The following is a 55,806-nucleotide window of genomic DNA, read 5'->3' as shown; positions in this document are numbered from 1 at the left end:
AGGTACCCGGCAACCCGGACGTCTCCTGCACCCTGGGCCTGCAGTTCCTCCTGCGCGAGGGCGCCCTGCACGGCGTGGGGTTCATGCGCGCCAACGACGTCTACCGCGGCATGACCAGCGACGTCTTCTCCTTCACCTTCCTCCAGGAGATGCTCGCCCGCGAACTCGGCGTCCCGCTCGGCTCGTACGTGCACCAGGTCGGATCCCTCCACCTCTACGACCCCGACCACGCCCGTGCCCTGGAGGTCCTCGCCGACCCGGCCTCCGCCGAGCCGCCCGCCTGGCGCTTCCCCGCCATGCCCGAGGGTGACAACTGGCCGTACGTGCGCGAGGTCCTGGCCGTCGAGGAACAGCTGCGGCGCGGCCGCCACTCCCTCGTGGCCGATCCCGGCTCGCACGGTCTGCCCGACTACTGGACCCACGTGCTGGTCCTCTTCGAGGTCCACCGCCGCATCCGGTGCGGGGAACACGTCGGCGAGGAGCAGCTCGCGCTCCTGCCACCGCTCTACCGGCGCCTCCTGGAAGAGCGCTGGCCCGCCATCGCCCCCGCCCCCGTCGCAGGCTGAAAGGCATCCCGCCCATGACGACCAGCACCCACTGGCAGCTGACCGCCTCCGTCGCCGACGGCTTCGACGCCTACGACGACCTCCCCGAGCGCCTCATCGGCTACCCGGCCGTCTTCCGCGCTCTCGGCATCGGCGCGCCCGCCGTGCGCACGGTCCTCGACTACGGCTGCGGCCCGGGCAAGGTCGCCACCCGCGTCACCGAGGCCTGCGGGCACGCCCACGTCGTGGCCGCGGACATCTCCCCGCGCATGCTGGAGATCGCCCGCACCTGCCGGCCGCACCCGCGTATCGACTACCGGCAGATCGACAGCGGCAAGCTCACCTTCGTGGCCGACGACTCGATCGACGCGGCGATGTCCTGCTACGTCTTCATCAACGTCGGGGAACTCCCGCTCCTCCAGGAGATCGCCACCGAGGTGTACCGGGTGTTGCGGCCCGGTGCCCGCTACGCCGTCCTCGACACCAACCCCGCCACCACGGGCATCCGCTTCGCCACCTTCCGCAGCGGTGAACCCGGCCGTACCTACGCTCCCGGGGAGCGCCGCCAGGTCCTCCTCGACCAGCCCGGTGGCGGCGACCCGTTGGAGCTCATCGATCACCACTGGCCCCGCCAGACCTACCTCGACGTCCTGACCGGGGCGGGCTTCACCGGCCTCACCGTCGAGGAACCCCTCCTCACCGACACCTCGGCCCTGCCCGGCGCGGCCCCGGCCGAGACCGTCCACTCGCCGTTCCTCATCGTCACGGGAGTCAAGCAGTGACCACCACCGCTACCGCCACCACGTCCGCCGCCCCGGCCCCGGCCGTCCAACAGACCCGCAGCGTCTTCCTCGGCGGCCCCTTCAAGGCCCTCGTCGACGCGAACGGTGCCATGAGCACGCAGGCCCGTACCCGCTTCGAGACGCTCATCGAGCGCCTGGAGGCGGAGGACTACCACGTCTACAACGCCCACCGTCGCGAGTCGTGGGGCGCGAAGTTCCTCACCCCTGACGAGTGCACCCGCCTGGACTACGACGAGATCTCCGCGAGCACCGTCTTCGTCGCCTTCCCCGGCCACCCGGCCTCTCCCGGCACCCACATCGAGATCGGCTGGGCCTCCGCGCTGGGCAAGCCGATCGTCCTGCTGCTCGAAGAGGGCGCGGACTACGCCTTCCTCGTGCGCGGCCTCCACACCGTCGCCGACGTCACCTACCTCACCATCGGCGACGACGTATCCCTCGCCGACGAGGTCGTCGACACCGTGAACCGGCTCGCCCGGCCCGGCTCGGCCGCTCAGGGGCGATAGCGCAGGGGGTGGTCGTCCGGGACCTCGACGAGCGCGATCCGCACGCCGTCCGGGTCGGCGATCCACATCTCGACCAGCCCCCACGGTTCCTTCACGGGCGCCCTCAGTACGCGTACCCCTGCCGCCACCAGCTCCTCGTGCGCGGCGTGGGCGTCGGCGACCTGCAGCCACAGCTGCAGTCCGGGCGCCGGTGGCTCCTCGGAGCGGCCCGATACCTCCAGGAATCCACCGCCGAGGAAGTAGACCGTGCCGCGTTCCGGCCCGGTCCCGAACTCGCGGTAGACGGCGAGGCCCAGTGCTTCCCCGTAGAAGGCTCGGGAACGTTCCGGATCCGTGGGGCGTAGCAGGATTCTGCTGCCGAGTACGTGAACCATGGTCCGAATCTACTTGGTGGGTCCGGGGATGGGGCGTGGCGTGCGCACACCGGCGGCTGCGATGAAGGCCGACGTGCGCGTCACCGCAGGCACCCCACGATCTGCACCGAGATCTGCGCGCTCCCGGTCAGCCCGGCGGCCGTGTCCCTCGCCGAGAAGACGAGCTGGTAGGTCCCGTCCGCCAGCAGCGGTACCACGAACTTGCCGGACGCCCCGGCGCCGATCGTGATCGGCCCATTCGGGCCGATGATCTGCCAGGTGGTGGCCTGCGGATCGGTGATGGCCCGGTTGCCCGGGCGCGTGTGCGCCGTACCGCTGAACGACTCCTCGCAGCCGCGCCGGAGCTTCCCGCCGCCACCGGGCTGGTCGATGGCCACCGACGGGTTCTGCGGCTGCGCGGAGGGCGAGTTGCCGGGCCGTGTGGTGGGCGGCTGGTTCGGGGCGCTCGAGGTCCGGCCGGGTGTGGTCGGCGTACGGGTGGTCGGGGAGGCGCCCGGCGACCCGCTCGGGCTCGGGCTCGGCGAGGGCGAAGCGCCGGAGGCGGTGGGGCTCGGGGTGGACGAGGGCGCGGGCTTGCCCGTGGCGGGCCCGATGTCGACGGCGGGCGGCAGGTCCGGGTGGGTGACGGTGGGCGGCGCGGCGCCCTTGTCCGGCGAGGTGGGCTCGGCGTCGATGGTGCCGCAGACGGCGCTCGCGACCATGCGCTGGCTGTCGGGGACGGGGACGATGCGCACCTCCATGTCACCGGCGCCGTGCGCGTGGTTGTCGAAGTAACCGTCGCCCGTGAGGGTTTCGCCGTCGGAATGCTCCAACCAGACCGTGTCGTGGTAGTCGGTGCCGGCCCGTTGCTGGTTGTGACCGGTGACGTGCCAGTCCTTCACCTGTCGGCCCGACGGCCCCGGTGTGGGGCCGTCCGCCGACGCGTAGAGCCAGCCGTCGCCGAGGTAGCGCTGCGGTCCGTTGCCCTGCTCGTTGTCCGCCGGGAACCGGAAACCTCCGCCGAGTACCAGCTGTCCCTTGGGACACTTCACGGAGGCGTCCGCGGTGCCCCCCGCCCCGACCGTGACGGTGGCGGTGGCGATCGAGACGTCCTTCAGCCTGACGCAGACCGGCCGCAGCTCGACGGCGTAGTTCGCCTGCGGGGGCTGTGGGTCCAGGATGCGGGTCTTGCGCTCCACCGCCTCGGAGTTGAACAGCCGGAACGAGCCGGTGCTCAGTTCCGTACCCGGATTGACCGAGATGATCCAGGTCGCGGGCGTGGGCTTCCCGGACACCTCGAACGTGGTCAGCTTGTCCAGGGGTACGGGCGCCACGGCTCGCCCGGAGACGTTGCGCGCCGCCCGGAACTCGACTCCGAGCATCGTGTAGCCGCCCGCGCAATTGGGCATCGCTTCCGCCTTGCGGAAGGCCCCCGCGAACGGACCGTCCGTCGACAGGTCGTGGATGGGACCGGCGTCGTTGCTCTCGATCTTCGACCCGTGGTCCTTGAAGGCGTGGGCCCGGTCCTTGAACTCCTGGTGCGGTGCGAACTCCGGCTTGGCGTTCACGCACAACGCGTACGAGGTGAGGGTGACGGGCGCGTCCCCCGGGTTGTACGCCGCCGCCAGCCATGCCGAACCGACGAACTCACTGGTCGTCACGAAGCCGCTGCCGTCGACCGCGTACCCGCCGCCGAGCGCGGTCTCGTGCTTCTGGCAGCCCGCCACGACCGCCTGCTCACCGCCCGCCGGCACCTGAACCTGCGTGCTGCGCTGCACGACCGTGACGTGCGGCCCGCGCGCGGACAGATACACGCCCGCGCCCACGCCGCCACTGACCACCAGAGCCCCGGCGGCCACCAGAGCCGCCGTCTTCCCGCTGATCGCCCCGCCCACTCTCGCGAAGACCCCAGAGCCCATTTCCCCCGCCCCTCTTCCGCTGCGCCCCCGCGCGCCGGTGCGGGGCCGAGGGCAATGTAGCGGCGGAAAGTGTTCCCTCAAAGAGGTGCGGAGGGGCCCGAACGTCCCAACTCTGTCACTGCTCGATCCGGAGCACCGTCATCACACCTCCGGCCTCGTGGTTGAGGATGCGGCAGCGCGGGGGCAGCCTGGCGATAGCGTGATCCTCATGACGGCTGAAGACGAGGCGCTGGTCGGCGGGATGGCGAACGCGGGGGCGGTCTGCCGTCGGGGGGAGTTGGTCGAGCGACCGGCACCGCGCAACGCGCGCGCCCTGCATGCCCATCTCCTTGGACTGAAGGAGCACGGCTTCGACGCGGCGCCAACCCCTCTCGGTCTCACCGCGGATGGCCGTGAGCAGCTGACTTTCATCCCTGGCGACGTGGCTCTGCCGCCGTTCCCGGCCTGGGCGATGACGAGTTCCGCCCTCGAATCGGTGGGGAGCCTGCTGCGGCGTCTGCATGAGGCCAGCGCGGCCGTCGAGGTCGACACCCGTGCCGAGTGGACCTGGGACCTTGCCGACCCGGAGGGGGGAACGATGCTGTGCCACAACGATGTGTGCCCGGAGAACGTCGTCTTCCGCGACGGTCGTGCCGCGGCCCTGATCGATTTCGACCTGGCGGCCCCGGGTCGTGCCCTGTGGGACATCGCCATGACCGCCCGGTACTGGGTGCCCATGCTCGATCCCGAGTCCGCGGCCGCTCTCCATCCCCCCGGGCTGGATGCGGCCGCAAGGCTGCGGATCCTTGCCGACGGCTACGGCCTCTCGGCTGGGGAGCGCGCCGAGTTGCCCGGCGTCATCGAGCAGGCCACGGAGATCTGCCGGGCCTTCGTCGCCCGCCGCGTGGCCGACGAAGACCCCGTCTACCTCAAGGTGTTGGCCGAGCGTGGTGGATGGGAACGCTGGGACCGCATGCAGACCTGGCTGGTGGACCACCGCAGGACGTTCGCGGCTGCCCTGCTGAACTGACCGGACCGGACCTTCGAGGACAACGACGCGCCCGCAGCCGCTCGACGGTCTTCCGCCGAACCCAGGCGCCAGGCGGATCGCCGGTGCTGTCCCGTGCACCACTCGAACCGGCCGTGCGGAGCGTGCTGTTCGAGGTCCTGGCCGACACCCTTGGCATGGTGCTCACGCCCGGCAACGTCAACGACCTCGCGTCCTCGCCGGCTGTCACTGGGACAGAACGTGCCGGGGTGATTTCGGGTCGGGCCGTCACAGAGTGGGCGGACCCGTCTGCACCGAGGCGTCGTTGTCCCGGAGTTCGGCGAGGAGCTCGCTCTGTCCGGCCAGGAGTTCGGTGAGGATGCGTCGTGCGGCGCGCAGGAGTTCCGCCACGTCACCGCCGGCGAGGGCGTAACTGACGGTGGAGCCGTCGCGGATGGAAACCACGATGCCGGACCGGCGCAGTACCGCGAGTTGCTGGGAGAGGTTGGACGGTTCGATCTCGATCTCGTTCAGCAGTTCGCGTACGGGTACAGGGCCGTTCTGGAGCAGTTCCAGTACCCGGATCCTGACGGGATGTCCGAGCATGCGGAAGAACTCCGCCTTGGCCTGGTACAGCGGCACCTGCATGCGACAACACTCCCCATCGGGTTCGACCATTCCAGGGCTGGCAGCTGGAGCTGTCAGCTCTTCGATGCCCAGCTCCAGGCATCGTCCCGTCTCCCGGCCCCCGCCTGCCCTTGCCTGATCACATTCGGATGTGGCGAATTGAAGACTCTTTCAACTCATGGGCATGCGGAGCCGGGAAACAGGAAGGACGGCTACAACTCCAGTTCCGCCTCGATGCGCTTGAGCTGGTGCCTGGCCATGGCCAGGTTCGCCCGGCCCTTGTCCAGGACGATGTACAGGAACAGGCCGTTGCCTCCGCGTCCCTTGATCAGCCGGATGAGGTGGTACTGGTTGCCGAGGGTGATCAGCATGTCTTCGATGTCGTCCTTGAGGCCCAGCATCTCGATGGTGCGGACCTTCGCCCGGATCACATCGGTGTTCCCCGCCGCGGCCACTGCCAGATCGAGGTCCTTGCCCCCTCCCAGCGTTCCCAGCGCCATGCCGCTCGTGTAGTCGACCAGCGCGGCCCCCATGCTCCCTTCGATCGAGGTCATTGCTTCCTTCAGAGACGTCTCCACAGTCAGCATCAGTACTCGCTCCCTCTGTTCTTGACGGCCCCGGCCGACCTCACGCCCCGACCGAGTGTTCACCGCCGACGCTACCCACTGACCGTCAGGCGTTGCAGGAGCATCGGGAATCTGGCAGGAATTCGGTCCCTGTATCCGGCTCGTGCTACAGGGGCGGTTCGGTTCAACGTGGTGGTCACCAATGCCGGATGGCCTCGCGCTACCCCCGGCTTCCAGGCGATGATCTTTGGGGTCGGGGCGCTCAGGGCGCTCGGAGTGTGTGGTGGAGGGGCGGAGCGGCGTGTGGGGAAAGTGGATCCGGTGCAGTGTGCGGGCGGGCGCGCGGGAGAGGTTTTCCGCCGGGCAGCGTGCCTGGGCGGCGATCGGTGACCAGCGGGGGCTCGTCGGGCAGATGGGCGGCTGGGACCCCGTCTCCGGCCATGGACATGTTCTGAGCCTGTGGCGCGACGCCGAATCGTACGGGCGGTTCATGGACGAGCGTCACGACGAGGTGTTCGCCGGCAGCGGCCAGCGGGACAGCTACACCGCTATCGAGATCGCTGCTGGTGAGACCGTCATGGAGATGGCAGGTGACGCGGCGGACCTGCCCAACGCCCTAGCAGGTGCGACGCTCCTGAGGGTCGCCCACTGTCGGCTGCGGCCCGGCCGTGAAAGGTACTTCCTGGAGGTGCAGCGCGACGTTTGGGCACCGGGCATGGCGGCGGCCGGAGGGATGCTCGCCGGAGTAGTCACCCGGCTCGACGAGGAGCACCACCTGGTCACCACCCTGTGGTCCGGCCCTGAGGCCCACGAGCGGTACGTCGCCCGGCACCTCCCTGCCCTGCTCACCCGCGCGGACCTGGAGGAGGACCTCCGCTCGACGGCCGGCCACCTCATACCCCTGGAGCCCCACTGGCGGGTCCTGCCTCGTCGCGCGGATTGATCCCACGGGTACGGCAACGAAACCGCGCCCCAGCCTCCTCGTTGACGGTGCGAACGCGACCAAAGGGCACTGACAGCGGCGTCGGCGCCGCGATACGGCACATGCGCTTGTTCTGCAAGGTCCCCACTCCCCCAACCAGTCCGGCTGCCAGCACGAAGGAATATCCGGGCGCAGTTGAACGTCGCCCCGACTACGGCAAGAGAGCCGCGATGCCGGCTACTACTCCACGGGGGAGTTCTCTTACACCGGCCGACCCAGGAGGCCTCCTCGCCGCCTGGATCGCAGGCACTGGACGCCACAAGCGATAACGACCCCTGGCTGAAGAATCTGCCCCTCGCAGCAGCTGCTCGTCATCGACGTCCATCCGAAGCGCACCCAGGGCTCGGCGTACCTCTCCGCAGCCGTGCCTTGACGCGACGAGCGGCTGGGCACGATCGGGGTGCGGGGTAGTCAGGGGTGGGCTGTTGCCGGCCTGCTGTGATCGTGCAGGGCGGCGTTGGGTGGGGTGGGGCAGGAAGGTGATGGCTAGCAGGGTGACGGTGGCGCCGAGGAGGTTGTTGCCCAGTCGCCAGGCGGAGTCGGTAGCGGTGAGGGGTCTTTCCAGACCGGCGAGGAGCAGCAGGACCGGCGTGCCAAGGATGGACTAGCCGTAGTTGTACTGGCGCAGCGGGCGTGCGAGGCCGCCGAGGACAGCGATGAGTGCGGCGGTGATCCAGTAGCTGGTGTGGGCGCCGATCAGGAGGAGGACCGCGGCGAGCGCGGATCCGCCGATCATGCCGATGCTGCGCTTGACCAGTCGTGCCTGTGTTGCGTCCCAGGAGGGGCGGAGTGTGGTGAGGACCCCGACGAGGACCCAAGTGGCGAAGGGCCAGTGCATCGCGGTGAGGATCAGGTAGCCGGCGCAGATGCAGACGGCTGCCTGTGCGGCGTCGCGGGCCCGCGGGCTGCGCCGACGGATGTGGTCGGCGAGCCGTCGCCCGGGGGCTTCGATGCGCAGGCCGGCGAACGGCGGCGCGATGGGGGAAGCCGCGGCGGGGAGCAGCAGGACGGCCAAGGCGGCGGTGCCACCGAGGAGGAACGCCGCGAGGTAGCCGACAGGGGTCAGGCTTTGCGGGGCGTTGGCCGCCATGAGGAAAGTGATCAGCGGCGTGTTAGCCGACCAGGTACCGGGCCGGGCAGTGCTCGGTCAGGGCCTGCGGGGCGGCCTGGGCGAAGGAGCGGGGCGGACGGTTTCAGCGGGCGGGTCCCAGTTCGCGGCGAGGACCGTGACGGAGTCGGCGAGCTCTTCGGGCGTGGCCACCCTCTGGATTTCCAGGCCTTGAACCGTCGGCAGTGGCAGGGGGTCGTCCAGTTCGGCCCACATCGCCGTCTCGCGTTCGGACACCGGCAGACCGGCCGCCGCCAGGCCGGTGGTGAGGTCCGGTGGTGTCGAGGCGGGCCCCACCCACCACGAGAAGCGGCGGCCGGTGCGGGCCAGCGTCGCAGCGGTCTCGGTGATGCGCGCCGTGGCGTCGGCGCGGGTGAAGCGGGCCGCGGTGTCGCGCTGACGACCACCGCATTCGGTTCGCGCCCGACGGACGGCGCCCGCAGCGTACTGACCCGCGCATCGGGCATGGCCATGGACCTGTGCGGCAAGGCCTTTCGTCCCGCGCCGAAGCCCGGCTGGGCAGCCCGCCACGCACCGGCCCGCCCCAACAGGACGAGCCCCACGGGCCTCGCGGGCTCACGGCCCGAGGGCGTGACCAAAGTGTGACACGAGATACACGTGTCGCAATGAACCCAACTTTGGCTCACTTCATCTCTCCATTGGATCGGATCTTGACCACGTCTGATCCGATCAGCACCAGCGGCCGGACACGGAGGGCCGGTGCTGACTCCCCGAGAACGAGGCCTGCCGGGCCGAGGCACAGAAGGATCGACAGATGACGTCCAGTCGGCACCGAGCCGCGCCGTCCCGCAGAAACTTCATGCTGACGTCCGCAGCGGTGGCGCTAGTCGGAGCCGCCGGGTACGCGGTGACTTCCTGGCCGGGCGGAACGGATGGAACGGACGACGGTGCCGGAGCGCACGGCGACCCGGCGGCGCCCCTCGTGAGCAGCGAGTCGGTGATGCAGATCGTCGCCCACGCCGACGACGACCTGTTCTTCATGAATCCGGACACGGGCCATTCGGTGCGCTCCGGCCGCCCGATGACCTCGGTGTACGTGACGGCCGGGGAGGCCGACGGCATCAACGCCCCCGGATTCGCGTCCGCGGGACACCCCATGCCGCCCGCCGACCGGGCGCAGTACGCCGAGGCCAGGCAGAACGGCATACGCGCGGCTTACGCGCAGATGGCCACCGGCGACAAGACCAGCCCCTGGACCCGTACCTCGATACCCACGACCGGCGGCGGCTCCGCGGAGCTGGACACCCTTCAGGCACACCCGCAGATCAACCTGGTCTGGATGCAGGTGCGCGAAGCCCGCGAGATGTACAAGGACGTACCGCACAGCCTTCGCGGCCTGTGGAACGGCCAGACCCCCTCGCTGGAGCCCGTCCTCTCATCCGGTACCCCGGCCAAGCCCATCAGCTACACCAAGGACCAGCTGGTCGACGCGCTCGTCGGTCTGATGCAGCGCTTCCGCCCCACCCACATACGCACCCTGGACCCCAGCCCGGCGCGTGAGGGCGTCAAGCATCAGATCGTCGATCACCAGGACCACGTCTTCAGCGCCCGCTTCGCCCAGGCGGCGCTCCAGAAGTACGCGGCCACCTCGGGTCGCCCCAACTTCACCGTCCAGACCTACCTCGGCTACAACACCAGCTACCTGCCGCACACCTTCGACCAGGCCCAGGCGGATGCCAAGGCGGAGACGGTGAAGACATACGCTTGGATGGACCCGAAGGACAACTTCTGCGGCAGCCAGGCAGGTTGCGGCGACCGCAAGGTCTCCAATCGCCCGTACGGCAACAATTGGGCTCAGTCGGTCCGCTATTCCCGCGCCAATTCGACCAGTTGGCTCCAGCCCGGCGACGACGGCAGCCTGTGGGCATTCGGCGTCCTCGACCAGAAGCTCGCCGTCTGGCACAAGCCGTCCGGCACGAACGACACGTGGGCGGGCCCGAAACTGCTGGCAGCGGAGGGGCTGCTCGACGGCGGACTCACCTCAGTACGGCTGCCCGACAGCCGTATCGCCGTTTTCGGCACCTGCACCCACCTCGGCCCGGGTGGCGACTACCGCCGTGAGGTCGTCACCGCCGTCCAGCAACGCCCCGACGGCGACTTCGGCCCCTTCCGTCCGCTCGGCTCACCGCCCCAGAGCGGCGCCAGCGCCCTGTCCGACCTGTCGGCCCCGGCTCCCGCCGTCGACGGCTCCGGCCGCCTCATGGCGTTCGTGCGCGGAGGCGACCTCAGGCTGTACCAGAGCGAGCAGGACGCAACGGGAAAGTGGTCCGCGTGGACCGACCTCGGCGGCACGGCGCTGCACGGCGACCCGGCCGCCACGACCGACCGCGCCGGCCGCGTCCACGTGTTGGCCGCCACCCCGGAGTCCGTTCTGACCTGGGCCCAGCCCAAACCCGGCGCCCCTCTCCCCGTCCGCCCCCAACCGAGCGGCCTGCCCGCGACCACGGTCGGCGGGCTCTCCGCCTGCGCCGACGGCGACGGGGTGCGGGTGTTCTTCCGCAAGCCCGACTCGGGCGCCGTCCAGACGGCCGTTCTCGACGGCTCCGGCCGCCCGGTCGTGCTCGACGTGGGCGGAGTGGGCGGCTACGGCGCGGTGGGCCTGTGCGGCCCCGCCATAGCCGGCCGCGGCCCCGACGGCACCCTGGGTACGGCCCTGATGAGCAGCGGCACACCTCAGTGGAGCACCGCCGCGCTGCTCATATCGGGTGCCCCCTCCGGCGTCCGGACCGGACCGCGCGGCTTCCTCACCGCACTGGGCCTCGACGCCAAGCTCTACTGGGCCCGGACCTCCGAGGCGGACGCACCGAAGTGGAGGCTGGCGCCGGGGTAGGCAGGGGGCCGGGGTGGAGAGTTGGAGAGCGGGAGTAGCCGCGTCCGCGGCGGCGGCCTTGGGATCGTCGCTGTTGCGACGTTCGGCCTCGACCAGGAGCCCGATCGGCTCGGTGACGCCGCTCTTCGCCTTAGGGCGTGCAGATCTTTAACTCGTAGCTTTCCACTCGGTGGTTCGTTGGTCTGGCATGAGCGGGTTGAAAGGGCAACGGGCCGTGCTGGCAGCCAAGTTCGCGGTGATTTTGCCGCATCTGGATGAGCGGCAGCGTCGCCTGCTGATAGGGGCGGAGGCCCAGTCTCTCGGCCATGGCGGGATCCGAGCGGTCGCTCGTGCCGCCAGTGTCCGTGAGGCCACGGTGTCTGCCGGAGTACGGGAACTCGGCTCCGGAGAGGCCCCCTTGGGACGCGTCCGCCGGCCCGGTGCCGGACGCAAACGCGTCGCCGAGCGGAACCCGGCTGTTCGGGAGGCACTTCTTGCGCTGGTCGAGCCCGACGTCCGCGGAGATCCCATGTCGCCGCTGCGCTGGACTACCAAATCCACGCGCAAGCTCGCTGAGCAGCTGACCCGACAGGGCCACAGGATCTCCGCGGACACGGTGGGCGACCTCCTGCGCGAGGAGGGCTTCAGCCTGCAGAGCAACGCCAAGACGCTGGAAGGCAAGCAGCACCCCGACCGGGACGCACAGTTCCAGTACCTCAACGAGCAGGCCCGCGGCCATCAGGACTGCGGGGCTCCTGTGATCAGCGTGGACACGAAGAAGAAGGATGAACCTTCCCCTTGATCGTGGACACCTGGAGACTGGGACCCGAGGTTCCAGAGGAAGTAGCACCAGGTGGGAAGCAAGTACACGAAGCGGTACACCGAGGAGTTCAAACGGGACGCGATCGCGCTCGTCGACTCCACGGGTAAGACGGTCACCGCCGTCGCCCGGGACCTGGGCATCAGCTCGGAGTCCCTGCGCGGCTGGTACCGCCAGGCCAAGACGGACCGGGGCGAGGGACGGCCCGGTGAGCTCACCATGGCCGAGAGGGAGGAGCTCAAGCGGCTGCGCAAGCTCGCCGCCGAGCAGGCCAAGACCATCGAGGTACTGCGAAAAGCCGCGGTCTTCTTCGCGAAGGAGAGCGATCGGTGAACGACACGTACGCGTTCATCGAGGCGGAGAAGACCACCCACGGCGTCGCTTTCCTCTGCAGGCTGCTGAAGGTGGCCCGCTCCTCTTTCTACGCCTGGCTCGCCGCGGCGAAGTCCCGGGCCTCCCGCCTGGCAGCCGACGAGGCCCTGGTGCACGAGATCGCCGTCATCCACGTCGCCTCCCGCCAGACCTACGGTGTCCCGCGCATCCACGCCGAACTGCGGCGGCTGGGACGGTGCGTGAACCGCAAGCGCATCGCCCGTCTGATGCGCGAGCACGGCATCCAGGGCGCCCACCGTCGCAAGAGACGATCGCTGACCCGGCCTGACAGGAAGGCGAAGCCGGCACCGGACCTGATCAGCCGCGACTTCCACGCCGAGATCCCCGGCGCGAAGCTGGTCGGCGACATCACCGCCCTGCCCACCGGCGAGGGCTGGCTCTACCTCGCCTGCTGGCTGGACCTGGCCACCCGCGAGGTCGTCGGCTACTCCATGGCCGACCACCACCGCGCCACCCTCGTCGTCGACGCGTTGAAGATGGCTGCCGGCCGCGGCCGCCTCAGGCCCGGCTGCATAGTGCATTCGGACCGCGGTAGCGAATACACCAGCAACCAATTCCGGTGTGAAATAGCCGAGTTGGGCCTCCGCCAGAGCTGCGGACGCACCGGATCCTGCTTCGATAACGCCGCCGCGGAGAGCTTCTGGGCCCTACTCAAAGAAGAGATCGGCACTCGCGTCTGGCCCGACCGGGCCACCGCCCGTGCCGAGGTCTTCGACTTCATCGAGACCTTCTATAACCGCCGCCGGCTCCGCAAGCACAAGGTCTTCGGCTACCTCACCCCAGCCGAGACCCGACAGCGGCAACAGCACACCCTCGCCGCGTAACGAACGAGTGTCCGAGATCACGGGGAAACTTCAGGAACTGGTCGGCCCATTCAAGAACAACGGCCGTGAGTGGGAGCCGAGAGGCGAGCCGGTGCGAGTCGACACCCACGACTTCCCCGACCGCGAGCTGGGCAGAGCAGTGCCCTACGGCATCTACGACGTCGCCGCGAACACCGGCTGGGTCAACGTGGGCACCGACCACGACACCGCCGCGTTCGCCGTCGAATCGATCCGCCGTTGGTGGAACGCCACCGGACGGGCCACCTACCCGACGGCCGGCCGACTGCTGATCACCGCCGACGCGGGCGGCTCCAACGGCTATCGCACCCGCACCTGGAAGACCGAACTTGCCAGGTTTGCTGCCGAGGCCGGCATGACGGTCACCGTCTGCCACCTGCCTCCCGGCACTTCCAAGTGGAACCGGATCGAGCACCGGCTGTTCTCCCACATCACCATGAACTGGCGTGGAAGGCCGCTGACCAGCCACGAAGTCATCGTCGAGAGCATCGCGGCGACCACGACCAAAACCGGCCTGACCGTGCACGCCGAACTCGACACCAACCCCTACCCCACCGGCATCCAGGTCAGCGACGACGAGATCGCCGCCCTGCCGATCACCCGGCACCGCTTCCACGGCGACTGGAACTACACCCTCCACCCCCAGCATCCGATGGACGCGGCGACGACCGAGAACACGTCAGTCCAGGCCCCGGCGAACAGACCGCCTCGCCTCACACGGTGTTCACTGCAGGACCCAGAACTGACCGGGATGACCCGCCAACAACTCAGCGAGCTCATCGCCACGCTGACTCCAGCGCTGGAACTTCAACGCGAGCAAGTGCTCCGAACACGTCGCGGTCACGAGCGTCTGATGGCCCCTGGCGCAGGTGCCAAAGCCAAGCTCACCCCAGCCGACCGGGTCCTGGCCACCGTGCTCCACCTGCGGAAACTCGCGACCATGGACCTACTCGGCCAACTCTTCGACGTCACCGCCATGACCATCAGCCGCGCGAAACAGGAGGTCCGACCACTCCTGGAAGCACACGGTCACCACATCACCCCCTCTACCGCCCGCCTTCGCACACCAGCCGACGTCGCAACGTTCCTCGCTCCCGACTCCACCCAGACCAAGGTCAAAACGACGAGTTAAAGATCTGCACGCCCTTAGTGCTGTGGCCGGAAAGGTTTGCCGGGTCGCGGCGTTCGGTGCGGCGCATCGCAAGGCGGAGGGCCGCGGCTCGTACTGGACGTACTTGCGTGGTCCGACAACGCCGGGGCACCTCCCAGCGGTAGCTGGAAGAGAGGTGCCGCGCCGGGCTCCGCGACCCGGCAAACCCTTCCGGCCACAGCACTGGCATCGGAGCGAGCCGTCGCATCGTGAGGTTCGTGCGGTAGTACACCGCCACCGACAGGACCCGGTCGGTCCGCAAGCCCGTCAACGTCTCCGCCCTCACCGGCTCAGCCCGCAACACCCCACCCATGCAGGAGAAATCCCGAACGCCAAGGCTTCTGCAGCACCCTGTGGGCCTGGATCGTCACCGGCGTCCTCGAAGTCCCCGTACGCATGCCGCGACAGCGTGCAGGATGCTGGCGCGGTCCTGCGAGGGGGTGTCCTTCAGTGCCAGTGCGGTAATGGTCACCAGGGCGATCGCAAGGATCGCGAGCCCGGCCAGGGGCACCGCCGCCAACCAGATGTCCATGTGTCAGTCCTTTCCCGAGCAGCCTCGACCGCCCCGAACGGGGTAGCCACGAGAACCTTCTCCAGGACCCTCGGAGGTCGGCCATGGATACCGGATCGCCGGATTTCCTGCCGCAAGCCGGCAGGTCGCGGGACCATGGTCCTGGGGGCGCCGGATCGGTCGGATCGGAACAGCACCCGGGTGGGGAGGCAGGAAGTGAGCGCGAGGAACGAGCACGCGGGACGGCAGGCGCTGGCGCAGAAGCTCGGGCAGCTCGGGAAGGCGCTGCACGCGAAGCGGAAGACGGAGAAGGCCCTGATCGAGGAGGTCAACCGGCGCCGACGCAAAGCCGCAGGCCTTCCGGAAGCCAAACCCTGCCTACGGCCCTACAAGGAAGGCGGCGACCTGCGCTCCTCGACGGTCAACGGCTGGTTCCCCAAGCAGAAGACGGGCTCGAAGGAACCAACCGTGCCGCAGCACTTCGAGGAGCTGTGGTCCGTGGTCGGCGTGATGCTCGAATGGATCAGCGGCAAGGACAAGCGGTACGTGGAGGGCACGTTCCGCCCCACCTGGGCGCAGCTCCATGAGGATGCCCAGCGCTGGACCGGCATGGACGAGGAGGTACGTGGCTACCTTGAAGCCGCCCGGAAGTCCGCTGATGACCACCCGTACCTGGACCTTCCCGAACCGCCGTCCTTGACCAAGGTCTACGTCCGCCAGCGCAGCCACCCCGCGGCCCGGGACGGGCACGCCGTGCCGGGCGACGGCTCTGCCGGCGGAAGGAGCAGTACGGGCCTCGCTGCTTCTTCCGAACCGGCCGAAGCGGTCTTCCGGACAGCCGACCGGGTGAGCGTGCTCATCGCCGGCCCCGGAACCGGCAAGTCCACGCTGCTGCGCGCGCGGCTGCGCGACGCGGCGGGTGAACTGCTCGACGACACGCGCAACGCCGGGAAGACCGGTTCCGCCGTCCCGGTACAGGTGAGCGCACACGCCCTTGCCGGAAAGGAAAAGCAGGTACCCGACGTGCTCGCCGCCGCCACCGGAAGGCTCAGCGGGTTCGGACGGCACCCGGGACTGACCCGGGACCGCTTCCTTCGACGACCGTGGAGCGGCGCGCACTGGCAGCTCCTCGTCGACGGCCTCGATGAGCTCCCCAATGCGGAGGAGCGGCGAGCCGTGCTGGAGAAGCTGGCCAACGCCGTCGAGACGGACCCGCCCCTGTACCGGTGCGTCGTAGCAACCCGCCCTCTGGCGGAGGGCGAACTGGACGTCCTCGACCGCGTCCTCGGTCTGAAGGCGCCGCACTACGAACTGCAGCCCTTCACACCTCACGACCTGCACACCTACATGGGGAAGTACTTCAGCACCCGCTGGCCGCAACAAGAAGCGATCCACCGCGCCAGCCACTTCGCCGGTGCGCTCCGCAGCGCCTCCTTGGACGAGACGGCCCGTACCCCTCTGATGGCCTTCATGTTGTGCCGGCTCTACCTCGCCAGGCCCGAGCGCCCTCTGCCAGAAGGCCGTACCGCGGTGTACGAAGCATTCACCGACCTGGTCTACGAGAACAATCGGAGCAAGGACGTTGCGAAGAGCCACGAAGAGTCGATCAAGCTCCTCGTGGAACACGTCCAGAGTCCGCGGGCGCGCAAGGAAGCCGAAGCCGCCGCGCGGCACGCCCACGAACGGCTGCTCGAGCTGATCAACCACCTGGCCTACCGGAGGCTTTCGGACCACAAGACCCCGGTGGCGGAGGCTCTGGCCTCACACGAAGCAGCCGTGCAACGCCCCGACAAGATCCGTCCAGAGCGCTGGGAGGCGTTCTTGGAGAACCTTCTCCTGCACACCGGACTACTGGTCCACGGTGCCGACGGTCTCGGCTTCCCCCACCAGACCTTCCTCGAATACCACGCCGCGGCGGAACTCCGGCACCGGCTCACCATCGAGTGCAGCCTGACGGGGGATGCCCTCATCCACGAGGTGTACGGCAAACACTGGGCCGACCCCACTTGGCATGAGACCCTCGTCCTTGTCGCGGGCATGGTCGAACCACGCCTCGCAGGCGAGATCGTCGACCACCTCCTCGCGGCCGATCCGCTGTGGTTCATTCCGCTGCGCGGGTCGTTCGCGGGCGAGACGCCACACCACATCATGCTCGCCGCTCGGTGCCTCGGCGAGGTCCGCGATCCCGGCAAGCTGCGCGCCCAGTGTTCCGCCGTCGTCAACGCGGTGATCGCACTGATCGAGCACGTGGTCGCCGCTGAGGTTTCCCCGGCTTCTCCGGTCATCCGCGCGATCGAGGAGGCGCTGCCGCCTGTACTCCGCCGACTGGGCGCACGCGACTCCGCCGTCCGTAGGCGTTACCACGACTGGTACCGGGTCCGCGGCCAGTTCCTGCACGTTACGAGGATGGGGGAGGATTTCGTCTGGATTCAGGTTCCGCCAGTCGCGCGGGTCGGCGCCGCGCTGCTGGGCGACCACGGCGAGTTCCGCCGGAGCCTGGTCGGTCAGGCGGTCTTCGGCTCCGCGCCCGCCGACCGGGAGGAGGCGCTGCGCGCTCTCATCCAGGAGTGGCCTGACGATCCGCAGGTCGGCGGCCTGCTCCGCGAGTTCGCCGAGACAGATCCTGACGGAGACGTCAGGAGAGGCTCGCTGGAGCTGTTCGCAATGACCCGTCACCAGGACCGGTCCACCGGAGACTGGCTGCGGAGATGCCTCACCGTCCACGACCGTTACCTACGGCAGGGGGCGCTGGCTGCGCTCGCCGACGGCTGGCGCAACGAGCCCAAAACGTTCGCCGTGGTACGCCGGTCCGCGACCGATGACCTCGACCACTCGGTCCGCCTCAGCGCGGTGAAATCCATCGCGTCCGGCTGGCCGCGCAACCCGGACGCTGCGGCCGTGGTACGCGACCGGGCCGCCCGCGATCCCGACCCGCATCTGCGATGCAGGGCGTTCGACATCCTCGTAGAGGGCTGGCCCGACGATCCGCAGACCCTGGAGCTGCTGCGCTCGGTCACCGCTGATACCGGAAGCGAGGAATGGGTGCGAGGGGCCGCGCAACGGGCGCTCGCCCGTACCGAGCCCCGACCGGTCGGCCCTGCCCCAGCCCGGCCGATGTCTCGGCCCGCCGCGGAGGATCCGCGACATGCCGCGTTGAAGCCCCTCGTCATCGACCGGCGCACCGATGAGCAGACCCCCGTACTGCTGCGCGAACTGGCCGAAGCCCACCCCGACGACACGGTCCGGGTGGCTGCGGTGCGGGCACTGGCCACGGAATGGCACACCCGTCGTCCAACGCTGCCGTGGCTGTGCGAGCTCGCTGCCGCCGGCGACGCGAGCGAGCCGGTGAGGCAGGCCGCACTGTGGGCCGTCTACTCCGTCTGGCCCGACCATCCCGACGCCAGGGCACTGCTACGCAGCGTCGCAAAAGGCAAGGGCCAGTCCAAAGCCCGTGAGGTGGCCGTCCTCGCCCTCGCCGCCGGCTGGCGCGACGACCCGGAAACCGGGGCGCTGCTTCGCGGACTCGCGGTTGACGGCAAGGCATCGTTCGTACGCGCGGCGGCGGTACGGACGCTCGGTGCCGGCTGGTGCGACCACCCCGACACCGTCGAGCTGTTGCGTGAGAGGGCCGAGAACGATCCCGAGGTCTACGTCCGTGGGGCCGCCGTCCAGGCCCTCGTCACAAACCGTCGCACCCCGCAGACCGCCGCCCTGCTCCGCCGGCTCGCCTTCGACGACCCCGACGACTACTTGCGCGCAGTCGCCATCCACTACTTGGCGGCGGGCTGGCGCAACCCCGAGGTCGGCGACCTGCTCCGGCGAATCGTCACCGGCCAAACCGACCCGATCAGCCGGGGCGCTGCAATCCGGGCACTGGCCGGCGGCTGGCGCGACGACCCCGTCACCGAGGAGCTCCTCCGCGAGCGGGCCGCCGACGACTCCGACTGGAGCCTGCAGCAGGCGGCCGTGATGGCACTCGCCGCACGCTGGCCTCATGACCCGGAGATCCAGGCCCTCGCCGACCGCCTCTCCGACGCCTGGTAGCGCTCAGGACCCGACGGGCTGTCGGTTCGGGTGAGGGGTCGAGGACGCGGTACGGAGTCACCCTCCTTCGGAGATCGGTTGTCGACGGCCAAGGCCCACCGGCGCCTGGTCGTGACCCCGACGAGGGTGACGTCGCCGGTCATGTGGTTGGCGTACTTGCGACGCCGCTCCGGTGGCCAGGATTGTCCTGATGGCGGTTCGGTCCGGTGGAAGGCCGATGTCGTCGAACCACGACGTGACGAGGTGGGTGTATCGCCAGCACACGTCACGGTCGGCGAGAGCTTCCAGTTTGCAGTGCTGTGCCGGAGTCAGCCTGGTCGGTGTTGCCGACGCACCCGGGTGCGAGGGCGGCGCAGACACCGATGGCGGGATCGGAGTCGGCATCAGATTGGTGGTGGCGCGTTCGTGGCGGTCGGCGCCCGCGTAGAGCAGCCGACGGAGGGTCTGGGTGGTTCCGGGGGGGTCGACCGGCCGGCTCCGGAGATTGAAGGAGCGCGGCGGTGGCGCTGAGGGCGGCCGCGCGGACGGCGGAGGCCGGTGCCAGGAGGTGGGCTGAAACGGCGTCGTGAACCGTGCCGCGGACGGCCCGGACCGCATCGGTGACGCACGGATCATTGCCGTCCTCCTCGTCGGCGGTCTCACCGTATGCGGCTGAATCCGCGATCTGGCCCAGCCACTCCAGCAAGGCGGCTCGCAGCAGCCGAGGTCGATCGTCCCAGGCCGAGTAGTTTTCGTGACAGACCAGGGTTCGGGGGTCGTTCAACAGCCTCGCCCCGGCGCGGTTCCAGCCCGACGCGATCTCGGCCAGGCCGAATCCAACCGGCCCGAGGGGGCCATCCGGCCAATTGTCTGGCATGCCCCTGACATTTCAAGGTCCTTGTGACACGTTCCGTCCGCGCCCCGATCCTGGCGCACAGCCCTCCCCCGGCCATCCCCCGCGGTATCCCCGCCCCGCCAACCGGGTGCACGCAGGCGCGGCCCACCCAGGCCTCGCTCTACCCCACAAGGACGTGTCAAAGAGGAGCGACATGATGAAGTTCTCGACATGGACGGGCATCACCGCCCTGGCGGCCGCGCTGGTCGTCGGCGGATCGACGGCGGCGGTGGCCCTGGGCCCCACGGCCGACCAGCGAGTGGACGGCGTCATCGTGGTCTCGGGCAACACCTGTAGCTGGACCAATGCCCGTACGAGTGCCAACCCACCGAGCGCCCTGACCGTCGACCGCACCAGCATCAACGCCCCCGGCGGCAACTTGGCCTGCAGCGGGGGCATCACCGCGAGCCTGAACAACAACCCCGCCTTCACCTTCGACGACGCCAACGGCACCGCGAAGACGGACGCCATCGACATCTCGGGCAAGCAGAGCTTCGTGTCCTGTCGCTTCAAGGCCACGAACATCTCCTGGAAGCGCGACGGCTCGACCCGCAAGTACGTCAACCAGCCCTTTACGGCGACCAAGGTGTCGGGGAGCTTCCTGTGCCCCGGCTCCGTCACGACCAACGCGGGCGAGGCCTCCATGCTGTTCCACTGATCCGCGCGCGCCGCAGCCCCGCACCGGGCTGCGGCGCACCCGCCCGAATCGAAGAAACGATTGTGCACACGACGGGCGAAAAGACGGCGCACAGCGACAGGTGGCGGAGGAAGTCCACCTGTTCGGATGACATCGGCCCGCGTCCGTAGGCACATCCTCGTGATTCGGACCACCCTTCGGCGAGGCTCGTCGGCGTCTGACAGACACCCCCGAGTCGAAAGGCCGGCAACGCCCATGTTGATCGTCCAACTCGCCCTCGTATCAGAGACTCAGACCAGTCAGATCAGCCCATCGCAACTGAACCGCGTGGCAGCCGCTCTCCAAAAACAGGCCACCCGCGACTTCAGCCCGCTCTGGCAGGTCGAAGCGACCGTGGACGCCTTCGACCGGCTCGAAGACGTTCCGGTCGGATACTGGCCGCTCATCGTGGTCGACGACGTCCCCGACGCGGCAGGCTTCCACACCGACGAGAACGGACAGCCGTTCTCCCTGATCGAGTTCGGCGACAGCTGGTCGCTGACGGCAAGTCACGAAATGCTGGAAATGTGCGCCGACCCCTTCGGGAACCGCCTCGTGTCCGGCAAGTCTCCCCACCCGGACCAGGGCGTGGTCGAGTTCCTCGTCGAGGTCTCGGATCCCTCGGAGGCCGCAGAGTTCGGCTACACCGTCAACGGCCTGCTCGTCTCGGACTTCTTCACTCCCAGGTTCTACGATCCGGTCACCACCGAAGGCGTCCGCTACAGCTTCGGCGGTCACATCACGAAGCCTCGGCAAGTGCTGCGAGGCGGGTACATCAGCTGGCGCGAGCCGGTCTCGAACGAGTGGTGGCAGCAGACCTGGTTCAAGGGCCCGGAGCCGAAGTTCCGCAAGCTGGGGCCCCTGACGGGCAGCGGCAGCCTCCGAGCGGCCATCGATGCCAAGACCAAGACCGTCAGTCGCCTCGCCGCCAGCGGTCCCACCTCGAAGCCGTACAGCGCCGCGCGGGCCCTCACGGCCCTGGCCAAGGAGTCCACCACCGCACGGGCTGAAGCGTGGCGTGGCGAGATCGGGCGCCTGAGGGTCGCGAATACTGCGGCAATGGCCTGGAAGGGGAAGAAGAGTTGACGGCATCCATCACCGAGTACGGCCTTCGGCCCGCCTGGCAGGGAGGCCTGGCGTGAGCGATGACGCCCAGCAGCGCAAGGACCGCGCGGAGAAGTTGCGCCAGAGGATCCGGCGGCCGGCGGACGGCTCGCCGGGATCGACCCCGGCGGACGGTGAGCCGCCGCAAGGAGAGAGCCTGAAGGACCGCGTCGAGCGCCGCATGCGGGAGCTCGACGAAGCCGACCGCAATGGGCGCCCTTCCCCCTCGGACGACACGAACACGCCCTGATCGACCGGCGCCTCCGGGAGAAGGCGGGCAGACACGGCCGCCTCCTCCCGGACCTCAGCGGACTATGTCCGCCCTGCGTGACGGCGTCGCGTGGGCGACTGCCTGGCGGTCGAGGCGGTCGAGGCGGACCGGATCCAGGTGAAGACGGGCCGCCGCGAGGTTTTCCTCCAGGTGGTCGATTCGGGAAGTGCCCGGGATCGGGAGAATGACCGGAGAGTGGTGAAGGAGCCATGCGAGGGAGACCTGGGCGGGGGTGGCGTCGAGTTCAGCCGCCACTGCGGTGATCTCGGACGACGCCTCCGACGTCGCTGAGGCGACCGGCCGCCACGGCAGGAACGCGATCCCCGCCTCTTCGCACGCGGCGAGCACAGGCTCGTGCTCGCGGTCGAGGAGGCTGTACCGGTTCTGCACGCTCGCGACATCGACGATCTCCCGCGCCCGGGCCAGCTCCGTGACAGTGACCTCGGACAGCCCGATCCGTCCGACCTTGCCTTCAATCTGGAGTTCCCGCAGGGCACCGAGCTGGTCCGCAAGGACGACCTCCGGATCGATGCGGTGCAGCTGGAGCAGCTCGATCCGCTCGACGCGCAGTCGACGGAGGGCGTGTTCGACCTGACCGCGCAGGACATCCGGCCGGGCGTCGAGCTTCCACCCGGCCGAGGAGGCCGATCGGGCGACACCGACCTTGGTGGTGACGAGCAGCCCGTCCACGTACGGATGCAAGGCCTCGGCGAGCAGCTCCTCGTTGGCTCCCCATCCGTACATGTGGGCGGTATCGATCAGTGTCACGCCGAGCTCGACGGCCCGACGGGCAACTGCGAGAGAGGCCTCGCGTGCGGGACCCGGATCCGTCGGCAGCCGCATGGCTCCGAACCCGAGCCGCCGTACCTCTAGATCCCCACCGATGCGAAATATGGTCGACGTCATGCTGTTTCCGCCCTCTCGATCAAGGGCCAACGCCAACAGCGCGGTTGACCCTGGGCGATCCGAAGAGGCTCGCCCGTCGCTGACACGGACGACGGTCCGGCGCATACAACGCCGCCACATCCGCAGGGGGTCAGGGCCCGTCACCGATCAAGGTGGGAGGATGCCGGTCACGTGTCGGTCACGCGCGGCACCGAGGCCGGCCACCACTTGGGGGATCAGCAGGGCGAGCAGGACCGTCAGCGGCTGCTGCCAGCTGTCCGAGGCATCGTGGATCGCACCAAGCACGGTGGGTCCCGTGGCCCCGAGGATGAAGCCGAAGCACTGTGCCATGCTGGACAGTTGGGTAGCGTGCCGAGTGTCGGGGGCCCGCTGGACGATGCAGAGGAGTGCCAGGCCGAGGGCCGATCCCTGGCCGAGTCCGAGCAGTGTCATCCAGAGGTAGGTGCTGGCGGTCGGCGCGGTGAGCACACCGACGAGACCGAGTGCGGTCAGAACGGCGCTGAGCGCGGACAGTGGGCCCGAGCCGATGCGCCGGCCAACGACGGCAGGGGCGAGGAAGGATCCCGTGATGCCGAGGAGCGAGGAAAAGGAGAGCATCCAGCCCGCTCGTTCCGGGCCGAGGCCGGCGTCGATGAGGATGGTGGGCAACCAGGCGGCGGCCGCATAGTAGTTGAATGTCTGCAGGCCCATGTATGCAGTCACCTGCCAGGCCAGCGGTGAGCGCCAGAGCCCGCGCACCGGGTGATTGGCCGCCGGTGCCTTGTCAAAGCCGATCCGCGAGTGCGAGCGGAACCGAAGCAGCCACACCAGGACTGCGATCAGTGCCGCTATCCCCCAGAATGCCTGCGTGGCCTGCCAGGTCAGATCCAGGGCCCGCTGCAGGGGCAGGGTTGCGCCGGCCGCGAGTGCGGCCCCGCCGAACAGCGACATCGAGTAGAGCCCGGCCATCAGTCCGGTCCTGCTCGGGAAGTCCCGTTTGATGAGGGCGGGTAGCAGCCCATTGGCCACCCCGATGCCTACGCCTATGACGATGGTCCCGGCGAACAAGGCCACGACCGTATCCACCAGCCGCAGCGCCGTACCGGCGCAGACCAGCGTCATCATGCCGAGTAGTGAACGCTCCATTCCGAGCCGTCTGCCGAGTTTCGGTGCGATCGGCGCGAAGAGCCCGAAGCAGAGCAGCGGCAGGGCGGTGAGCAGGCTGGCCGATACGGCCGACATGCCATTGTGCGCGCGAATCGTGTCGACGAGCGGGAAGACGGTGACGAGCGCGGGCCGAAGGTTGAGAGCAATGAGCACCACCTGGAGGGCGAGGAGAAGTGTGCTCCGGCTCGAACGGGGCGTTCGGGTGGCTCCTTCTACGGCACTGCTCTCCTTCACAGGCCAACGGCGGCGCGCAGAGCATCGATGCGGTCGGTGCGTTCCCAGGTGAAGTCGGGGAGTTCGCGGCCGAAGTGGCCGTAGGCGGCGGTCTGGGCGTAGATCGGGCGCAGCAGGTCGAGGTCGCGGATGATGGCGGCCGGGCGGAGGTCGAAGACCTCGCCGATGGCCTCCTCGATGGCATCGGTGGGCACGGTGTGGGTGCCGAAGGTTTCGACGAAGAGACCGACGGGTTCGGCCTTGCCGATCGCGTAGGCGACCTGGACCTCGCAGCGCGAGGCGAGGCCCGCGGCGACGACGTTCTTGGCGACCCAGCGCATGGCGTACGCGGCGGAACGGTCGACCTTGGACGGGTCCTTGCCCGAGAAGGCGCCGCCACCGTGACGGGCCATGCCGCCGTACGTGTCGATGATGATCTTGCGGCCGGTCAGACCGGCGTCGCCCATCGGGCCGCCGATCTCGAAGCGCCCGGTCGGGTTGACCAGGAGGCGGTAGCCCTCGGTGTCGAGCTTGATGCCGTCCTCGACGAGCTGCGCCAGCACGTACTCCACGACGAACTCGCGGATGTCGGGGGCGAGCAGCGTGCCCAGGTCGACGTTGGAGGCATGCTGCGAGGAGACCACGACCGTATTGAGGCGGACCGGCCGGTTGCTGCGGTACTCGATGGTGACCTGGGTCTTGCCGTCGGGGCGAAGGTAGGGGATCGTCCCGTTCTTGCGGACCTCCGAGAGGCGGCGGGAGAGCCGGTGCGCGAGGTGGATCGGGAGCGGCATCAGCTCGGGGGTCTCGTCGCAGGCGTAGCCGAACATCAGGCCCTGGTCGCCCGCGCCCTGCTTGTCGAGCTCGTCCTCGTCGCCCTCGACCCGGGTCTCGTAGGCCGTGTCGACGCCTTGCGCGATGTCCGGGGACTGCGCGCCGATGGACACCATCACCCCGCAGGATGCGCCGTCGAAACCCTTACGTGAAGAGTCGTAGCCGATGTTCACCACGGTCTCGCGGACCAGACTCGGAATGTCGACGTACGCCGTGGTGGTGACTTCGCCGGCGATGTGCACCAGACCAGTGGTGATCAGGGTCTCCACGGCAACCCGGGCTTGGGGGTCCTGGCTCAGTAGCGCGTCCAGGATCGCATCACTGATCTGGTCGGCGATCTTGTCTGGGTGGCCTTCGGTCACGGATTCCGAGGTGAACAGAGATGTTGACATGGCGATCCTTGTGATGTGAGGAGCAGTGCTGCTCGGTTACGTTTCCGCGGTTTCAGCAGCCCTGGATACGACCCGTCGCGTGCATGGCCGCGTCCATGCACGGTCGGCGCCGTCGACTTGCCTTGCCTTGCCTTCCGGTCCCGGACCGGCCGCGCTGCCTCGATTTCCGTTCCTGACTTCCGCTCATCCGGCTTCCGACAGCAATTCCAGCAGGGCGAGGCAGGCTTGGGCTGTTCTGTTGTCCTTGTCCTGCTCTTCATGCCAACCGGATACGGACACTGCAACGATCCGATGCCTGCGCAAACCGCGGAAGAGTCCCGCGATTTCACCATAGGACGGGCCGGATTTGACGTGATACTTCAGCGCGGGCAGTTCGACCTCGGCATCCATCACGTCGGTATCGAGGTGCAGGTAGAGAGTCTGCTCCGGTGGCAGGTTCTCCAGGATCTCGCTGATCCCGCAACAGAGGATTTCAGAGCCGTGCAACGCCTCGCTCTCGCCTGGATCGAGATCGCGTGCGTCGGACAGAATGATCTGCCGTTCCGGATAGGGCTGGACGCCGATCGCGGTCCGCATCGCTGTGACGGCCGCGCAGTCTTCCGTGTCCCCGTCGTTCCGTCCCACCATCATGGCCAGTGGCATTCCACCGAGGTACTGCGTCTGTGTGGTGGCCCAGGTGTGGAAGTCTCCGTGTGCGTCGAGCCACAGGATGCGGTCGGGTGACCGGTCTGCCTGTTGCAGGCCGGCCAGCACGCCGAGGGCGGACAAGCAGTCGCCGGCGATGCTGAGCGGTACGTCGCCGCCCTCCACCGTCTCGCGCACAAGGTCGGCCAGACGCGCATAGATACGGCCCATACGACTCATCTGCTCGTGCCGGTGCACGAGTCGAGCCTCCGTGAAAGCCGGATCGTCCAGCACGGCCCAGGGTGCGTTGTCCAGGTCGCAGACGCGGGCCAGGCCATCACGGCGCTGACCGATCAGGTAAGGCACGAGCAGGCGGCGCATCAGAGCCAGCTCCCCGGGTCCATGCTGTACCCCAGTCCTTCCATCATGGCGTGCACTTCCGGACGCTGCCCCAGTGCCAGCAGCGGCTCGCGGCGCTTGTGCCAACGTTGTGGTGACGGCTGCTCGGTAGCCATGGTGATGGGTAGGGACGGCACCGATCCCATGGGTGACAGGCCCAGATGGGACGTGATCCTCTCCATTTCGGCAGCGGGATCCGCCAGGAAGCTCTCGAAAGCGACACCAAGGGTCTGAATACCGCTGGTCAAGATACTCCGGTGGCAGGTCATCCATTGGTTCAGGCAGACTTCTCCCAGGCTGGCAGCAGTGAAATCACACCAATTCATCGGCAGGTCGAATTTCCACCAGCGATACCCGAAGGGCACACAGTCGGAATACCCCCGGATCTCCAGCTTCTTTTCGGTACCTGCCAGATCGTGAGCGAAGAAGGCAATCGGTGAAAGCCAGCCGTCCATCAGGCCGTTCACGGCCTGCGCATAGCCGCGGGTCAGGTGTACGTAGCGAATGTCCGCGTTCGGGAACAGCTGCTCGTAGATGCCGATGCGGTAGGCGTCGGACGGCGTCTTGAACAGCAGCGTCTTGCTGTCCGCATCGGCACCGGTAAAGGGGCGGCGATAAAGCGACGGCAGGACAAAGGGTGGCTCTTCGATCTTGGCCACTTCATCGAATGGCCGGTTCAGCGCAGGCCCGAGGTTTCCGTCATAGTAGTCGATGCGCCACGGATAGTCCCAGTGGACGGCAGTCAGTACGGCCTTCTGCAGGGCGCTCTCCGAGTGCTCGTGATGACTCGAATGCACATGGGGCAGGACGTCATCGAGCACGTCAAGCAGCCGCCGATATTCCGCCTGCTGGGAGAACACCGCAGGGAACTGCAGGAGAATACGCCTGACCCAGCGCAGCTTCAATTGGGGCAGCGACATGGGCTCACCGGCGGCCACAGTGAGGCCGTCGAATATATGATCCGCCAGTGCGTCCGGGGCGGCCAGTCGCACGATCGCATCGCTATCGGAATTATGGCCGAATCCATTCCCGGTCAGAGCCAGGAACGGCTCCAGCTCGCCGTCCAGTGCGGCAATCTCGGGATGCGAGGCGAGTACGCTCTTGAGCAGGCTGGACCCGGACCTGGAACTCGTCAGGATCACCGCCACGCTGCGCACACGCGTCCGCAGCGCCGATGGCGTAGCTGCACAGAGCGAATTCACGGTGCGCAGCAGCTCATTCATGCGGGACCGTCCTGCCCAGCACGCTGAATGAGATAGGCGTAGAAGGTCCTCTGCTTGGCCTTGTCCGCCGTCTTTTCTGCGAGCAGTCGCATCGAGAAGCCGGCCTCCTGGGCCAGACGCTCGACTTCACCGAGAGACCCGAAGCTCGCATGCGAGAAGTAGATGCGTCCCCCGGGGTTCAGATACTTGTCCACTTCCTTGAAGAAGGTTGCATTGGTCCGGAAGTCCGTATCCCACGTGGAACGTTCCACCAGATCGGACGCCGGCTTGTCCCGGAACGGGAGATTCGCCGTTATCACATCAAACTGCTCGTCGCCCACCTTCTCGAACAGATCGGACTGGCGCACTTCCATCACATTTTCGAAACCGTGCTGCCTCGCGTTGAAGGTGGCACTTCGGATGGCATCCGGATTAACATCCACCGCCAGCACCCGCCCGGCTCCCTTATAGGCAGAGAAGACTCCGATAACGCCCGACCCTGTGCCCACATCGAGAACGCTTCCACCTTTCTCCACCCTGAGATTGAGAACCAGTGGGTGGCTGTCCGTGTACGGCCAGAAGGTGTTCGGGAAAACCCAGAAATCCTTTCCTAGATAGCGGACAGATCGCCCCTCCACGGGAACCGACCTGAAGCCTTCTTGGCGACTGATGTGCCAGCGATCGATGCCCGAAACGTCAGCCACAGGGTCAGAGTGCATGCTGATCACCTCACGGATATGCTGCGTACATCACAGCGAGCTCGACGGATTTCAATGTATGAAATCCCGAATGGAACGACAAGCCAAATTTCGAGAATATTTGGATCCGATATCCCGAAACTCTCATGGCCCTGTCAGGCCTTTGGGCGGAGACCGCGAGCGCGGAGCATCCTGAACTCCAGGGGCCTGAAGATCGATAGATCGATAGCAATACCAACGATCAAGATCAGAAGAATTGCCAGAAATACACCGGGCATGTCGATGTTGTTGCGGCCGTTCTCCAGTAGCTGACCGAGCCCCAGCCCGAGATCTGGCGATGAGGCGATGATCTCGGCCGCCATCAGCGAGCGCCAGGAGAACGCCCACCCCTGCTTCAAACCCGCCAAATATCCAGGTAATGATGCCGGCATGACGATGTACCAGGTCTCCCGAAGACCCGTCGCACCCATCGTCCGTCCCGCTCGCAGGAAGAGTGGTGGGACCTGGTCGAAGCCGGAAATGAGGCCGTTGGCGATTGATGGCACCGCACCGAGCAGAATCACCATGTACATCATCGAGTCGTTCAGACCCAGCCAGAGCACGGCGGGCGGTACCCAGGCCACTGACGGCATTGACTGCAGACCGGACAGAACCGGCCCGATAGCCGGCCTCAGGAGCCTCATCCGGGCGACGATCAGACCGAGCAGCGTGCCGATCGCGAGCGCGACCAGGAAACCGAGCAGCCCCCGCGAGGTGCTGGTCCAGATGATGTCGAACAGGGAACCCCGCCGCCACAGCTCCTGAAGACTCGACCAGACCGAGGACGGCGAGGGAAGTTGGGTCTCCTCGGCAACGCCCGCCCATAGCAGTCCCTGCCAGACCAGCAGGACCAGCGCTATCGCCGTAACGGGGGGCAGGACAACTTTGAGCAGGGCTTCACGCGCTGGGGCACGGTGGACAGCGACCGCGTCGAGCGCATCCAGGCCTGCCTCGAACCCGTCGAGGTCTTGCTTTGCATGTCTGTCGTGAGCGTCCACCTTCCTGGTGTCAGTGCTGGCCATGGCGGCGGATCTCCCCACGCAGGTGTTCAGTGATCTCGAGGGACAGTTCCGCGACGTCGGCGTCTTCGATGCGGCGGGGCTGGGGGATGCCGACGGTCCATTCCTTGGCGATCCGGCCGGGCCGGGAGGAGAGGAGGACGACGCGCTGGGCGAGGCGGACGGCTTCGCGGACGTTGTGGGTGACGAAGAGGACGGAGAGGCTGCCCGCGGCGGAGCCGCTGGTGTTCGCAGCGGCCCAGATGCGGGTGAGTTCGCCGTGCAGGACGTCGCGGGTGATGGCGTCCAGGGCTCCGAACGGCTCGTCCATGAGGAGGAGTCGGCTGTCCTGGGCGAGGGCGCGGGCGAGGGCGACGCGCTGGCGCATGCCGCCGGACAGTTCGTGGACACGCTTGCCGTGGGAGCCGGCGAGGCGGACGAGTTCCAGGAGGCGTTCGGCTTCGGGCTTGCGGTCGGCTTTGGCGACTCCGCGCAGGCGCAGGGCGAGTTCGATGTTCTTGCCGGCGGTGAGCCAGGGGAACAGGGCGTGTTCCTGGAACATCAGGGCCGGACGGCCACCGGGGGTCTCGATCGACCCGATGGAGGGCTTGTCGAGTCCGGCGACGAGGTTGAGGAGGGTGGACTTTCCGCAGCCGGAGGCGCCCAGGATGGTGACGAACTCGCCGGGAGCGACATCGAGGCTGATGTCGTCCAGGACGAGCTGCGATCCGGCCGGGCCGGAGAAGGACTTCGAGACGTGCTCGATCCGAGCGGCGTACTGGTGCTCCGCCACGGTGCCCTCACCGGCCTCGGTGACTGTGGTGACCATCGTCTTCACCTCCTGGGGGTTACTGGATTACGGGGGTTGTGGGGATTGCGGGGGTTGCGGGGTTACTTGGTGCCGAGGCCGGCGTCGGAGACTTCGGGCTTGCCTGCGGCCTTGAGGACCTTGTTCAGGAGCGTGAGGTCGTAGATCCCGGCGAGTTGGGGCTGCTCGATGAGCTTGGCCTTGACCGCCCAGTCCGACTCGGTCTTCAGGGTGGAGGCGAGGGGGTCGTCGGTGACCAGGATGGAGGTCCAGGCGGGGTCGATGACCTTCGCGTCGAGGGCCTTGCCGCTGTCGGCGGCGAGCTTGGCGTTGGCGGAGGCCTTGGCCTTGTCGGGGTTGGCGTTGATCCACTCGTTGGTCTTCACGGTGCCCTTGAGCACGGCCTCGACGACGTCCGCGTGTTCCTTGAGGAACTTCTGCGACACGATGATGTTCGTGATCACGAACTTCTTGTCGGGCCACAGGGAGGTCTCGTCGAGGAGGACGGAGCCGCCGTCGGAGACGAGCTTGGAGGCGGTGGGCTCCGGCACCCAGGCGCCGTCGATGGAGCCCTGCTTGAACGCGTCGGGGGTGACCTTGTTGTCGGTGCGCACGACGGAGACGTCGCCCTTGCCGGACTCCGGATCGACGTTCCAGCCCTTCTCCGCGATCCAGTTGAGGAACGCGACGTCCTGCGTGTTGCCCTTCTGGGGGGTGGCGATCTTCTTGCCCTTGAGGTCGTCCAGGGTCTTGATCTTGTCCGGGTTGACGACGAGCTTGACGCCGCCGGAGGCGGATCCGGAGATGATCCGCAGGTTGGAGCCCTTGGACTTGACGTAGCCGTTGATCGACGGGGAGGGGCCGATGAACCCGATGTCGAGAGAACCGCCGTTGAGGGCTTCGATCTCGGAGGGTCCGGCGTTGAAGGTCTGCGGCTTGACCGTGGTGCCGCCCAGCTCCTTCTGGATCAGCCCCTCCTGCAGACCCACCAGCGCCGTGGCGTGAGTCAGGTTCGGGAAGTAACCGATACGGACCTCCGAAGCCGACAACGGCTTTCCGGTGGCGGCGGAGGAACTGCCCGTCGCGGGGGCGTCCTTCTTCGCCTCCGAGCCGTAGCCGCACGAGGCGAGCGCGCCAGTCAGGAGGGAGAGACCGATGAAGAAGGCGATGCCTTTGCGGGTATTCCGAAGAGGCGCATATCTGTGGAGCCATCCGGCGCACGTGCGGTCTTCGTATGTCATCACGTACATCGCGCCACCGGGTTCTGGGCGGGGGTGAAGGATTCGCCGGCCATGCCGGCTGCCAGGGTTGTGCCGTCGGTGGGGTCGATGAGGAGGAAGGATCCGGTGGGGCGTGAGTCGGCGTAGGAGTCGAGGGCGAGGGGTTCGGCGGTTCGGATGACGACGCGGCCGATGTCGTTGGCCACGAGCTGTCCGGGGTTGGGGTGCTGGGACAGGTCGTCCAGGGTCAGTCGGGAGGGGATTTCCTTGACGATGGCCTTGACCGTGCGGGTGGTGTGCTTGATGAGTACCTGGGCGCCGGTGTTCAGTGGCTGGTCGGCGACGTGGCAGACCGTTGCGACGACGTCCTGTGTGGTGGCGGGGGCGTTGGTGGAGGGGGCGATGAGGTCGCCGCGTGAGATGTCGATGTCGTCCCGCAGGTGCAGGGTCACCGACTGGGGGGCCCAGGCGGTGGCCACGCCGTGGCCGAGTGCGTCGATGCTCTCGATAACGGAGGTGCGGCCGGACGGCAGCACGGTGACGGCCTCGCCGACGTGCAGGACGCCGGAGGCGATCTGGCCGGCGTAGCCGCGGTAGTCGGGGTGTTCGGCGGTCTGCGGACGGATCACGTACTGCACCGGGAAACGCGCCGGGCAGGTGGTCAGGTCGTGGCTGACCGGGACGGTCTCGAGGTGTTCCAGGACGGTGGGGCCGCCGTACCAGTCCATGTGTGCGGAGGGCTCGACCACGTTGTCGCCGGCCAGTGCGGAGATCGGGATCGCGGTGATCTCCGGGACGCCCAGGTCCGAGGCGTACGCGGTGAACTCCTCCGCGATCTTCGCGAAGACGGCTTCCTCGTAGCCGACCAGGTCCATCTTGTTGACGGCCAGGACCACGTGCGGGACGCGCAGCAGCGCGGCTACGGCGGCGTGGCGGCGGGTCTGTTCGATGACGCCGTTGCGGGCGTCGACGAGGACGACTGCGAGGTCGGCGGTGGAGGCGCCGGTGACCATGTTGCGGGTGTACTGCACGTGCCCGGGGGTGTCGGCCAGGATGAACCGGCGCCGGGTGGTGGCGAAGTAGCGGTAGGCCACGTCGATGGTGATGCCCTGCTCGCGCTCGGCGCGCAGGCCGTCGGTGAGCAACGCCAGGTCGGGCGTGTCCCGACCGCGGTCGGCCGAGACCCGCTCGACCGCCTCCAGCTGGTCGGTGAAGAGCGACTTGGAGTCGTGGAGCAGTCGTCCGACCAGGGTGGACTTGCCGTCGTCGACGGAACCGGCGGTCACGAAGCGCAGCAGAGCGACAGGTGTGCCGGGCTGCTCGGCCGGCGTCATCAGAGTGCCTTCTGCTGCATTGCGTAGCAGCTGCCGGTCAAACGGTACCCGCCCGGGAGGCGAGCGCCACGCCACGGTTCGGGTTCGTCCGGGAGGCGGTCACCGCTGGGGCACGAACCTCTGCACGGGACTGTTGAAGTCCGCCGCCCTCGAACAGTGGTGGAGGTCATGGTTAGAAGTACCCTTCGCGCTTGCGGTCTTCCATCGCGGCCTCGGACATCTTGTCGTCGGCGCGGGTCGCGCCCCGCTCGGTGAGACGGGAGGCGGCGATCTCGGTGATCACGGCGTCCAGCGTGGTGGCATCGGAATCGACGGCACCCGTGCAGGACATGTCACCGACCGTGCGGTAACGGATCAGGCGGGTCTCGGGGACCTCGTCCGCCTTCGCGCCGCCCCACTCGCCGGCCGTCAGCCACATCCCGTTGCGCTTGAAGACCTCACGCTCGTGCGCGAAGTAGATCTCCGGCAGCTCGATCTTCTCCCGCGCGATGTACTGCCATACGTCCAGCTCGGTCCAGTTGGACAACGGGAACACACGCACATGCTCACCCGGCGCGTGGCGGCCGTTGTACAGCTGCCACAGCTCGGGACGCTGACGGCGCGGGTCCCACTGGGAGAACTCGTCCCGCAGGGAGAAGACGCGCTCCTTGGCGCGGGCCTTCTCCTCGTCACGCCGGCCGCCGCCGAACACGGCGTCGAACTTCAGCCGCTGGATCGCCTCCGTGAGCGGGACGGTCTGCAGCGGGTTGCGGACCCCGTCCGGACGCTCGCGCAGCTTCCCGGCGTCGATGTACTCCTGGACCGAGGCCACGTGCAGCCGCAGCCCGTGCCGGGCCACCGCACGGTCCCGGTACTCCAGGACCTCCGGGAAGTTGTGACCCGTGTCCACGTGGAGCAGGGTGAAGGGGACCGGCGCCGGCGCGAACGCCTTCAGCGCCAGATGCAGCATCACGATCGAGTCCTTGCCGCCGGAGAAAAGGATCACCGGCTTCTCGAACTCCCCCGCCACCTCACGGAAGATGTGCACGGCCTCCGACTCGAGGGCGTCGAGGTGCGACAGCGCGTACGGCGCGTCCGTCCCCTCGTGGACGTGTGCGACGGTGGCGCTCATGCCAGGCCCCTCTCGGTGAGCAGCGCGTGCAGGGCCGAAGCCGACTCCTGCACGGACTGCGTGTGCGACTCGATGCGCAGGTCCGGGGAGTCCGGTGCCTCGTACGGGTCGTCGACCCCGGTCAGACCGGAGATCTCGCCCGCCGCCTGCCTGGCGTACAGGCCCTTGACGTCACGCTCGGAGCAGACCTCGACCGGGGTCGCCACATGGACCTCCAGGTATGAAGTGCCCTCGGCGCCATGGCGCTTGCGCACGGCCTCACGGCTGTCCGCGAACGGCGCGATCACCGGGACGAGGGCCTTCACGCCGTTGGACGCGAGGAGTTCGGCGACGAACCCGATCCGCTGCACATTGGTGTGCCGGTCCTCGCGGCTGAAGCCCAGACCCGCGGAGAGGAACTCGCGGATCTCGTCACCGTCGAGGACCTCCACACGGTGGCCCTCGGCACGCAGCCGCTCCGCCAGCGCGTAGGCGATCGTGGTCTTGCCCGCGCTCGGCAGCCCGGTCAGCCACACCGTGGCGCCCTGGTCGCTCACGCTCATCTGGTTCGTCTCCGTCGGTTCAGTACGTTCATCGGTCACGCTCGAGGCCGCCATCAGCCGTGCAGTCCGCACTCGGTCTTCCCACGCCCCGCCCACCGGCCGGCACGGGCGTCCTCGCCCTCCACCACCCGCCGGGTGCACGGAGCACAGCCGACAGAGGCGTAACCGTCCATCAGCAACGGGTTGGTGAGAACCCCGTGCTCCAGGACGTACGCATCCACGTCGTCCTGGGACCAGCGGGCGATCGGCGAGAGCTCGGGCGGCTGTCCCTCAGTGAAGTACCAAGCGTCTGGAGGCGGAACCTGGGCGGCGCCACAGATGTGTTGCACACGGTGCGAGATTGTGTATTTGTGAACGCGAGCAGTGCCGACGTGGCCGACCAGCCCGGTTATGTCGGGTGTGCCGCCGTCATGCAGGAACTGCCGAGAACTGCCGATACCCGGTCGAGGTGATCTCGCACTGCGTGTGGCCGCGCTTCCGCTTCCCGCTCAGCTTCCGCGAGCTCGAGGAGCTGATGCTCGAGTGCGGCGTGATCGTCTCCTACGAGACGGTCCGACGCAAGTGTCCGAAGTTCGGCCAGGCCTACGCCAACACGGGTACTGGGCCGCTGATTTGGAACGCCGCCCGAAGGCGCGCCGGCGAGGGTGGCCACCGGGTCCGGATGAGCCTCACGGAGTCCCCTATGCTCGCGAGGTAGTTGGTGTGAACAGTTCAATGAGGGGGCGCGGAGCCGCATGGCCGACGAGATCAAGTACGAGTACAAGACCGTGCAGACAGTTCGCGGCACCGACGGCTTGGTGATCTCGAAGATGCAGAAGGAGGGCTGGGAGCTCGTGGAGCACACCCAGGGCATGCTGCGCTCCACCCTCAACTTCCGTCGGCCGAAGAAGCCCCTGCCGCGGCTCTTGATCGGGGCCGTGGCCGGCGGCTTCGTGGTCCTCGCCGTCATCATCGGCGTAGGCGCGGCACTCGAGGACGGAGGTAAGAAGAAGGACGCGTCGAACAAGCCGACGGCGGCCACCGCGAGCGCAGAGCCCTCCGCCACGTCGACTCCGACCGCGGCCGGGTCGCCTACCGCCGCGGTGATCACGCCTCAGAACAGCCCGGAGTTCGCGGCGCTACTGAAGACGCCGGACTCCTGCGACGGCGCGAACCTGGACTTCGCGACCAAGTACAAGGGCAAGACGGTCGCCTTCGACGGGTCGATCGTGCACATGGCACCCCACGGTGACTACAACACCCGCTACGACTTCCTCCTGGGCCCGGGCGACCAGGGGTCGCAGACGACGATCGGCCCGGCCTTCAAGTACGAGGATGTCAACATCCTCGACCTGAAGCTGACCGGCGGGAACACCCCCGCCACCGTCCGCACGGGCGACAAGTTCCGCTTCGTCGCCGAGGTGGGCGAATTCAACGCGAAGCAGTGCCTCTTCTTCCTCGACCCGGTCTCGACGGAAATCCGGTAGTCAGGATGGGCCGGCCAGCAGGGCTCCTGGCGCCACCCGGGTAAGCCACCCAGCTTGATCCCTGGCGCGTCGGCAAGGTGCGACGAGTATCGCAGCCCTGTCTCGCCCCGCAGCAACTCGAAACGGTCCTCGAGTGCGTCGCGTAGCCTTTCCGCGGCACCACTGGCGGGAGGGGGATGTTCCGACTGTGCGTCATTCCCCCTCCGGCCAGTAGTCCGTGGATTCTGGCGGCCTCTCAGGCGATGGTCGCCGGGGTGTCCCGCAGGGTGACGTTGGCGTGGCTCTCCTGGAAGCTCTGGTCGGAGACCAGGGTCAGCCGGGCGGTGGACTGGAACTCCGGCAGGGTGGTGGAGCCGCAGGACACCATCGTGGTCTTGAGCTTGGCGATGGTCAGGGCGAGCCCTTCGTTGAGGTCGCCGGCGTAGGGGACGTAGCCGTCGACGCCTTCCTCGAAGATCAGGCCCTGGCCGCCCTGGCCGTAGCGCTGCCAGTTGCGGGCCCGGTTCGAGCCTTCGCCCCAGTACTCCTTCACAAAGCCGTCGCGGGTCGGGAGCTTCGCGCCGGCAGCCTGGTCGAAGCGGGCGAAGTAGCGCCCCATCATGACGAAGTCGGCGCCCATCGCCAGTGCCAGGGCCACGTGGTAGTCGTGCACGAGTCCGCCGTCGGAGCAGATGGGCACGTACTCGCCGGTGCGATCACGGAAGGCGTCCCGGGCGGCGGCGACGTCCAGCACGGCACTGGCCTGGCCGCGTCCGATGCCCTTCTGATCGCGGGTGATGCAGATGGAGCCGCCGCCCACGCCGACCTTGACGAAGTCCGCTCCGGCCTCGGCCAGGAAGGTGAACGCCTCGCCGTCGACGACGTTGCCGCCGCCGGTCGGGATCTCCGGGTAGTGCTTCTTCACCCAGGTCAGGGCTTGCGCCTGCCAGTCGCTGTAACCGTCGGAGGAGTCGAAGCACAGGGCGTCCGCGCCCGCCTCCAGCAGGGCGGGAACGCGCTCCTGGTAGTCGTGGGTGTTGATGCCCGCGCCCACGCGCAGGCGCTTGGCGCTGTCCACGGCCTGGTTCGGGAAGCGCTTGTTGTCCGCGTAGTCGGACCGGAACACCAGATACTGCAGATGGCCCTCGTCATCCAGCACCGGAAGGCAGTCCAGCCGCTGGTCCCACAGCCGCGCGTTGGCCTCGGAGAGCGTGGTGTCGGCCGCGGCGTGAGGAAGGTCGGCGATGGCAGTCATCCGACCGCTCACCGGTCCGTCGAGATCGTGACGCTGGGGATGGAAGTCGCGGGAGGTCACCAAGCCGAGCAGGCGGCCGGCGGCGGTGCCGTCGTGGGTGACCGCAGCGGTGCTGTGACCGGTACGTTGCATGACGGTGAGCAGGTGGCTCAGGCTGTCTTCCGGGCGGACGTTGGTGTCGCTGGTGACGAATCCGGCCTTGAAGTTCTTCACCTGGCGGACGGCTGCGGCCTGGTCCTGGATCGACTGGTTGTGGTGCAGGAAGCTCAGCCCGCCGTTGCGCGCAAGGGCGATCGCGAGTTCCGGTGTGCTGACAGCCTGCATGATCGCCGAGGTGAACGGGGAGCCGAGTTCGATCGCCGACTGCTCGCCCACGACGTGCCGCACCAGGGGCGTGGACAGGTCGACCGTCGCGGACGAGCAGTCGCTCCGGGTCCGGTTCGGCAAGAGCAGAAACTCGTTGAACGTCCTTGAGACCTCGGCGATGATCTGTGCCACTCGTTCCTCCTGAACCGTCGACCGGGGCCCAACTGCCCGGTCGTGAGCACCGCTCCGTGTCCCAAGACCCGGGCAGGCAGGTGCCGGCATGGCAGCTGTGGAGGTGCCACACGCTGCGGCAGAGCCCTGACCAGCCCGTGTCTCACCGGGTGCGGTCGTGACCTGGCACCTTATCGACTGCCCCGCCGCTGCACGAATCGTTTCCTCTTCACCGTCGATCACCGGCCGCGGGCAGCGCAATCCGCGTCGCGATCGACTTCCCCCGGGACCACCCCCGCGAGCAGCAACCCAGGACCGGAGTGTCCTGAGCGAACAAGGGCTCGGGGACTAACTATGGTTCGTCAGCCAGCTGTTGCAGCAGTGCCGCTGGTGATCCAGTCGTCGATGTGCTCCTGGCTGAGGCCTTCGAGCGTCAGCTCGTGTTGATCGATCCAGGCCGGCAGCTCCAGGGCGACGCCGACGAGTAACCGAGGTAGGAATGAATCCGGTGGGCAAGGGACGTCACAGGCAGCCCATCGGGCACGGCCTAAGCGGGTTGTGGTGTGAGGCGCTTGTGGCCCTTGCGGTCGTAGTAGGTGGTCATCGCGAACCCGAAGGCCAGGGCGAGGACCGTACCGATGGCGATCATGAGCCAGGAGCGGGTGAGTCCGGCATCGCCGCGCGCGTCGAAGTAGAGGATGGCGCGCACCCCGTCGCTGAGTTGGCGCATCGGCTCGAAGTGGGACAGGAAGCGGTAGAAGCCGGGCACCGCCTGGAGGGGGACGGTGGCACCTGAGGACGGGAGGCCGAGGACGATGAAGACGAACATCGACACCAGCTGGCCGATCCCGCCGAACGCGGCGTTGATGGCCTGCACTCCCAGCCCGACGGCGAGCGCCGCGCAGTAGGAGTAGATCCACAGCAGCGGCAGCCGGGTCGCGTCCATGCCGAGGATCTCCACGCAGGCCACGAGGACGAGGGAGGAGCTGAGGAGCGTGATGCCCGCGGTCATGGCCATCTTGAGCAGCAAGGTCTGGGTGCGGTTGATCGGTACGGTCGGGCGGCGCGTGTGCCAGGGCCCGATCTCGTTGTCGGCGTAGCCGAGGGCCGTGTCGACGCCGTTGCTGATGACGTTGCCGCCCATGAACCCGGCCAGGACGAGCAGCAGGGTGTAGTAGAAGGCGGTCAGGCCGAGGCCGCTGTGGGAACCGATCGGGTGGCCGACCTCGGTGACGACGTGGACCGGATCGGCGAGCAGGAGCCTGGTGGTGGGGGTCGCCCCGGCGCCGACGGCCGCGGTGAGCTGTCGGCCGACGGACTGGGATGCGCCGTGGGCGGCCCGGGTGGTGATCTGGCTCGCGAGGGAGGAACCGAGGCTGCCCTTGCCGGGGTTGGTGAGCACGGTGATCGACGGCTGCTGCGTGGCTCCCGTCGTGGTCAGGGCGGTCACGGCCGCCGTGAAACCGACCGGGACCACCAGGGCCCCGTACACCTTCCCGGAGTCGAGCTGGTCCTGGGCCTGGGCCCGGGTCAGCGCCCGCCAGTCGACCTTGCCGCCCGCCGGGTCGGCGGCGATGGCCGCCGTGATCTGCGTACCCAGGTTCTGCCGCTGCCCGGGCGGCGGCTCGCCCGTGTCGTCGTTGACGAGGGCGATGGGCAGGGCACGCAGGTCCGCGTTGGGGTTGACGATGCCGCCCATGTAGAGCAGGGACAGCAACAGGGCGAGCACTCCGGTGAGGATCGTGGGCAAGAGCCACAGTTGGGGGCGGCGCAGCAGCCTTGCGGCACTGACCTCGGGGGCGGGCACGGACATGCGTCTCCGTAGGTTCCCGGTGGTTCGGGGATCGAAGTGTGGCTGCGGGCAGCTGGGCAGTGCTCTCCTGCCGACCTCGTTGGATTTCAGGATATGGCTGGGATGGTGACAACGGGCGCGCGCCTCGCCCTCCCCCGCCCTCCGTTTCGATCGAGACGGGGTGTTCGGATCCGGAAGTCGCCGCACGAAGCGTCCGGATTGGGGACCTGCACGTGTGAATTCGGCCTGTGGGTCATGCGGATACGGCGCCCGGAAAGTACGATCAAGCAATGTCTGACATGATCGAGACCACGCCCGGCTGGCTGACTACGGATGAGCTGGAAGCGGCCAGGGCCCAGATGCCGATCCTGTACGTAACGGCCGTTCCCGTACGGGTGGACGACAGCGGCGAAGTCACCAGCATCGGGCTGTTGCTGCGCATCGGTCCGGACGGAACGGTCAGCCGGACCCTCGTGTCCGGCCGCGTCCTGCACCACGAGCGGGTCCGTGACGCGCTGCTGCGCCACTTGGAGAAGGACCTCGGCCCGGTGGCCCTGCCCCGTGTCCCCGCCGCCCTCCAGCCCTTCACCGTCGCCGAGTACTTCCCCACCGCCGGCATCACCGCCTACCACGACCCCCGCCAGCACGCGGTGTCGCTGGCCTACGTCGTCCCGGTCGCCGGCGACTGCCGCCCTCGGCAGGACGCGCTGGACCTGGTCTGGTTCAGTCCCCAGGAGGCCGCCGAGCTGGCCGTGCCGGACGAGATGCCGGGCGGGCACGGCGTGCTGCTGAAGCAGGCGCTCGCGCACACGGGGCACGCCTACTGAGGGCCCGACCGGGCACCGTGTTCCTCACCCTCTTGTCGGCGGCCCGGTCGCCCTGGCGCAGGGCGGTCCGACGCGGCCGGCTATGTCACCCTGGCCGAGGCCATGAACACCAACGACATCGGTCGGGGTCGCGGCGGCCAGCCACCCGCCCGCGTCCCGGGCTGACGGGCCGATCTCGGGCCCGGGTTCGTAGCCTCGGGTGGGCTTGCGCGTTCCGTGGCTCACGTACAAGAGAGCGGCAGATCCGCCGTCGGTACGTGCTTCAGAGCATCCGGCGGTCAGACGTAGCTGAGGATGACCAGTAGTGCCGCGCACTCGGCCAGGGTCTGGACGACGACTGCGGCCTGGCGCGCCCGGACTGCGGGCGCGGCCATGGCGACCACGAATGCCACGACCGCGACGCCGGCACCCCAGATGAACCAGCGCCCCGGCAGCCCGGAGGCGCACTCCTCCCCGGCTTCGTGGGTGCTCCCAGGATCCTTCTGGGTACGGCTACTCATGCGTCGCGCAATGCTGACGCCTAACGTCACGTTCATGATCAAGAGCCTTGCGCGTGGAACCCGAACCTCCGGGCGGTCCGTCCTGTATGCCGTCACAGGGCTCACGGTGGTGGCGTTGTCAATTGCTGCCGTGGTGGCGGGGGATTTTGTGTGGAACGGCGCGCCGTATCCTTCGGGCGACCCGGCCGCGGTCGCGCAGCGGCTCAAGGCCCGGTCCGACGGGATCTACGAGGACTTCGCGCTGCCCGAGAAGTACGCCGCGGACTCGGGCAGCCTCGATACCGGCGCCTGTTACTACCGCGGGCTGAGAGGTGTCGCCCACATCGACGAGGCACGAAGCGACGTACGCAGCTTCGGACTCGACCGGAGGGTGCCCGACGTCCCCGAAGCCGCTGCCCGAGAGGCGCAGGGGCGCGTGCGCCAGCGGCTGGTGCAGCAGGGCTGGAAGCTCACCCACGAAGATGACCGTGCAGGCGCCACCTTCCGCGAACTGGGTTTCCGATTCGAAGACCCGCAGGGCGGCGACCAGGTCGACGTGCAGTGGAACAACTCGACCACGACTCTGTTCATCAGCGTCTACGCACCCTGTACGCAAGTTCCCGAATAGTTCGCGGAGCACGCCCGGTCCGAGGCGGACTGTCAGTGGCGCTCTTCCCCCCTCCGCTCAGATGCCGTGCGTGGCTGTGACGGCTCCCTGGGAGATGGCTGCGGTGAGCAGTGCGTGGTCCAAGGCGGTCTGGTCCGCGTAGTGGAGGGCGAAGTCGGCTACGGCGCGGTCGAAGGTGTCGGCCTTGCCGAGGTACCCCGCGATGGCGATGCGGTCGCCGGAGCGGGCATGCGCCCGGGCCAATGCCGTGCCGCACAGTTCCGCGTACTGGCGGAGCATGTCCGGCGTCATGGTCTCCACGACGGCCGACCCCTTCATGTCGCGCAGTTGCCGGACGTAGAAGTGGCGCCCGGCCGGTCCGGTCGTCCAGCCGAGGAAGATGTCTCCGCCTGTCTGGAGGATCTTCTGTCCCGCGACCACCCGGTGACCGTGGTGGCCGTGGCTGTCGGCCGGGAGATGGTCCTCCAGCACCGATCGTCCGGCCTCCTTGATCTGGAGGAAGAGCGGGTCCTGCTCGTCGCGGCCCATCAGCAGGACGATGAAGCAGCGGGTCCCTACGCTCCCCACGCCCACGGCCTTCCGTGCCGCTTCGACGAACCGGTAGCGGTCCAGGAGCCGGCCCCGCTCATCGGGGAGAGTCGCGCGGTATTCGCTGAAGATCTCATCGACGGCCCGGCTCTCGGCTGCGGTCACGGGCTCGAGCAGGGGCGGGTCGTGGATGATGCGCCGGCGGCCGTCCCGGGTCTCGGTGAGTTTGGCGAGTGCCTGCAGACTGGTACGCCGTCGGGCCCGCGCCAGACTCGCCTCGACCCGGTTGCGCAGCTTGGACTCGCGGATCAGCGGGAGCACCTCGGCCGTGTCGAACCGCTGGTACCAGACGGCGAGTTCGCCCTGCTCGGCAAGGTGCCGCATGGACAACCGGTAGGCCCGGGCGGCGGCGAGAGCGGATTGCCGTGCCCGGTCGTCGCCGCGGCCTTCCTCCCTCGCGGCCACGGCAACGCTGGCGGCGAGCCGTTTGACGTCCCACTCGAATGGCCCGGGCAGGGTTTCGTCGAAGTCGTTGAGGCCGAACAGCTGCGCGCGGTCGGCCGAGGCGAAGAGGCCGAAGTTCAGCAGGTGGGCGTCGCCGCAGAGCTGGACGGTCAGGCCTGTGTGGGGCTGGGCCGCCAGGTCCGCGGCCATCACCGCGGCGGAGCCCCGTAGGAAGGCGAACGGGGAGTCGGCCATCCGCCCGTAGCGGATCGGCAGCAGCTCGACGACTCGGTCGGCAGCCTGCCGCTCCAGCACATCGAGCGGGTCGGGCCGGTCCGCAGCCGCCGTCCACCGCCCGTGCGAGGCCCGGGTCACCTGCTTGCGGGCGGACCGGCCGCGTCGGGCCCGCTCGGCGGGACTGTCCATGCCCATCTCCTTGTCACTCGCGCTGCGGGCGCCTTGAGGTCTCGTCGAGTTCGTCGTCCAGCGCGAGGGCAGCAGTGATGAGGGCGAGGTGGGTGAAGGCCTGGGGGAAGTTGCCGAGTTGCTGACCCGTGGGACCGATCTCCTCGGCGAAGAGGCCGACGTGGTTGGCGTACGTCAGCATCTTGTCGAAGGCGTAGCGGGCCTGTTCGAGCCGCCCCGCCCGGGCGAGCGCGTACACGTAGAGGAAGCTGCACAGGGAGAACGTGCCTTCGGAGCCCTGCAGGCCGTCGGGAGACGCCTGGGGGTCGTAGCGGTAGACGAGGCTGTCGGAGACCAGTTCGGCGTCCATGGCGTCGAGGGTGGAGAGCCAGCGCGGGTCCTTGGGCGCGATGAAGCCTACGAGCGGCATCATCAGCAGGGAGGCGTCCAGGACGTCGCTGCCGTAGTGCTGGACGAACGCCTGGCGTTCCGGGCTCCAGCCGCGGGTCATGATCTGTTCCATGATGGCGTCGCGTGCGGCGGTCCAGCGGGGCAGATCTGCCGGGCGGGCGGTGGCCACGGCTTGGCGGATGCCGCGGTCGAAGGCGACCCAGCACATGAGGCGGCTGTAGGTGAAGTCCTGCCGGCCGCCCCTGGTCTCCCAGATGCCCTCGTCGGGGCGGTCCCACGTGTCGCACATCCGGTCGAGCAGGCCCGCGGAGCGCATCCAGGCGTCGTAGCCGACGATGGCGTCGGTTCGGCCGGATTGGGCGAGGGCGTAGACGGCTTCTCCGTAGATGTCCAACTGCAGTTGGTCGGCTGCCCCGTTGCCGGCGCGCACTGGTGCCGAGCCGCGCCACCCTTCCAGGTGGCCGAGGACCTCTTCGGTCAGGTACGGGTCGCCGTCGACGCGGTACATGATCTGCAGGGGTTCGCCGTTGGGGGCGCCGCCGTCCCGCAGCCGCTGCTGCAGCCAGTGGCTGAAGCCGTCGGCCTCGTCGGTGAAGCCCAGGTCCCGCATGGCGCGCACCGACAGGGAGGCGTCGCGCACCCAGGTGTAGCGGTAGTCCCAGTTGCGCTCCCCGCCCTCCTGCTCGGGCAGGCCCATGGTGGCGGCGGCGATCGGCGCGCCGGTGGGCGCGTAGGTGAGGAGCTTGAGGGTGATGGCGGAGCGCTTGACCACCTGTTGCCAGCGGCCGCGGTAGCTGCAGCGGCCGGTCCAGCCGTGCCAGAAGTGGTGCACGTCCAGGAACTGTCGCACCGACTGGGCCCTGCTGAGGGGCGGCGGAGCCACGCTCCCCGCGTCGCAGACCGTCAGCACGACGGCCGCGTTCTGGCCCGCGTCCAGGGTGAAGGCCGCGCGCACGTCCTGACCGTCGGCCTCCAGGGGAACGCTGTCGACGGCCTGCAGGTGCGCGGTCACGCCCGGCCCGTCGAAGCGCGCGGTGGAGCCGTTCAGCGCCAGTGCGTGCGGTGCCCGGCCGTAGTCGAAGCGGGGGCGGCACTCCAGCGTGAAGCGCACGGTTCCCCGTACCACGCGTATGTACCGAACCACTTGGTGACGGTCGGTGGCTGTGTGCTGCTCGGGGACGGGCATGAAGTCGACGACTTCGCCGACGCCCCCGGAGGTCAGGAAGCGCGTGATCAGTACGGCTGTGTCGGCCAGGTAGAGCTGGCGGGTGACCACCTCGGAACCGCTCGCCGGTCCCTCCTCGTCGAGGTCGGACGGCGTGCCCGCGGTGATGGCGAAGTATCCACCGCGGTCGTGGTCGAGCAGGCTCGCGAAGATGCTGGGCGAGTCGAAGCGTGGCGAGCAGAACCAGTCGAGTACTCCCTCGGAGGAGATCAGCGCGCAGGTCTGCAGGTCTCCGATGAGGCCGTGCTCGGCGATGGGCGGGTAGCGGTGCATCTCGGTCCGTCTCGGTCCGTCTCGCTCGGTCTCGCTCGGTCTCGATCCCTCTCGATCCGTCTCGCGGCGCGGCCGGCACCCGGTCCGGGCACAGTCGTCGGGGCACAGCCGTCGGGGCGCTGCTTCTCCGGTCCTCTCATTCTCCTGGCCCCCTCGGATGATCGCCACGCAGGCAGCGGCCCTCCCTCCGGACAGCGGGCCGTGTCCCACCGGCCTAAACTGGGCCTGATGGGTTGACCAGGCACATCCGATGGCTTCGAGGGGCCCTCTCCAGGGCCGTTCGACCGAGCCCGGGAGGCCGAGATGACCGTATCCCCCGACGCGGCACCGCATCGCCAGAGCGATCCGGAGGACGTCCTCAAGCAGCTCGGCGGCTCCTGGCACTGGGCGCTCGGCTTCGCTCTGGCGACCCTGATCCCCGGCATCCTGGTGCTCGTCTGGCCCGATGAGACGCTGCACATCCTGGCCGTGATCATCGGTCTCCAGCTCCTGGTGGCCGGCGGCTTCCGTTTCGTGACGGCGTTCTCGCACAGTGCCGACGGGGGCGGCAGCAGACTGGCCGGTGTCCTGATCGCCATGCTGGCGTTCCTGGCGGGCATCCTGGTGTTGCGGCATCCGATGCAGACGATCGGGGCGCTGTCCCTGATCGTCGGGGTGTTCTGGCTGCTGACGGGAGTGCTCACGGCGTACGTCGCGATCGCCGACCGCGCGCTCGTGCACCGCGGCCTGCTCTTCGCCCTGGGCGCCCTCGGCTCCGTAGCCGGGATCGTGGTGCTCTGCTTCCCGGTGGATTCCGCGGTAGCCCTGACACGGCTGCTGGGACTGTGGTTCGTCCTGCTCGGCGTCTTCGAAGTGGTGATGGCCTTCGCCCTGCGATCCGCCACCCGACGGATCACGCCGACCAGGTGAGCATGCCGGTGGCCGGGGGCCGGCGGAAGGTCACGGGCTCAGGTGCCGTCAGGGTGAATCAGTGCTGGTCGAAGACGTAGCCGTGCTCGTAGCCAGCTGAACAGGCAAAGACCCTGAAATCGCCCCACCTCCCGACCGTGATCCCGGTGGTCTCGTCACTGGCCACTGTGAACATCAGATGGCACGGAGCACTGCAGGTCGGGCACGAAACGTCGTAGGGGTCAGTCAGATGCCAGGTGGGCCAGCCGCCGAACTTGATGCCGGCCACCCGGGTGATGGCATCGCCTCCGTCCCCGGCGGCCTCGGCGTACTTCCGTACGGACTCGACGAGTTCCCCGTCCGGCAGGGCCTGCGGGTGGGGGAAGTCGACGAGGGGCACCGGGGTGAGCGTGCACCCTGCCGGGGTGTAGCCGTAGTCCGGATCCTCTTGCCGTACGGGTATTGGCGGTGACCCGATGATTCGAGTGACGTCGGCGCTGTTCCGCCAGCGGATCTCGGCCACTGGGCTGACGTCCGCCTGTGGAGCCGGCGGATCCCAGTGCACGTTCGGGCACCACAACAGCTGAAAGACGTCCTTGCCCTCAGGCCACCAGTCGCCGGGTGCGTCTCGCCGGTGCACCTGCACCACCGCCACCATGGCGGTCGGCGGCGTCCCGGAATCGGACTTCTCATCCGGGACATCACAATGCGGCCAGGGCTCGTCGGCCGGCCAGAGCAACGGTCCACCCACAGAACTCTGATCGATCGTCGGCTCCCCCCGTTCGGGGGCCAACACCACGGCCGGTCGTGCGTACGGTGCGAGTCCAGGCACAGCCGCCACGATCTCTTGCACCGGGGGCCTGGTCGAGTAGCGCAGATCCATGGCCGGACAGTAACCCACCCCTCCGACAACGCAGTACGGAACCCCGCGCGCGGCCGGCTCAGCCAGAACGCCCTCGATCCCGTCGACCGGGCGCAGATCGGCGTCGAGCGAAGTGGGATACGAATCCTCGGCTCAGCGGGCGCTGCCCAGGCTGCGGTCGGCGGCGGAGCCGCTCAGCATCAGGGTGGTTTCCTCGATGCGCTGAAAGCGGCCGTCGGGGGCGAGGGCGGCGAAGAGGTAGACCTCAATGGTGACCGTGGTGCCGTCGTTCTTGGTGATGTGGCAGGTGTGCCGGTCGGCGTACTTGTTGCCGTCGTACAGCTCGTCGTGGACCTCGACCTTGCCGTTGGCGACGATGCCGCGCAGGTGACGTATGTGGTCGAGGAACTCGGCGCGGTCGGCCCACTCGCCGTCCGTGCGCTGGCGGTAATCGGGAGCGAAGTGGCGCTCGGCGGCCTCCTCCAGGGTGATGTCCTGGTTGAAGAGCAGGTCGCTCAGGGCGGATGCGATTCCGGTGCGGTTCATTGCGGCTTCCTTCGGGTGGGTGGGCGGGTGGGTGGGTGCGGGTGCGGGTGCGGGTGCGGGTTTCAGGGGGTGGCTGCGAGGGTGGTGTCGAGCCAGTCGTAGATGCGGGCCAGGGCCAGGCGCATGGCGCCGGGGTGGCAGTGGGCGCCGGCGCCTTCCTCCGCGGTGAACAGCATCAGGGTCTTGGGGCAGGAGAGGTGTTCGTAGAGTTGTTCCGGCTGGCCCTTGAAGAACTCGTCCTCGGCAGCGTCGCACACGAGGGTGGGGCACTGGATCAGCTCCGCGACGCCGCCGGCGAGGGTGTAGTCGAGGTAGGAGGCGCTGAAGGCCCGGGGGGTGTCGACGCCCATCACGTACATGCCGTGGTTGATCGCCCACCGCGCGGTGGCGTCCTGGGCCGTGATCTGCTCGAAGCGTGCGTCGAGTTCGGGGGCGGAGTCCGCGCGCAGGAGCCGTTCGGCCTCTTCGCGGTCGCCCGGGATGTGGCGGGTGGACACCTGGCCGAGGTCGTAGACGCCGTCGACGGCGATCAGGGCGGCGAGGCGGTGTTCGAAGGCCGCCGCCCTGGGGGCGAGTACGCCGCCCATGCTGCTCCCGAGGAGCGCGATGCGGCTGTTGTCGACCTCGGGGAGCGTTTCGGCGAAGTCGATGACCGGGGTGATGACGTTCTCCCAGTCCGGGCGGAAGACCAGGCCCTGGTGGTGGCGGGGGCCGGGCTGTCCCGGGCCGTCGAAGGTCAGGACGGTGTACCCGCGCTCCACGGCGGCCATCGCACCGCTGAAGTGGAGTTCTTCGGCGGTGCCGTCGAAGCCGCTGTGCATGATCAGGGTCGGGCGGGGCGTGCCGGTGGTGTCGGCGCGGTAGAGGTAGCCGGGGAGGGTGGTGCCCTCGTAGGGGATGCGGACCGGTTCGATGTACGGGGTGTGGAGCGCGGCCGCGGCTCGGAAGCAGTCGACGCTGCGGTCGTAGGCGTGGTCGTGGCGGGGGTCGCAGGGGTGGCCGTGCTGGAAGAACTCCGCCGACCGGTAGTAGTTCGAGGCGCGCAGGAATCCGTCCCGGGCACTGATGGTGTGGCCCGCGTCCAGGGCCTTCTGGGCTTCCGCGGCCACCCGGTCGGCGGTCGCCATCCACTCCTCGTGCCAGCTGTCGTCGTCGCCTTCCTCGATGCGCTCGCCGATGGAGACGACCTCGCCGAAGTCGGCGCCGCCGTAGGCGATGTGGCTCATGGAGCGCAGGGTCTCGTACCAGAACTGGGGGTTGCCGGGGAACAGCAGCGGCTTCATCACACCCTCCTTAAGCACAGATCTGTGCGTACAGCAGGACTGTAGACCCCGCTGGCGCCATTAAGCAAATGTTTGTGCTTACGATGTGTGGGTGACTTCGAAAGAACCGGCCCCGCGCCTTCGCAAGAGCCCCGAGCAGGTCCGCTCTGCGGTCCACCAGGCCGTCATCGATCTGCTGTCCGACCCCGAGGGCGCGGACCTGACCATCCCCGCGGTCGCGCAGCGCGCCGGGGTGAACCACACCAGCGTCTACCGGCGCTGGGGCAGCCGGGAGGCGCTCCTGGCCGACGTGGTCGTCACCCGGCTCGAACGGGACTGGCCGCTGGCCGACACCGGAACCCTGCGCGGCGATCTGACGGCGTGGGTCACGGCCGGAGTCGCGAGCATCCGCACCGCCGAAGGGCGGCTGCTGATCCGCGCCGTCGCCCTGTCCATGCCGAGCAGCGCCACGGCTCAGGGCCAGCGCGCGCAGCAGTTCGAGCGCCGCCTCGGCGCCATAGAGCGCATCCGCGACCGCGCCATCGCGCGCGGCGAGGTCCCCCCGCCCCTCGACCAGATCCTCGACCAGCTCGTCGCACCGCTTTACCTTCGGGCGATCTTCGGCATAGACCCGCCGGCCTCCGGTTACCCGGACCTCCTCGTGGACCGGCTCCTCGGCAGTACTGCCGTGTCGGAGCCGAACTGAGCCTGCCGTTCGGCCGGTTCGCGAAGCGGGGCTATCAAGTGGCCGGGGGCCCCGCCGCCCGCCGACGGGCCCGTGCGAAGCGCAGCAGGCGCGTGCTGCCGTAGCCGAGCAGCCACGGCAGCACCGTGATGCCCCCGACGTACACGGCCAGGTAGCCGAAGAAGTCGTACAGGTGCTCCGGCGCCTCCACGGCGCCGTCGACCCGTACCGGGCGTTCCCACCGGCTCAGCGGGAGGGTCATGACGGACGCCGAGGTCAGCACCGGCACCAGGGGAACCAGCACCGACCACAGCCGGGCCCGCGAGCCGGGCGCGGAGGCACACCACACCCCCAGGCCGACCATGACGAACGGCCCGAACAGCACCCACAGCACCGCCGGGAACAGCAACAGCACCCACCACTCGTCCGAGTACCCGAACATCATCGGCACCACCCCCCGGTGTCACCCGCCCCTGACGATCTCCTCCCCCGCCGCACACCGGCGCGAACCCACCGAGGTGGAACTCACACGGCTTCCCGGGTACGGGGCCTTGCGGTGTACCGACAGCGTGCGTCCGCGTGCCGCTGCACGGCCTGCGGCCGTTCGCCGTGCCGTCACCTGGAACCCGCATCCTCGCCGGACAGACCGATCCACCTCGCTCTTGGGGATGTCCACTCCATGACCGCACCGCTTGCACAGCCCGCAGAACCCCTGAACCTCCCTGCGCCCGCGCGTTTGGACGAGGTGAAGGGGTGGTTCTGGCCGGCCGACCAGATTCTCTTCGACTGGTTCCTCAGCCGCCAGAATGCCGACCCGTCAGGTGGCGGGGACCTTCTCGAACTCGGCGCCTACCTGGGCAAGAGCGCCATCTTCCTCGGTGGATACCTCAAGGACGGGGAAGAGTTCACGGTCTGCGACCTCTTCGATTCCCCGGCCGAGGACGACAGCAACGACGGCGAAATGCGACGCTCGTACGCCACCTTGACGCGTCAGGCGTTCGAGGCCAACTACCGTTCGTTCCACGACGAGTTGCCGACGGTGGTGCAGGCGGTGACGGCGGTCCTCCCCGACCGCGTCCGGCCCGCCTCCTGCCGCTTCGTTCACGTGGACGCCTCGCACCTCTACGCGCACGTGCGCACGGACGTGGAGACCTCGCGGCTGCTGGCCGCCCCCGAAGCGGTCGTCGTCTTCGACGACTTCAGGGCGGAGCACTGCCCGGGCGTCGCGGCAGCCGTCTGGGGAGCCGTGGACGCGCGGCGGTTGCACGTCCTGTGCATCACGCAGCACAAGATGTACGCGACATGGGACGACCCCGAACCGCTGCGCACGGAGCTGGCCGTGTTCCTGGCCGGCCGCGAGGATCTGTGGCACGGGGTGGAGGAAGTGGCCGGCGCACCCCTGATCCGGATCACGGGCCGCAAGGCGGTCCCCCCGCCGCACCCCCGCTCCCGCCACGAAACGGCCACACGCGGCCCGGCTCCGGAGCCGGTTCCCGGCCCCGGGACAGCAGGGTCGCGGCGCACTGCTCCCCAGCGGAGCCCATTGGCCCGCCGCCTGGCCAAGGACCTCCTTCCGCCGGTCCTCACCCGCACGGTGCGCCGCTGGCTGTAGGAAACCTGCATCGGCAGGTCGGGCAGCATCAGCAGTTGTGACCACCCTTCCCGATCCCGCTGTCCTGTATCCCGACGTCGCGGCCCGCGGCAGCCTCGCCGCGGCGCTGCTGACCGAGGGGTGCCCGGGCGCCGCGCTCCTCACGTGCCCGGACTCCGCGAGGATTCATCAGCCAGGACCTCGGCGGATTCGCCACGGCGCACGAGGCTGTGGCGCTGGCGGTGCGCCACCTTCCGTTCGGCCTCGGCGCCGTCACACTCGGCGCATGACCTCTCCCCGTCGGCGCCGTCGGAGCCGTTGTCGCTGCACTCGCTCTCCTGCAACTTCTTGACGGTCGGCGGCACGTACGGGGCAGGGACGGGCGCGAGCCAGGTGTCGCTGTTGTGCGGCACAGCCGGCATGAGCCCCAGCCCCGTGACATCGGCGTTCACGGGGCTGGGGCTCAGCACGTCGATCAGCGTGCATCACGGAACGTAACGAATGAGGCGCCCTCCGCGATATGGAGTTCCCGGCCACCCGGCTGGCGCGAAGGCGACTCGAACAAGCACGCCCCTTGCCTGCGCAGGGCATGTCGACTCAGGTGGTGGGGGTCGGTCGGGGCGTGAGGGCGCAGGGCTCCGGCCAGAGCGGCCGCGGTGGGCACCGCGTCGCGGGGGTCCTGGGGAAGGTGTGCTTCCAGGAGGAGGGCGACGCGGGCGACTTCGGCCAGTGCGTGCTGGGCCTCGGCTTCCGCCGTCGGGGGCAGTCCACCGGGCCGTACGGGTTCGTTCCTGGCGCGAAGAGTTGCTTCCTGCCAGGCCATGCGCGCGCTGCGGGCGGCGAGCAGGGCCTGGCGGAGCTGCCGGTCGGCGCTCGGGGTGGTGTCGGCGCAGCGGGCGATGACGGCGGCGGCGTAGCCGAGGTCGGCCTGGAGCCAGTCGGCGAGGCGGATGCGCAGGCGGGGTGGTTTCCCAGGCGGGGTAGAGGTGGCTCCGCCCAGGCGGGCGACGGCGCGGCTGTAGGTCTGCGAGAAGTCCGGGCGCATGATCAGTACGGCGACCATGGCGACCCAGTAGGCGTGCCCGAGGGGAAGCGCGTGTCCGACGAGGTAGCCCACGATGACCACGACCGTGGTGCGGACGGCATGGCGCAGTACGGGCGAGTCGGCCCGCAGTTGGAGCCGGAGCGTGTGCCAGGCGTCGGCGGGCAGGTCCCAGGGGCGGGAGCGGGCAAGGGGCGTGTGGGTGTCCGCGGGTGGCGGGGTCCACGGCCTCGATCACCTCGCGCAGGAGCACGCCGAGACGGACGGCGGGGTCGGAGAGGGTCGCGCCGTCCTGCGCGCCGCGGAACTCCGCAGCGATCCCCGGGGGATGGCGATGGGCCGGCCCCGGCGAAGGGCAGGGCCTCGGCGCGCAGCAGCTCCACGCCCAGCTCGCAGAGCATCCGGGCCAGCTCGCGGATCCACAGCCGGTCCGGCGCCATCGCCCCCGGCACGGTCACCGGCGCGGCGGGCGAGCGCCCCGACCAGCGCTTCCTCCTCGACGGGATACGGTCCGGGACGGCGTCGGACATGGTGATCCCCTTCTGCTTGCGCATCGCGTCGCACCGCTCGTCCCCATGGTGCACCAGCGGCCCACGGACACCGGTGAAGACTGGCGGTAGGCCGGCGCGCAGCCCGGTCCCGCCGGTCAGGCGGAGCAGACCGGCAGGTCCGGGTCGTCGTGGGTGCGAACGGCAGGCAGCCAGGCGGTTTCCCCGGGAACGTCTGCCAGGTGCACGCGGAACCAGTTGGGGGTTCCCACCCCGTGTTCGTCTTCGATGCGGATCCCGTTGACGACCATGCAGTCGGCCATCAGGACGTCGCCGTGCCATACGCGGTGCGGTACGACGTTGTTCAGGTCGTACGTCACGTACGGGTTCTTGGCCAGGCCGAGCCGGCATGCGGGAAGGCGCTCGGTCTGCGTCTTGCAGTCGCCGTCGATGTTGAACACCCGTACGGCTGCCAGGGTGCCGACCGGACCCGTCGGGGCGGCCTTGACCGAGACGGACGGGGGCAGGGACGGCGCGGATCCGGGTGCGGATCCGGGTGCGGAAGAGGTCACGGACGGGCGGTTGTCGGCCGCCGAGTTGCCGGAAATATCTCGGGTCTGAAGCCAGAAGGCGCCGGCAGCGCCGATCGCTGCCACGCCTACGGTGACCGCCAGGCCCAGGCGGATCAGACGGCGCCGCCGGTCCTGGTCGGGTACGGGTACGGGTACGGGTGCGACGGCGGCAGGTACCGCAGTCGGCCCGTCGGCCGTGTCGCCGTCGGTCCGTGATGGCTCCGGGGGCGCTGTCGGTGGTGACCCGGCGCCGAGGGCGGGGCTCATCCCAGCCGTCGTCAGCTCGGGGTCCGCACGGAGGATCGCCGCGTGGATCGCCGAGAGTTCGGGCCCGGGGTCGATGCCGAGTTCCTCGGCGAGGAAGCGCTGGGTCTCCGCGAAGCGCCGTATCGCTTCCGCCTGGCGGCCCGTGCGGTACAGCGCGATCAGCAGCTGCCCCACGAGCTGCTCGCGTTGAAGGTTGGCCTCGACGAGCTCGGTGAGCATCGGTATCAGCTCGGCTTCCCGACCGAGGTCGAGTTCGCACGCCGCCAGTTGCCCGCAGGCGTCCAGCCGTTCCTCCTCCAGGCGCGCCCGAGCCGGTTCCACGAAGGCCGCGTTCACACCGGCCAGCGGCGTGCCGCGCCACATCCCGAGCGCGGCGCGCAGGCTCTCCGATGCCTCTTCGGTCCGCTGGTCGGCCATTTCCTCGGCGGCGCGGCGGACCTGGGCGCGGAACGCCAGCAGATCGAGTTCGCCGTCGCCCACGGTGCAGGTGTATCCGTCGGCCGTGGTCTGGATCCGGTCCGCCAGGTCGGTCCCGCGCAAGGTCTGGCGCAATGTGGAGACCGCACCGTGGATCTGGGTCCGGGCACTGCTCGGTGCCTCGTCGGCCCAGATCGCGTCGATGAGCCGATCGAGCGTCACCTGCTGCCGCGCGTTCAGGAGCAGGTAGGCCAGTACCGCGCGTCGCTGGGGGCGTTGCACTTCGATCTGCCCGTCGGCGCCATGCACCCTGACCTCTCCCAGAACTGTGAACTGCATGGCGTACTCCCCCTAGAGACACAAGGTGCTGCGCGATCCTAAGGGCGCGCGATCCACCGCCGGAACGCCTTCCCGGGCCGTCCAGTGGCTGGAATGCGGCAGACACGGGGCGGACGGCCGCGCTACACGGTCGCCGGTGTTCGGCCAGGTCCAGGCGGTTAGTGCCGACGTGTAGCGCACGGTTGGCGGACGCATAGCCGTCCCCGTGCACAGTGAGCGACGTCGGCCTGACGACACGGCGTCGATTCCGAGTCGGACGATGCGTGCCGCGCCACCGTGGGGGAGCGGCGCGAGCGGGAACACCGTGGTCGGCCGATACATCCCGAGGGTCTCCGAAGAGGGAAGGAACGATGTGCACAGACTCGTGCGAAGGCTGAGGACAGCAGTGGTTGCGGCCGTGCTGGCCGTGCTGGGCATCACGGTGTCGTTGACGGCCGCCGCCCAGCCGGCTCACGCCGCGGCGTTGTGCCAGGCACGCGAACACCAGGACGAGATTTCGGAAGTGGCCGACGGGACCATCAGGGCGGCTTGCGCCGCGGTCGACGCGGGCCTCTGGTACGTCTGGACCGGCGGCCACGGAGCGACGCCCGGCCCGGCCAAGGGCGCGATCGACTGGTCCGATCCCGACCGCTCCAAGAACGATCCCTTCCGGACGGGCTTCGACTGCTCGGGCCTGGTCCGCTGGGCACTGGCTCAGGCCTACGGTTACGACATCGCCGGAGCCCCCGGCCTGACGAACAACCTCTACGGGCTCTATCCCCCGGGCTCGACGCGCTTCGGTCCGGCCGCCGGCACCGCCCCGCTCCTGCCGGGAGACATCCTCTTCTGGGGCAAGCCGGGAGCCATCCATCACGTGGCCATCTACCTCGGCGCGGGGTTGATGGTCGAGGCGCAGCAGTCCGACACCAAGCTCATGGTCTCGGAGTTCCGCTACGGCGCGAAGAACGACTACGCGGGCGCCCTGCGGATGATGTCGAAGGCGGCCGACCCCGGCCACGGCGGCGGCGACACCGGGCAGATCAGACACGCGACCTGGGGCGACACCCTCAACGTCCGCGCACAGCCGAACACCGGCGCGGCCGTGGTGACCTCCATCGCGGGCGGTACCAGCGTCTTCATCGCCTGCCAGGCGCACGCCCAGTCGATCACGGCGGAGGGCACGACCAACGACGCCTGGTCCTACCTCCCCGAACTGCACGGGTGGATCACCAACATCTACCTCAGAGGGCCGGCCTGGATGACCGACGTGCCGTCCTGCCGTGACGTCCCCGAATCCGGTGCGGGCGGCGGTGGCAGCGGCATCGGACACGCCACCTGGGGTGACACGCTGAACGTGCGCGCACAGCCGAACACCGGCGCGACTCTGGTCACCACCATCGCGGGTGGCACCAGCGTGGTCATCTCCTGCCAGATGCACGCCCAGTCGATCACGGCGGAAGGCGTCACCAACGACGCCTGGTCCTACCTCCCCGACCTCGGCGGATGGATCACCAACATCTACCTCAAGGGCGACGCCTGGATGGCCGGGGTGCCCACGTGCGCCGGCGTCTGAACGTGCCCCGGGGCGCGACCGTTCAAGACCACATCGAACTCTCCAAGGGAACCGGCATGAAGCTTCGCAATGCAGGCAGGGCGGCCGCGATGGCGGTCGTGGCACTCGGGCTCATCACCACGGCGGTGCCGGCAACGGCTTCTGTCTCCTCGACCGGCGACAACTCCAACGCCAGTGTGTGGGGGCCGCAGGAAGGCTGGCTCCCGTTGATGCACCCGGACTATCCCTGCCCCGTGGGCGCCATATGTCTGTACACGGAACCGGAGGGCGGCTACCACTTCGTGCTGCCGCACTGCACCACCTACAAGCTGTACAACTGGAACGGTTGGGGCCACTGGTACAGCCGCCAGACCGGCGGAGTGGCGGGCCAGATCCTGGACAGCAGTCGCAGGAACATCGGGTGGATTCCGGCGAACCAGGACGGCGACTACAACTTCAACCCCGCGTACTACGTGGTGCCGTGCTGACGGGCCCGAGTTGAGGTTCACAGGAATGGTGTGGCCGGTGCCGGACGGCGCCGGCCACACCGGGCCGGGCTCGGGCGGAAGCGTCAGCGGCTCCCACCCGCGCGGACCGGCCGTCAGCAGGATCAGGTGTTGATGCAGGTGTTCCCGATGGCCGGGTTGAGGAGGGAGATGACCCCGATCGAGTTGCCGCAGACGTTGATCGGGATGTGGATCGGGACCTGGATGACATTGCCGGACAGGACGCCCGGGGAGCCGACGGCGACGCCGTCCGCGCGAGCGTCCGCC

At 68.8% G+C, this 55,806-nt stretch carries 52 protein-coding genes and 6 pseudogenes (2 of these 58 only partly in view); 25 read left to right on the top strand and 33 right to left on the bottom strand.

What is annotated here, in order from left to right:
* The 3 genes in view from AC3IYJ_RS37970 to AC3IYJ_RS37960 are tightly spaced (at most 14 nt apart) and all read left to right on the top strand, a layout consistent with a single transcriptional unit that may run on beyond the window.
* Positions 1–566: the 3' end of a thymidylate synthase gene (locus AC3IYJ_RS37970; RefSeq protein WP_489399057.1), read on the top strand. 622 nt of this gene lie to the left of the window's left edge; the window shows 566 of its 1,188 coding nt (coding positions 623–1,188); the start codon falls outside the window, past its left edge; it ends in the stop codon at positions 564–566.
* A 14-nt stretch (positions 567–580) separates the two neighbouring features.
* A complete protein-coding gene (locus AC3IYJ_RS37965) occupies positions 581–1,327 on the top strand; it encodes a class I SAM-dependent methyltransferase (protein ID WP_489399056.1) in 747 nt (248 codons plus the stop codon).
* A complete protein-coding gene (locus AC3IYJ_RS37960) occupies positions 1,324–1,851 on the top strand; it encodes a nucleoside 2-deoxyribosyltransferase (RefSeq protein WP_489399055.1) in 528 nt (175 codons plus the stop codon). The genes AC3IYJ_RS37965 and AC3IYJ_RS37960 overlap by 4 nt, the downstream gene beginning before the upstream one ends.
* On the opposite strand, the gene AC3IYJ_RS37955 is transcribed toward AC3IYJ_RS37960, so the two are convergent.
* Together AC3IYJ_RS37955 and AC3IYJ_RS37950 are read right to left on the bottom strand one after the other, a co-directional pair.
* Positions 1,839–2,225: a VOC family protein gene (locus AC3IYJ_RS37955; RefSeq protein ID WP_489399054.1), complete on the bottom strand. Its 387-nt coding sequence runs from the start codon at positions 2,223–2,225 to the stop codon at positions 1,839–1,841. The genes AC3IYJ_RS37960 and AC3IYJ_RS37955 overlap by 13 nt on opposite strands.
* An 80-nt stretch (positions 2,226–2,305) precedes the next feature.
* Complete coding sequence (locus tag AC3IYJ_RS37950; RefSeq protein WP_489399053.1) at positions 2,306–4,123, bottom strand: hypothetical protein; 1,818 nt, start codon at positions 4,121–4,123, stop codon at positions 2,306–2,308.
* A 208-nt stretch (positions 4,124–4,331) separates the two neighbouring features.
* Here AC3IYJ_RS37950 and AC3IYJ_RS37945 point away from each other — a divergent pair, with 208 nt between their 5' ends.
* Positions 4,332–5,132, top strand: coding sequence for a phosphotransferase (locus AC3IYJ_RS37945; RefSeq protein ID WP_489399052.1), 801 nt, complete (start codon positions 4,332–4,334; stop codon positions 5,130–5,132).
* A 246-nt stretch (positions 5,133–5,378) separates the two neighbouring features.
* On the opposite strand, the gene AC3IYJ_RS37940 is transcribed toward AC3IYJ_RS37945, so the two are convergent.
* Together AC3IYJ_RS37940 and AC3IYJ_RS37935 are read right to left on the bottom strand one after the other, a co-directional pair.
* Positions 5,379–5,738, bottom strand: a complete 360-nt coding sequence (locus AC3IYJ_RS37940; RefSeq protein WP_489399051.1) for an ArsR/SmtB family transcription factor — start codon at positions 5,736–5,738, stop codon at positions 5,379–5,381.
* 191 nt (positions 5,739–5,929) lie between these two features.
* On the bottom strand, positions 5,930–6,304 hold the full coding sequence (locus tag AC3IYJ_RS37935) for a hypothetical protein (RefSeq protein WP_489399050.1): 375 nt from the start codon (positions 6,302–6,304) through the stop codon (positions 5,930–5,932).
* A 280-nt stretch (positions 6,305–6,584) separates the two neighbouring features.
* Here AC3IYJ_RS37935 and AC3IYJ_RS37930 point away from each other — a divergent pair, with 280 nt between their 5' ends.
* Positions 6,585–7,226, top strand: a complete 642-nt coding sequence (locus AC3IYJ_RS37930; RefSeq protein WP_489399049.1) for a DUF4937 domain-containing protein — start codon at positions 6,585–6,587, stop codon at positions 7,224–7,226.
* A 643-nt stretch (positions 7,227–7,869) separates the two neighbouring features.
* Here AC3IYJ_RS37930 and AC3IYJ_RS37925 read toward each other — a convergent pair.
* Positions 7,870–8,355 (bottom strand): FUSC family protein, encoded by a 486-nt coding sequence (locus AC3IYJ_RS37925; protein WP_489399048.1) that lies wholly within the window; start codon positions 8,353–8,355, stop codon positions 7,870–7,872.
* A 25-nt stretch (positions 8,356–8,380) separates the two neighbouring features.
* Positions 8,381–8,904: pseudogene (locus AC3IYJ_RS37920) on the bottom strand (GNAT family N-acetyltransferase); the annotation flags it as partial.
* 289 nt (positions 8,905–9,193) lie between these two features.
* Here AC3IYJ_RS37920 and AC3IYJ_RS37915 point away from each other — a divergent pair.
* The 6 genes and pseudogenes from AC3IYJ_RS37915 to AC3IYJ_RS37890 all read left to right on the top strand — a co-directional run bounded on the left by AC3IYJ_RS37915 (position 9,194) and on the right by AC3IYJ_RS37890 (position 14,390).
* Positions 9,194–11,224, top strand: coding sequence for a PIG-L family deacetylase (locus AC3IYJ_RS37915; protein ID WP_489399047.1), 2,031 nt, complete (start codon positions 9,194–9,196; stop codon positions 11,222–11,224).
* A gap of 187 nt (positions 11,225–11,411) precedes the next feature.
* Positions 11,412–11,990, top strand: a pseudogene (locus AC3IYJ_RS37910) (ISAzo13 family transposase); the annotation flags it as partial.
* Positions 11,991–12,056: 66 nt separating this feature from the next.
* Complete coding sequence (locus AC3IYJ_RS37905) at positions 12,057–12,356, top strand: transposase (protein ID WP_489396335.1); 300 nt, start codon at positions 12,057–12,059, stop codon at positions 12,354–12,356.
* Positions 12,353–13,240 carry an IS3 family transposase gene (locus AC3IYJ_RS37900; protein ID WP_489396336.1) on the top strand — a complete coding sequence of 296 codons (888 nt, stop codon included), beginning with the start codon at positions 12,353–12,355 and terminating at the stop codon, positions 13,238–13,240. The genes AC3IYJ_RS37905 and AC3IYJ_RS37900 overlap by 4 nt, the downstream gene beginning before the upstream one ends.
* A gap of 25 nt (positions 13,241–13,265) precedes the next feature.
* Positions 13,266–13,904 (top strand): annotated as a pseudogene (locus tag AC3IYJ_RS37895) (ISAzo13 family transposase); the annotation flags it as partial.
* Between the two features lie 6 nt (positions 13,905–13,910).
* Positions 13,911–14,390, top strand: a complete 480-nt coding sequence (locus tag AC3IYJ_RS37890; RefSeq protein ID WP_489403048.1) for a helix-turn-helix domain-containing protein — start codon at positions 13,911–13,913, stop codon at positions 14,388–14,390.
* Positions 14,391–14,595: 205 nt separating this feature from the next.
* Here AC3IYJ_RS37890 and AC3IYJ_RS37885 read toward each other — a convergent pair.
* Both AC3IYJ_RS37885 and AC3IYJ_RS37880 read right to left on the bottom strand, forming a co-directional pair.
* Positions 14,596–14,721, bottom strand: a pseudogene (locus AC3IYJ_RS37885) (IS5/IS1182 family transposase); the annotation flags it as partial.
* Between the two features lie 54 nt (positions 14,722–14,775).
* The gene (locus AC3IYJ_RS37880; RefSeq protein ID WP_489399046.1) at positions 14,776–14,940 is read right to left on the bottom strand and encodes a hypothetical protein; all 165 of its coding nucleotides are present in this window, start codon (positions 14,938–14,940) and stop codon (positions 14,776–14,778) included.
* Positions 14,941–15,135: 195 nt separating this feature from the next.
* On the opposite strand from AC3IYJ_RS37880, the gene AC3IYJ_RS37875 reads away from it, so the two are divergent.
* The 4 genes from AC3IYJ_RS37875 to AC3IYJ_RS37860 all read left to right on the top strand — a co-directional run bounded on the left by AC3IYJ_RS37875 (position 15,136) and on the right by AC3IYJ_RS37860 (position 21,867).
* Positions 15,136–18,963: a HEAT repeat domain-containing protein gene (locus AC3IYJ_RS37875; RefSeq protein WP_489399045.1), complete on the top strand. Its 3,828-nt coding sequence runs from the start codon at positions 15,136–15,138 to the stop codon at positions 18,961–18,963.
* Positions 18,964–19,991: 1,028 nt separating this feature from the next.
* Positions 19,992–20,495 carry a hypothetical protein gene (locus AC3IYJ_RS37870; RefSeq protein WP_489399044.1) on the top strand — a complete coding sequence of 168 codons (504 nt, stop codon included), beginning with the start codon at positions 19,992–19,994 and terminating at the stop codon, positions 20,493–20,495.
* A gap of 306 nt (positions 20,496–20,801) precedes the next feature.
* Complete coding sequence (locus tag AC3IYJ_RS37865; protein ID WP_489399043.1) at positions 20,802–21,599, top strand: hypothetical protein; 798 nt, start codon at positions 20,802–20,804, stop codon at positions 21,597–21,599.
* 52 nt (positions 21,600–21,651) lie between these two features.
* Positions 21,652–21,867, top strand: coding sequence for a hypothetical protein (locus AC3IYJ_RS37860; protein ID WP_489399042.1), 216 nt, complete (start codon positions 21,652–21,654; stop codon positions 21,865–21,867).
* 54 nt (positions 21,868–21,921) lie between these two features.
* On the opposite strand, the gene AC3IYJ_RS37855 is transcribed toward AC3IYJ_RS37860, so the two are convergent.
* The 13 genes and pseudogenes from AC3IYJ_RS37855 to AC3IYJ_RS37795 form a co-directional block, all read right to left on the bottom strand.
* Positions 21,922–22,794, bottom strand: coding sequence for an aldo/keto reductase (locus AC3IYJ_RS37855; RefSeq protein WP_489399041.1), 873 nt, complete (start codon positions 22,792–22,794; stop codon positions 21,922–21,924).
* 147 nt (positions 22,795–22,941) lie between these two features.
* Positions 22,942–24,093, bottom strand: coding sequence for a CynX/NimT family MFS transporter (locus AC3IYJ_RS37850; RefSeq protein WP_489399040.1), 1,152 nt, complete (start codon positions 24,091–24,093; stop codon positions 22,942–22,944).
* A gap of 77 nt (positions 24,094–24,170) precedes the next feature.
* Positions 24,171–25,379 carry a methionine adenosyltransferase gene (gene metK, locus AC3IYJ_RS37845; protein ID WP_489399039.1) on the bottom strand — a complete coding sequence of 403 codons (1,209 nt, stop codon included), beginning with the start codon at positions 25,377–25,379 and terminating at the stop codon, positions 24,171–24,173.
* A 183-nt stretch (positions 25,380–25,562) separates the two neighbouring features.
* Positions 25,563–26,384 (bottom strand): arginase family protein, encoded by an 822-nt coding sequence (locus AC3IYJ_RS37840; RefSeq protein ID WP_489399038.1) that lies wholly within the window; start codon positions 26,382–26,384, stop codon positions 25,563–25,565.
* Positions 26,384–27,625 (bottom strand): hypothetical protein, encoded by a 1,242-nt coding sequence (locus AC3IYJ_RS37835; RefSeq protein ID WP_489399037.1) that lies wholly within the window; start codon positions 27,623–27,625, stop codon positions 26,384–26,386. Before AC3IYJ_RS37835 ends, AC3IYJ_RS37840 begins: the two co-directional genes overlap by 1 nt.
* Complete coding sequence (locus tag AC3IYJ_RS37830) at positions 27,622–28,308, bottom strand: methyltransferase (RefSeq protein ID WP_489399036.1); 687 nt, start codon at positions 28,306–28,308, stop codon at positions 27,622–27,624. The genes AC3IYJ_RS37835 and AC3IYJ_RS37830 overlap by 4 nt, the downstream gene beginning before the upstream one ends.
* Positions 28,309–28,457: 149 nt before the next feature.
* Positions 28,458–29,363 (bottom strand): ABC transporter permease, encoded by a 906-nt coding sequence (locus tag AC3IYJ_RS37825; RefSeq protein ID WP_489399035.1) that lies wholly within the window; start codon positions 29,361–29,363, stop codon positions 28,458–28,460.
* Positions 29,350–30,168, bottom strand: a complete 819-nt coding sequence (locus AC3IYJ_RS37820) for an ABC transporter ATP-binding protein (protein ID WP_489399034.1) — start codon at positions 30,166–30,168, stop codon at positions 29,350–29,352. The genes AC3IYJ_RS37825 and AC3IYJ_RS37820 overlap by 14 nt, the downstream gene beginning before the upstream one ends.
* 62 nt (positions 30,169–30,230) lie before the next feature.
* Positions 30,231–31,388 (bottom strand): aliphatic sulfonate ABC transporter substrate-binding protein, encoded by a 1,158-nt coding sequence (locus AC3IYJ_RS37815; protein WP_489399033.1) that lies wholly within the window; start codon positions 31,386–31,388, stop codon positions 30,231–30,233.
* Complete coding sequence (locus AC3IYJ_RS37810; protein WP_489399032.1) at positions 31,388–32,701, bottom strand: sulfate adenylyltransferase subunit 1; 1,314 nt, start codon at positions 32,699–32,701, stop codon at positions 31,388–31,390. Before AC3IYJ_RS37810 ends, AC3IYJ_RS37815 begins: the two co-directional genes overlap by 1 nt.
* Positions 32,702–32,873: 172 nt before the next feature.
* Positions 32,874–33,812 (bottom strand): sulfate adenylyltransferase subunit CysD, encoded by a 939-nt coding sequence (cysD, locus tag AC3IYJ_RS37805; protein WP_489397889.1) that lies wholly within the window; start codon positions 33,810–33,812, stop codon positions 32,874–32,876.
* Entirely contained in the window at positions 33,809–34,354 is a 546-nt protein-coding gene (cysC, locus tag AC3IYJ_RS37800) for an adenylyl-sulfate kinase (RefSeq protein WP_489397890.1), read from the bottom strand. Before cysC ends, cysD begins: the two co-directional genes overlap by 4 nt.
* 53 nt (positions 34,355–34,407) lie before the next feature.
* Positions 34,408–34,611: pseudogene (locus tag AC3IYJ_RS37795) on the bottom strand (phosphoadenosine phosphosulfate reductase domain-containing protein); the annotation flags it as partial.
* A 191-nt stretch (positions 34,612–34,802) separates the two neighbouring features.
* Here AC3IYJ_RS37795 and AC3IYJ_RS37790 point away from each other — a divergent pair.
* Positions 34,803–34,943 (top strand): annotated as a pseudogene (locus tag AC3IYJ_RS37790) (IS6 family transposase); the annotation flags it as partial.
* A gap of 145 nt (positions 34,944–35,088) precedes the next feature.
* Entirely contained in the window at positions 35,089–35,820 is a 732-nt protein-coding gene (locus AC3IYJ_RS37785) for a DUF4839 domain-containing protein (protein WP_489399031.1), read from the top strand.
* A 235-nt stretch (positions 35,821–36,055) separates the two neighbouring features.
* On the opposite strand, the gene AC3IYJ_RS37780 is transcribed toward AC3IYJ_RS37785, so the two are convergent.
* Both AC3IYJ_RS37780 and AC3IYJ_RS37775 read right to left on the bottom strand, forming a co-directional pair.
* Positions 36,056–37,552 carry an IMP dehydrogenase gene (locus AC3IYJ_RS37780; RefSeq protein WP_489399030.1) on the bottom strand — a complete coding sequence of 499 codons (1,497 nt, stop codon included), beginning with the start codon at positions 37,550–37,552 and terminating at the stop codon, positions 36,056–36,058.
* Positions 37,553–38,078: 526 nt separating this feature from the next.
* On the bottom strand, positions 38,079–39,344 hold the full coding sequence (locus tag AC3IYJ_RS37775; RefSeq protein ID WP_489399029.1) for a YhgE/Pip domain-containing protein: 1,266 nt from the start codon (positions 39,342–39,344) through the stop codon (positions 38,079–38,081).
* A gap of 269 nt (positions 39,345–39,613) precedes the next feature.
* On the opposite strand from AC3IYJ_RS37775, the gene AC3IYJ_RS37770 reads away from it, so the two are divergent.
* A complete protein-coding gene (locus tag AC3IYJ_RS37770) occupies positions 39,614–40,150 on the top strand; it encodes an NUDIX hydrolase family protein (RefSeq protein WP_489399028.1) in 537 nt (178 codons plus the stop codon).
* A gap of 278 nt (positions 40,151–40,428) precedes the next feature.
* Here AC3IYJ_RS37770 and AC3IYJ_RS37765 read toward each other — a convergent pair whose 3' ends face one another.
* Positions 40,429–40,650 (bottom strand): hypothetical protein, encoded by a 222-nt coding sequence (locus AC3IYJ_RS37765; protein WP_489399027.1) that lies wholly within the window; start codon positions 40,648–40,650, stop codon positions 40,429–40,431.
* 34 nt (positions 40,651–40,684) lie between these two features.
* Here AC3IYJ_RS37765 and AC3IYJ_RS37760 point away from each other — a divergent pair, with 34 nt between their 5' ends.
* Complete coding sequence (locus tag AC3IYJ_RS37760; protein WP_489399026.1) at positions 40,685–41,257, top strand: hypothetical protein; 573 nt, start codon at positions 40,685–40,687, stop codon at positions 41,255–41,257.
* A 57-nt stretch (positions 41,258–41,314) separates the two neighbouring features.
* Here AC3IYJ_RS37760 and AC3IYJ_RS37755 read toward each other — a convergent pair whose 3' ends face one another.
* Positions 41,315–42,655, bottom strand: coding sequence for a DUF2252 domain-containing protein (locus tag AC3IYJ_RS37755; protein WP_489399025.1), 1,341 nt, complete (start codon positions 42,653–42,655; stop codon positions 41,315–41,317).
* 13 nt (positions 42,656–42,668) lie between these two features.
* Positions 42,669–44,543 (bottom strand): glycoside hydrolase family 15 protein, encoded by a 1,875-nt coding sequence (locus tag AC3IYJ_RS37750; RefSeq protein ID WP_489399024.1) that lies wholly within the window; start codon positions 44,541–44,543, stop codon positions 42,669–42,671.
* Between the two features lie 303 nt (positions 44,544–44,846).
* On the opposite strand from AC3IYJ_RS37750, the gene AC3IYJ_RS37745 reads away from it, so the two are divergent.
* The gene (locus AC3IYJ_RS37745; protein WP_489399023.1) at positions 44,847–45,452 is read left to right on the top strand and encodes an HdeD family acid-resistance protein; all 606 of its coding nucleotides are present in this window, start codon (positions 44,847–44,849) and stop codon (positions 45,450–45,452) included.
* Between the two features lie 58 nt (positions 45,453–45,510).
* Here the strand turns inward: AC3IYJ_RS37745 and AC3IYJ_RS37740 are convergent, their stop codons facing one another.
* The 3 genes from AC3IYJ_RS37740 to AC3IYJ_RS37730 form a co-directional block, all read right to left on the bottom strand.
* Entirely contained in the window at positions 45,511–46,314 is an 804-nt protein-coding gene (locus tag AC3IYJ_RS37740) for a hypothetical protein (protein ID WP_489399022.1), read from the bottom strand.
* A 132-nt stretch (positions 46,315–46,446) separates the two neighbouring features.
* Complete coding sequence (locus AC3IYJ_RS37735) at positions 46,447–46,839, bottom strand: nuclear transport factor 2 family protein (RefSeq protein WP_489399021.1); 393 nt, start codon at positions 46,837–46,839, stop codon at positions 46,447–46,449.
* 62 nt (positions 46,840–46,901) lie between these two features.
* A complete protein-coding gene (locus tag AC3IYJ_RS37730; protein ID WP_489399020.1) occupies positions 46,902–48,122 on the bottom strand; it encodes an alpha/beta hydrolase family protein in 1,221 nt (406 codons plus the stop codon).
* Between the two features lie 91 nt (positions 48,123–48,213).
* On the opposite strand from AC3IYJ_RS37730, the gene AC3IYJ_RS37725 reads away from it, so the two are divergent.
* Positions 48,214–48,807, top strand: a complete 594-nt coding sequence (locus tag AC3IYJ_RS37725) for a TetR/AcrR family transcriptional regulator (protein ID WP_489399019.1) — start codon at positions 48,214–48,216, stop codon at positions 48,805–48,807.
* A 34-nt stretch (positions 48,808–48,841) separates the two neighbouring features.
* On the opposite strand, the gene AC3IYJ_RS37720 is transcribed toward AC3IYJ_RS37725, so the two are convergent.
* Positions 48,842–49,231 (bottom strand): hypothetical protein, encoded by a 390-nt coding sequence (locus AC3IYJ_RS37720; protein WP_489399018.1) that lies wholly within the window; start codon positions 49,229–49,231, stop codon positions 48,842–48,844.
* A gap of 234 nt (positions 49,232–49,465) precedes the next feature.
* On the opposite strand from AC3IYJ_RS37720, the gene AC3IYJ_RS37715 reads away from it, so the two are divergent.
* On the top strand, positions 49,466–50,398 hold the full coding sequence (locus AC3IYJ_RS37715) for a class I SAM-dependent methyltransferase (protein WP_489399017.1): 933 nt from the start codon (positions 49,466–49,468) through the stop codon (positions 50,396–50,398).
* Positions 50,399–50,607: 209 nt separating this feature from the next.
* Positions 50,608–50,667: a hypothetical protein gene (locus AC3IYJ_RS37710; RefSeq protein ID WP_489403047.1), complete on the top strand. Its 60-nt coding sequence runs from the start codon at positions 50,608–50,610 to the stop codon at positions 50,665–50,667.
* Between the two features lie 185 nt (positions 50,668–50,852).
* On the opposite strand, the gene AC3IYJ_RS37705 is transcribed toward AC3IYJ_RS37710, so the two are convergent.
* Both AC3IYJ_RS37705 and AC3IYJ_RS37700 read right to left on the bottom strand, forming a co-directional pair.
* Positions 50,853–51,494: an FUSC family protein gene (locus tag AC3IYJ_RS37705; RefSeq protein ID WP_489399016.1), complete on the bottom strand. Its 642-nt coding sequence runs from the start codon at positions 51,492–51,494 to the stop codon at positions 50,853–50,855.
* Positions 51,495–52,065: 571 nt separating this feature from the next.
* Complete coding sequence (locus AC3IYJ_RS37700) at positions 52,066–53,502, bottom strand: AfsR/SARP family transcriptional regulator (RefSeq protein ID WP_489399015.1); 1,437 nt, start codon at positions 53,500–53,502, stop codon at positions 52,066–52,068.
* 385 nt (positions 53,503–53,887) lie between these two features.
* On the opposite strand from AC3IYJ_RS37700, the gene AC3IYJ_RS37695 reads away from it, so the two are divergent.
* Together AC3IYJ_RS37695 and AC3IYJ_RS37690 are read left to right on the top strand one after the other, a co-directional pair.
* Entirely contained in the window at positions 53,888–55,054 is a 1,167-nt protein-coding gene (locus AC3IYJ_RS37695; protein WP_489399014.1) for an NlpC/P60 family protein, read from the top strand.
* Between the two features lie 56 nt (positions 55,055–55,110).
* A complete protein-coding gene (locus tag AC3IYJ_RS37690) occupies positions 55,111–55,521 on the top strand; it encodes a hypothetical protein (protein WP_489399013.1) in 411 nt (136 codons plus the stop codon).
* Positions 55,522–55,643: 122 nt separating this feature from the next.
* Here the strand turns inward: AC3IYJ_RS37690 and AC3IYJ_RS37685 are convergent, their stop codons facing one another.
* Positions 55,644–55,806 carry the 3' portion of a chaplin gene (locus tag AC3IYJ_RS37685; RefSeq protein ID WP_489399012.1) on the bottom strand. 77 nt of this gene lie beyond the right edge of the window, so the window shows 163 of its 240 coding nt (coding positions 78–240); its start codon lies off the right edge, out of view — the gene reads right to left on this strand; its stop codon occupies positions 55,644–55,646.

The organism is Streptomyces sp. GL_140 (assembly GCF_057834465.1).
Note: the sequence above shows the minus strand (reverse complement) of the source record. Positions and strands in the feature narration are given on the sequence as shown.

Coding starts and splice junctions, on each gene's coding strand:
- AC3IYJ_RS37965 (WP_489399056.1), top strand. CDS start 581: ATGACGACCAGCACCCACTGGCAGCTGACCGCCTCCGTCGCCGACGGC.
- AC3IYJ_RS37955 (WP_489399054.1), bottom strand. CDS start 2,225: ATGGTTCACGTACTCGGCAGCAGAATCCTGCTACGCCCCACGGATCCG.
- AC3IYJ_RS37950 (WP_489399053.1), bottom strand. CDS start 4,123: ATGGGCTCTGGGGTCTTCGCGAGAGTGGGCGGGGCGATCAGCGGGAAG.
- AC3IYJ_RS37945 (WP_489399052.1), top strand. CDS start 4,332: ATGACGGCTGAAGACGAGGCGCTGGTCGGCGGGATGGCGAACGCGGGG.
- AC3IYJ_RS37940 (WP_489399051.1), bottom strand. CDS start 5,738: ATGCAGGTGCCGCTGTACCAGGCCAAGGCGGAGTTCTTCCGCATGCTC.
- AC3IYJ_RS37935 (WP_489399050.1), bottom strand. CDS start 6,304: ATGCTGACTGTGGAGACGTCTCTGAAGGAAGCAATGACCTCGATCGAA.
- AC3IYJ_RS37925 (WP_489399048.1), bottom strand. CDS start 8,355: ATGGCGGCCAACGCCCCGCAAAGCCTGACCCCTGTCGGCTACCTCGCG.
- AC3IYJ_RS37915 (WP_489399047.1), top strand. CDS start 9,194: ATGCTGACGTCCGCAGCGGTGGCGCTAGTCGGAGCCGCCGGGTACGCG.
- AC3IYJ_RS37890 (WP_489403048.1), top strand. CDS start 13,911: ATGGACGCGGCGACGACCGAGAACACGTCAGTCCAGGCCCCGGCGAAC.
- AC3IYJ_RS37880 (WP_489399046.1), bottom strand. CDS start 14,940: ATGGACATCTGGTTGGCGGCGGTGCCCCTGGCCGGGCTCGCGATCCTT.
- AC3IYJ_RS37870 (WP_489399044.1), top strand. CDS start 19,992: ATGATGAAGTTCTCGACATGGACGGGCATCACCGCCCTGGCGGCCGCG.
- AC3IYJ_RS37855 (WP_489399041.1), bottom strand. CDS start 22,794: ATGACGTCGACCATATTTCGCATCGGTGGGGATCTAGAGGTACGGCGG.
- metK (WP_489399039.1), bottom strand. CDS start 25,379: ATGTCAACATCTCTGTTCACCTCGGAATCCGTGACCGAAGGCCACCCA.
- AC3IYJ_RS37840 (WP_489399038.1), bottom strand. CDS start 26,384: ATGCGCCGCCTGCTCGTGCCTTACCTGATCGGTCAGCGCCGTGATGGC.
- AC3IYJ_RS37835 (WP_489399037.1), bottom strand. CDS start 27,625: ATGAATGAGCTGCTGCGCACCGTGAATTCGCTCTGTGCAGCTACGCCA.
- AC3IYJ_RS37825 (WP_489399035.1), bottom strand. CDS start 29,363: ATGGCCAGCACTGACACCAGGAAGGTGGACGCTCACGACAGACATGCA.
- AC3IYJ_RS37820 (WP_489399034.1), bottom strand. CDS start 30,168: ATGGTCACCACAGTCACCGAGGCCGGTGAGGGCACCGTGGCGGAGCAC.
- AC3IYJ_RS37815 (WP_489399033.1), bottom strand. CDS start 31,388: ATGACATACGAAGACCGCACGTGCGCCGGATGGCTCCACAGATATGCG.
- AC3IYJ_RS37810 (WP_489399032.1), bottom strand. CDS start 32,701: ATGACGCCGGCCGAGCAGCCCGGCACACCTGTCGCTCTGCTGCGCTTC.
- cysD (WP_489397889.1), bottom strand. CDS start 33,812: ATGAGCGCCACCGTCGCACACGTCCACGAGGGGACGGACGCGCCGTAC.
- cysC (WP_489397890.1), bottom strand. CDS start 34,354: ATGAGCGTGAGCGACCAGGGCGCCACGGTGTGGCTGACCGGGCTGCCG.
- AC3IYJ_RS37785 (WP_489399031.1), top strand. CDS start 35,089: ATGGCCGACGAGATCAAGTACGAGTACAAGACCGTGCAGACAGTTCGC.
- AC3IYJ_RS37775 (WP_489399029.1), bottom strand. CDS start 39,344: ATGTCCGTGCCCGCCCCCGAGGTCAGTGCCGCAAGGCTGCTGCGCCGC.
- AC3IYJ_RS37770 (WP_489399028.1), top strand. CDS start 39,614: ATGTCTGACATGATCGAGACCACGCCCGGCTGGCTGACTACGGATGAG.
- AC3IYJ_RS37765 (WP_489399027.1), bottom strand. CDS start 40,650: ATGAGTAGCCGTACCCAGAAGGATCCTGGGAGCACCCACGAAGCCGGG.
- AC3IYJ_RS37760 (WP_489399026.1), top strand. CDS start 40,685: ATGATCAAGAGCCTTGCGCGTGGAACCCGAACCTCCGGGCGGTCCGTC.
- AC3IYJ_RS37755 (WP_489399025.1), bottom strand. CDS start 42,655: ATGGACAGTCCCGCCGAGCGGGCCCGACGCGGCCGGTCCGCCCGCAAG.
- AC3IYJ_RS37750 (WP_489399024.1), bottom strand. CDS start 44,543: ATGCACCGCTACCCGCCCATCGCCGAGCACGGCCTCATCGGAGACCTG.
- AC3IYJ_RS37745 (WP_489399023.1), top strand. CDS start 44,847: ATGACCGTATCCCCCGACGCGGCACCGCATCGCCAGAGCGATCCGGAG.
- AC3IYJ_RS37740 (WP_489399022.1), bottom strand. CDS start 46,314: ATGGATCTGCGCTACTCGACCAGGCCCCCGGTGCAAGAGATCGTGGCG.
- AC3IYJ_RS37735 (WP_489399021.1), bottom strand. CDS start 46,839: ATGAACCGCACCGGAATCGCATCCGCCCTGAGCGACCTGCTCTTCAAC.
- AC3IYJ_RS37730 (WP_489399020.1), bottom strand. CDS start 48,122: ATGAAGCCGCTGCTGTTCCCCGGCAACCCCCAGTTCTGGTACGAGACC.
- AC3IYJ_RS37720 (WP_489399018.1), bottom strand. CDS start 49,231: ATGATGTTCGGGTACTCGGACGAGTGGTGGGTGCTGTTGCTGTTCCCG.
- AC3IYJ_RS37715 (WP_489399017.1), top strand. CDS start 49,466: ATGACCGCACCGCTTGCACAGCCCGCAGAACCCCTGAACCTCCCTGCG.
- AC3IYJ_RS37700 (WP_489399015.1), bottom strand. CDS start 53,502: ATGCAGTTCACAGTTCTGGGAGAGGTCAGGGTGCATGGCGCCGACGGG.
- AC3IYJ_RS37690 (WP_489399013.1), top strand. CDS start 55,111: ATGAAGCTTCGCAATGCAGGCAGGGCGGCCGCGATGGCGGTCGTGGCA.